We start from the raw sequence: 41,232 nt of genomic DNA on the forward strand, positions 1-41,232 counted from the left end.
GTTGCGAAACATGGCGTATCGGTAGTTTATCGTAGCCGCCACAGCGGGTTTCAGGAGCGGCAACAATGGTTGGCGTTGCAAAAGCATTTGCCGGGCTTACGTTTTGTAGAATCCGACACGCAAACCTTGTTCAACTTGAAGGACCTGCCTTTTACCCAATTGCCGCACTCCTTCACGCCATTCAAGGACTACATCGAGCAGTTGCCGGTCGATCATCCCTTACCGCCGCCCGATGCTCTACCCCCCAGCCCCGAGCCCAAATCGGACTGGCTATTAAATTTTCCGGTGTACTTGCCGGCCAGTTCCGCCCTCGATCCGGATATGGCCTTTCATGGCGGCGAGACAGCCGGCAAGAAACAGCTTAAAGACTATTTCCGCAGCAGTTACCCCAGCCGTTACAAAGACCTGCGCAACGAACTGGACGGTTGGGAAAATTCCAGTAAGTTTTCGCCCTGGCTGGCCCACGGCAATCTGTCGGTACGAAAGGTCTATTCCAGTTTACGCCGCTATGAACAGGAGAATGGCGCCAATGAATCGACCTACTGGCTGTATTTTGAACTACTCTGGCGCGAGTATTTTCAATGGTACGCCCACCAGTACGGCAAGCGGCTGTTTGCGTTTCGCGGCATCAAACAGCGCCGGCCATTGACTTGTTTTTATCCCGAACGCTTTCAAAAATGGTGTAACGGCTACACGCCCTATCCACTGGTAAACGCCTGCATGAAACAACTCAACGCCACCGGCTATATGTCCAATCGCGGCCGGCAAATCGTCGCCAGTTGCCTGGTCAATGAATTGGCCGTGGATTGGCGCTTCGGCGCGGCCTATTTCGAACAACACTTGCTGGATTACGACGTAGCCAGTAACTGGGGGAATTGGCAATATCTGGCCGGAGTGGGCGCCGACCCGCGCGGTCAGCGGCATTTTGATCTGGAAAAACAAACCCGGCTTTACGATCCGGACGGGAAGTTTGTTCACAAGTGGCAGGCTGAAATCCGTAATTTGCCCTTGGATTCGGTCGATGCCGCCGATTGGCCGGTGGACCCGGAGACCGCTAAATTGGCTTCGGAATTACCGGCTTGATTCTTAACTTATGAGAGTCGCTTCTTAGCGTTGATGCAACAAACGAAACAGCCAAAACCCGGCAAACATCGCCGTAACGAACGCATAATTACCCAACACGCCAGCACTTAATCCCAGCAAGGCCGGCCCCGGACAAAAACCTGACAAGCCCCAACCAACACCGAATATCGCCGCACCGGTAATCAGTTTGCCATCCACACCGGCCGGCACGCGTGCGGAAGGCTCTTGCTCGCTATCAGCGGCATCGTTATTGCGGTGCATGAAATAGCGCGCCAGCCCCAGCGTCAACAAGGCACTAGCCATCACCAAGGCCAGACTGGGATCCCACGCCCCCGCCACATCCAGAAACGCCAAGACTTTGGCCGGATTGCTCATGCCGGCGACAATCAAACCCAACCCAAACAGCAGGCCGTAAGCGAATAAATATACTGTATTTTTCATCCCGAACTTCCGGCTTAGAGCAAATGACGAACAATAAAAACCGTAATGCCGGCAGTCAACATGAAGGTCAGCGTCGCCACGATGGATCGCACCGACAGGCGGGCGATCCCGCAAACCCCATGTCCGCTGGTACAGCCGCCGCCGAGCCGGGTACCGTAACCGACCAGTAAACCGGCAATTGCCAGCAAACCGGGCGAGGCATCCAGATCCAGCGCAATGTTTGCGCCGCTCAAACGATACAGGGGCGCGCTGGCCAGCAGGCCGGCCAGGAACCAGCCGCGCCAGACACTGCCCTCGCTCCATGGCGGTAACATGCCTGCCGCAATGCCTGAGATACCGGCGGTATGTTTATGGGTAAACAACAGTAAGGCGGCGGCTAGCCCGATCATTGCCCCCCCGGCCAGCGCGGATAAAATCGTCAAATAATTCATGCGTATGTGTTGCCAAAAACCGGGTATTGAATCAGAAACCGCAACACCAAACCAGATTTACCCGCTTTAACACCTATTTATTGACCCGGCCTCGTCAGTTTCAGAGAAATGCTTGTTCACATTAACCGCGCGCGCTCCTTACTCTCCAAACAGTGACGAGCTTAAATAGCGTTCGCCGGAATCAGGTAGCACCGCGACGATGACTTTGCCGGCATGTTCAGGACGCTTAGCCAGACGTACCGCAACGGCAAGCGCCGCGCCGCTGGAAATTCCGGCCATAATGCCCTCTTCCTTAGCGAGGCGTCGCGTATAAGCTATAGCCTCATCGTCTTCTACCGGCTCGATCAGGTCAATCAACGACAAATCCAAATTCTGCGGCACAAAGCCGGCGCCTATGCCTTGGATGCCGTGTACCCCAGCTTGCAAGGACAGACCGGCGCGAGTTTGGCTCAATACCGGACTGCCGGCCGGCTCGACCGCGACGCTAAGCACCGGCTTGCCGCAACTGTGTTTCAGATAGCGCGACACACCGGTAATTGTGCCGCCGGTGCCGACGCCGGCTACAAAAATATCGACCTGGCCGCCGCTGTCCCGCCAGATTTCCGGGCCGGTGGTTTGTTCGTGTATGACCGGATTGGCCGGATTTTTAAACTGCTCCAACAATAGATAATGCTCGGGATCCGCTCCAGCGATCTCTTCAGCTTTTTCGACCGCGGTACGCATACCCAGTGCGCCATCGGTAAGCACCAGCTTGGCGCCATAAGCCAACAATAGTGTGCGGCGCTCCTCGCTCATGTTATCCGGCATCGTCAACGTGATGGGTATGCCGCGCGCGGCAGCGACCGCAGCCAAGGCAATTCCGGAATTGCCGCTGGTCGCTTCCAGTAAAGTCTTGCCTGCCGCTAATAAGCCCTGACGCTCGGCGGCCCAGAGCATAGATGCACCAACCCTGCATTTCACCGAATAGGATGGATTGCGTCCTTCAATTTTCACCAGCAGCGTCGCGTTTAAACCCTGACTGATGTGATTGATACGCACCAAAGGCGTTCGGCCTATCGACTGGGAATTATCTGAGTACCAAGTGGGCATGTCGGGTTTCCTGTGGAATAGGGGGTTTACTCTGCGTAAGAAAAATGACCTGGCCTATTCTGACGGATTCTAAAATGATCAGCTGGCGTTCTTTTAAATGAAAAGGCTATTGTTGCGTTAGCGTTTATTAAGCCCACCCTTAAATTCCCCGGATTCGTCATTCCCGCGAAGATTGGAGCCGTAAGATCCCGCAGCGAATCCAGCTAGCCGGTTGGCTCCCACCTGCTCGGGAGCGACCATATTTAAGAGCTAATTTATAGCAAGGCAAACAACCGTCACGACCTGCTTATCGCCACCAGCGACTAGGAAAACCGTTAAGTACTTCAGTGCGCTCGGTCTAAAGATTCAGTGCACCGTCGGTCATTTGCTTTTTACAACAACCGGCTTTTTCTAAGAGAATTCGGCTATTAATCTCCCAACGAATTTTAGCGTGCATTTCCCAGAAAATGCTGGCTAAGCAGGACGCCATTTTTGATGACCATTGCACTCAAGCATGGCTAATAATCCCGGTTTGAACGGTTTGAACGTTCTATTACGGCTAGACTAAAGATCTGTTTCTTGAGTAATCTAACTGTAATTTGTGTTGGATCACAAAATCAGCTATAACCATACCCGAGGGGGGAATACAATCAAATTTTTATGAGGTACAGCAATGAGCGGTAAAACTTTAATGAAACATCTCAAACGAAACGTAATGCTAACGGCGGGACTGGTTATTGCCTCCCCTGCTACGATGGCTAGCACACAATGGGTTGGTACTGCCGATTATAAGTTAGCGCCAGGCGCTGCCGGCGATGAAGGGCCGGCAATTGGGCCGTTTGACAGCTATGATTTTGCCCCTGGCGCCGCCATGATAATATTTACGCCTGATAGCGCTACCACAGGAACAGTCGAAGGTTGGTATCAATCTTATGTCAGGTCGCATGACCTGGGTTTCCTTGGAGTCTCAAACGGTAGCCTTGGCTCAACGTATGAGTTGACTGCGGTCGCCCATTTTTTTGGTAGCTATTCCAATAGCCTCGACGGCAATACTCAGTCGGTGGATAACATGACCGGCGACGTAGCATTATATTTTGACACGACTCCAGATCACAGCTTCGTCAGCGACACCGGCTTTTCTGACGTTGACACGCAACGAATTCTTTGGGGGAATATAAACTCCGGCAATGGTAGTTTGTTCAAAGGTACCGGAGGTCAAGAATTAACCCTGAATTTTGTAGGTGCAGCATCTGGTTCCGACCCAGCTGTCTACAGCCCAAATACAATAGGCGGTGCAGACGCATTTTTTTCAATTACCACCAAGGGATTGCAAAGTGTTAACTTTACCAGCGTTCAGGGGCATTCTGACGGACAAAAATTTGTTTCCGACGGTTACATGCAACTGACAGCTGTACCCGTCCCAGCGGCCGTATGGCTATTTGGTACCGGCTTGCTTGGTTTAATCAGTGCAGGCCAACGCAAAAAAGTCATTGGTTAACACATTCAATCTAGTCTGAAAGCTGCCGCTCAAATTTATTTTTGGGCGGCGGACTCAATAAGCTGCTAGGTGACTAATCGAACCTTTCGAAAACAACAAACAAATCCTAAACAAACCCTCCCATTCGTCGCCGGCAATCTGGCCTTTGATCTGGCAATCCACATTCGCGCTGGCTTGCAAAATACCTTGCAGATCCTTGCTCTTCAACCTCTGCAAGGCCTCATGCACCAACTGCTTGCGCTTATCCCATATCTGATATTTTTTGTAGAGTACTTCTGGGTTGCCACCGCGTTTCAATTCGGTCTTGATATTCACCAGTGTTCGCGCTTCGCGACTGATAGCCCATAAGACTACCGGCGCCGCGACGCTCTCCGCCTTAAGTCCGGCAAGAATTTTAACGGCTCGATTCACCTTTCCGGCCAACAAAGCATCCATCAACTTAAACACGTCGAAGCGGGCGCTGTCAGCGACATCATCTTCAACCATGACCTTACTGATTCGATTCGAGCCGTGCAAGATGTAGAGCTTTTCGATTTCCTGGGCCGCGGCGAGCAAATTGCCCTCGACTCGCACCGCCAGACTTTTTAGCGCATCCGCTTCCAAATGCATGCCCCTCCGCTCCGCCCGGCGCTGCAACCAGTGTAATAACTCCGGTCCTTGTAACGGCCAGACCTGCACGACGGCTGCCACTTTATCCAAGGCCTGAAACCATTGCGACTTCTGAGCCGCACTATCCAGCTTCCCGGCCGTTATCAGCAATACGGTATCTTCGGGCGGATGCTGACAATATGAACTGAGCGCTTTACTGCCTTCCAAACCCGGCTTGCCGGAGGGCAAGCGCAAATCGATGAGTTTTTTGTCGGAAAAGATAGAAAGTGATTCGGCTTCCAGGGTCAATTGCGGCCACTCGTTGCCGGTATCGATAGCAATCACTTCGCGCGTGGCATAACCTGCCGCGCGCGCGGCTCGGCGAATGTCATCCGCCGCTTCGCCAAGCTGCAAAGGCTCGTCACCGCTCACCAGATAAACCGGTGCCAGCTCTTTGTATAAGGCTGCGGTTAACTGGTCAAGCTTAAGACGCATACTTATTTTTTCTGCGTGTCGACGGCTATCCTGGCCCTGGCCAATATCATCCGCGCCACTTGCTTATAGATTTCGTTACGAATCAATTGTTCTTCGTTGCCTTTCGCCAGCACCGCGGTTTGGTCGTTGAAAAACTCCCTGGATATTTCTATAACCTGCTCGTCCATCAGCGCATTTTCCTTGCTGTCGAAAAACTGAAAGCGCAGATAATATTCCAGTTCGGATTCGCTGGATTTACCGGTTGAACCGATGGTCAGCACCCGGTTACGCATGTCTTCCCTTAACACCTTGACCACCACGCCGGCATCGTTGGGAGAACCCACAATTTTGCCTTTTGAGGCTTTCATGATCGATTGCAATTCGCCCTGTAGCGGCGTGGAAGCACCAAACACATACATGTTTTTCAGCACTTCCGGCATCTCTATCGAGCCGCGCAGATGGTATCCGCAGCCAACCAGCAGCGCCAATGTCCCGACCAAAACCATTCGGTTCAAGTGATTCATCATCTGTTTCTCGAAAATCCAGCGTTTAAACAACGATATTCACCAGTTTTTGCGGCACAACAATCAGCTTTTTCACCGGCTTACCTTCGAGAAAGCGCTGCACATTCTCGTCAGCCAAAGCCAACGCTTCGACTTGCTCTTTGGAAGCAGTCGCCGCGACCGATAATTTCCCGCGCAACTTGCCATTGACCTGCACCACCATCTCGATGGCATCCTGTTGTAAAGCCGATTCATCAACAGCCGGCCAAGCCGCGACCACGATGTCATCGTTGTGTCCCAACTCGTTCCACAACTCTTGCGACGCATGCGGAATAATCGGCGCCAGCATCAAGACGATGGCTTCCAACACTTCCTGACGCACGGCCCTTCCATTGTTGCTGTCGTCTTCGAATTTGTTCAACGCGTTGACCAACTCCATGTTGGCGGCAATCGCAGTGTTAAAGGTGTGGCGACGCGCCATATCATCAGTGACTTTTTGCAAAGCCTGATGCAACTGGCGACGCAATACTTTCTGATCGTCGCTTAATGCAGCCTTGTCCAGAGCTTGCGTCGGCAAACCGGCTTCAACATGTAAATAGACTTGCCGCCACAAACGCTTAAGAAAGCGGAACGCGCCTTCCACACCAGCGTCGTTCCATTCCAGCGACTGGTCGGGCGGCGAAGTAAACATGGTGTACAAGCGCACCGTGTCGGCACCGTATTTGTCGATTAACACCTGCGGATCAACGCCGTTGTTTTTCGATTTCGACATTTTTTCCACCGCGCCGACGGTGACCGGTGAACCATCTTCCAGTAACTTGGCGCCAATGATCTTGCCCTTCGCGTCGCGCTCAACATCGATTTGGGTCAGATTGAAATAGCGCTTGTGGCCGTGATCGTCGGTTTGATAGAAGGTTTCGGCGATCACCATACCCTGCGTCAGCAAGTTCTTGAACGGCTCGTCGCAAACCACCAGACCTTCGTCGCGCAACAACTTGGTGAAAAAACGCGCATACAGCAAATGCAAAATCGCATGCTCTATGCCGCCGATATAATGATCAACCGGCAGCCAATAATTGGCACGCTGATCCAGCATAGCCGTGTCGCAATCTTGGCTGGCGTAACGGGCGAAATACCAGGATGATTCCATAAAGGTATCAAAGGTATCGGTCTCGCGCCGGGCCGGTTTGCCGCATTTCGGGCAAGTGGTATGCGGGAAAGTCGGATGCGCAGCCAGCGGCGATTGCGAGCCGTCCAGCACCACATCACGCGGCAAGGTCACCGGCAATTGATCATCCGGTACCGGCACGGTACCGCAATCGTCACAATAGATCACCGGAATCGGCGCGCCCCAGTAACGTTGCCGAGAAACACCCCAATCCCGCAATCTGAAATTGGTTTTACGCTCGCCTTTGCCGAGACCGGCCAGTTTGGCGGCGATGGCGTCGAAGGCTTGTTTGAAAGTCAAACCGTCAAATTCACCGGAATTTTTAAGCACGCCTTTATCGGTAAAGGCCTTTTCCGCAACGCTATCGTCGGCGCCATCGGCCGAAGCAATCACTTCCTTGATGGCAATCCCATATCTCTTTGCAAACTCGTAATCGCGCTGGTCGTGTGCAGGCACCGACATCACCGCGCCGGTGCCGTAGCTCATCAACACAAAATTAGCGATCCATACCGGCACGGATTCGCCGGTCAGAGGATGAATAGCGTTGTACCCGGATGCGATACCTCGTTTTTCCATGGTTTCCATCGCCGCTTCGGAAGTTTCCATGAGCTTGCAGGATTCGATGAAGGCCGCGATGTCGGCATTGGCTTCGGCGGCTTTTAACGCCAACGGGTGTTCGGCGGCGACGGCGACGTAAGTCACGCCCATCACCGTATCGGGACGGGTGGTATAGATGCGGATCGGCGCGTCGAAATTTTCGACCGCAAAATCCATCTCGACGCCTTCGGAACGACCGATCCAGTTGGCTTGCATGGTACGCACCTGCTCGGGCCAGCCGGGCAATTTATCCAGCGAGGTCAGCAGCTCGTCTGCGTATGCAGTGATTTTTAAAAACCACTGCGAGATTTCCTTTTTCTCGACCTGAGTATCGCAGCGCCAGCAACAGCCGTCGATCACCTGTTCGTTGGCCAATACGGTTTGGTCGTGCGGACACCAGTTGACCGGTGCGGTCTTTTTATAAACCAGGCCTTTTTCCAGCAACCGGATGAAAAACCATTGCTCCCAACGATAATAGCTCGGATCGCAGGTCGCCAATTCGCGGCTCCAGTCGTAACCAAAGCCCAGCCGTTTCAGCTGGTCGCGCATGTAATCGATATTCGAATAGGTCCAGTCGGCCGGATGCACCTTGTTTTGCATCGCCGCGTTTTCCGCGGGCAAACCGAAGGCATCCCAACCCATCGGTTGCAGCACGTGTTTGCCCTGCATTCTTTGGAAGCGGCTGATCACGTCGCCTATTGTATAGTTGCGGACGTGGCCCATGTGCAGCTTGCCGCTGGGATACGGAAACATCGACAGACAATAGTATTTTTCCTTGCCGGTAGCTTCAGAGGCAGTAAACACCCCGGATTTTTCCCAGTCGGCTTGTACTTTTTGCTCTATTTCCGACGGCTTGTAATGCTCTTCCATCCTATTCGTCTTTTGCTGTAAAAAGGCGCTAGAATACCTTAGAGACGCTTAAAGCTAAAGCGTGAAAATTAAAACAAAAAACAACACAAGGAGTAGCCATGGGCGAAAACAAACTGATCAAAGCATACGACGATCTGATGGGCCATCTTTACGAGGCCTTGGACGATACGCTGCACACCGTCGCCGACGCCTTGGAAATAGCCAAGGAAAAAACCAGCGCGCTGGGCGGTCATACGCAAGAAGAAATCAATAAAATCGCCGACTACGTGATGCGCGACGTCGAGCATGTCGCCACCGCGCCGTCGCAACAGGAAGACAACAATTCGCTGTCGGAATGGTTGAAGTTTGACATCAATTTGATCGAAAACTTTGCCCTAGACGCTTTCATGGACATTGCCGACAAAACCAAGGTCAAACTGGCCGCGCTCGAGATGGAAGCCAAGCTCTATCATCCGTATAAAAGCGGCGAAGTAGCCGGCCCCGGCACTTTCGTGTGCGATGCCTGCGGCAAACAAATCGCCTTCAAATCCACCAGTATTATGCCGGCCTGCCCCGAGTGCAAAGGCGACAGCTTCTCACGCGTTTGATATTGCAGGCTTTAACCTTATAATGCGGGCTTTTATCTTCTAGCAATCGAGGGCGATTATGCGCAGGGTGATTTTCAATCAGAAAGGCGGCGTGGGTAAATCTACCATTACCTGCAATCTAGCAGCCATCAGCGCCGTAGAGGGTAAAAAAACCCTGGTGATCGATCTCGACGTGCAAGGCAACTCCACCCAGTATCTGCTGGGCAATAAGGTCGCCGATTCCGACAAGACCATCGCCCACTTTTTTAAGGACAGTCTAGGCCTCGGTCTGTTCGGCGGCGGAAAGGAAGGCTTGGACGGCTTGATTCATGAAACCCCCTTCCCCAACCTTTACGTGCTGCCTTCCCATTCCGATTTGGAAGGTTTACAAAGCCGATTGGAATCGCGGCATAAAATCTACAAATTAAAAGAAGCGCTGGAAAAACTGGAAGGCTTCGATCAAATCTATATCGACACCCCGCCCATCCTGAATTTTTACAGCTTGTCGGCGCTGATCGCGGCCGAAAAATGCCTGATTCCTTTCGACTGCGACACCTTCGCCCGCGAAGCGCTATACACGCTGATGCGCGCCATCGCCGAAGTCAAAGCCGATCACAACGACAGACTGGAAGTAGAAGGCGTGATCGTCAACCAATATCAAAAACAAGCCAATCTGCCCAGACAACTGGTCGATGAGTTGATAGCGGAAGGCTTGCCGGTACTTGAAACCAAAATCTCCACCTCGGTGAAAGTGCGTGAATCGCATAGCGATGCCCAGCCTTTGATTCACTACGCACCTACCCACAAGTTGACCGAAGAATACCGGGCCTTGCATTTGGAAATTCACAAATAACGCTTTGTAAGCACCATCAATAAAAAAGCCGGCAATGCCGGCTTTTTGTTTTTTAAGACGCTGCAAATCGGTGCCTGAACGTCACGTTTACCCGATTAATTCCATCATCGATTTTTCAACCCTCAGGTTCAATCGACTAAAGCCCTTGTGCAGCACCTCCCAGCCTTCGAAAGAAACGATCACCCAATTCTCGGTGCTGCGATCCCATTCCGTATCTAATAACACACCCAGCCGCACCAGCCGTTTAAAGGTGTCGTCGGAAGGTGCATCAATATGAGCCAAGGCGGCCTCAAGTTGATTTGGCGGTATCAAACGGGCTGCCGGTTGATCATTACTCGCATGCCGGTTTGCATACATCAGATACCCCGGATTAAGCTGCAATTTATGCAAATCTTGACAGTAAGCATCAAAATTTTGCAGCGGGAACTGCAACATCTGGCTCATTTCCATACTCCCTAGCAGCGCTAAATAATTATTTCGGTCAAGCTACACTCGTTGATAGACTCTTGGTGGGGCTTCAAAGTATGCGCCAGCCGCAGTTCGCGGAGCATGGCACGCTTCTTGGCTTGATGCTGCTGCATACGCCTGAGAATATCGTCCAAGACGCGCACGGCGCTTAGGACATGCGGCCCCTTGTTGATCATCACACATTCCGCCCTATCACCCATCGCGGCATCGGTAATTTCCGCCCGTGACGGCATCCCTTCCTTGGCGAGAGTTTCCAGAACCTGCGTCGCCCAGATCACCGGCACGTGGGCCGCTTCGCAGATCCATAATATTTCTTCCTGCACTTCGGCGAGACGCTCAAATCCACACTCCACAGCCAAATCGCCGCGGGCAATCATCACCCCGCAACAAGGCGCTCGCATAGCTGCCAACAACATCGCCGGCAAGTTTTCGAACGCCCGTCTGGTTTCAATTTTTAGCACAATAGCCGGCCGTCTATCGCCCAGACGCGCCATATGTTCATGCAGCAGTTCGACATCGTGAGCGCTATTGGCGAAAGACAATTCTACGACGTCAGCGTTTTCGACCACAAAAGCCAAATCCTCGATATCCTTGGGCGTCAACGCACCTATCCGAAGCCTACTCTCGGGCAGATTGATCCCCTTATCGCCTCTTAGTTTTTCACCGCGCGGACGCACATGAGTGATTCTGACCAGCACTTGGGCAAACTCTATTCTATCGATTACACCGCCGATCTTGCCGTCGTCGAACCAAATCGGTTCTCCCGCTCGAACATCGTCAAAAATCTCCGGAATGGAGCAACCAATCATGGCCGGCGTCAACACTTCGCCACTACTGTCGTAAGTTGCCGGTCGACCGGGTGCCAGATCACGCGTCAAGATCAATAAGTCGTCCTGCTTCAGTAAGATGGCATTTTCAGCTTGCGGCAACAGATTGATAGTCACTTGCCGATCATCGGTATGAGCCACCTTACGCTCGTGATTCAGCACCGTGCCAGGTACGATATAAGCGCTTTGCGTCGCCTCCGCCCAATAACCCTGCTCGGTCACATCCACCACGGTCAGATTTCGTTTCGCGCCGCGGGCATCGGTGAATTTCAGTTGTTCGCCCAAAAACAAACGATGCAGCCATTCGGCTGGCAATAGCAGGGAGGCGTTAGCTGATGAAGGCGGAGAAGTCGGCTGGGAAACTTCTGTTAACCAGACGCGCGCCGGCGCGATGAGTCTGCCGTGGTCGTCGTGCGTCGGACGAATTCGCAGCACTGCCAATCGCGGATCGAGCGGGCCGGTACGCAACTTGGGACCGGCCAAATCCATCACGACACGGCAAGTTTTGCCCAGCGCACGCTCGGCTTGCCGCAGATGAGCTATCATTTGCATCCATGCCACCGTGTCATCATGGGCGCAATTAATCCGCATACAATCCATGCCTTGCTCAAGCAGATTATGAATTAGCGAATAGTCTTCCGCCGCCTCGCTGGGCATCGTCACCATGATCCGCACACCACGGCCATTTGCGGCCTCCCCCAACAAGCAAAGAGTATGGTCGACCAGCAATCGCTCACCAGCAGCAAAATCCACCACTACCGACTCTTGGGTAGGCGGCGTCCACTCCCGTCCGGTTAATCGATGTAAAACCTCCAAAACCGCATCGATGGTTGCCAGCACATGCGACTCTGCCCGCCCCAGCGACGACAATCCCAACGCAGCCAGTTTTAATTGCAAGGGCCTTAGGTCCCGACGACGCAACGCGAGATAATGCAGCATATTGCGGGCGCTATCCCGGTTATTGCCCGCCACTTGATCGATGCGCGTTTGACACCCTGCGGTTTCGGCAATCATTTCCGCACGAATGTCCACCAACTCTCGCAGGACGTCGTCGACAACGGCGTCTTGTAAATACGTGTTTTTGGTGACGGGATTCGTGGTCAAAGATCGCCTCAAAAGCCAAGCGCTTCGCTTGTCCGGTTAATTAGCTGGGATTGTTAATGCAACTTGCCTTAATCGCCAGACCGCCATGCCGCACATCGATACCGTCCAACATAAAAATCGCGTGCTCGGCGATGTTCCGGCAATGCTCGCCGCAACGTTCCATGGCTTTCATCATTTGCATTACGTCCAGCGCTCTACGGATCATCCGGGCGTCGTGCAATACCAAGGTCAATTGATGCTTAATACCTTCCTGCAATTCCGACTCGCAATCCCTGTCGCACTGCAACAAAGCGTATGCCTGCTTGGAATCCCGGCTTTCGAAAACCACCATCAGTTTGTCCAAAATCAGCTTGATTAAGCCGCCGATTTTAACGATGTCCGTCAGCAGCTTTTGATTAGGGTCGCTGGTGTTCGGATCGAACAACACCGTAATCAGCTTAGCGAACTCGACAATCTCGACACCGATTTTCTCGAGCTCAACCGCGATTTTCGACGTCGATAGCACATAGCGCAGATCATTTGCCACCGGACAATGCCGGGCAATGATGTTCAATACCTCGCCGTCAATCTTGCCTTCGAAGTGCTTGACCTTTTTATGCCGCGAAACGACTTTTTGCGCCAGTTCGGCATCGCCGTAGTCCAGCGCCTGCATCGCCTGTTCCAACTGGTAAACCAAAAGGTCCGTCATATCCAGCATCAAACTGTGCATATGCCCCAAATCGGTGTCATACGCATGCAAGGTATGCACATTATTTGGCGTGTCTGTTTGCTTCGTCATCGGCAGTTCTCTTGCTTGTTTAGCCAGGGTTTCGGTAATAAACAAACCTTAGAGCAAGTAGATTACAGGAATGTGACATGCTCGCGCAGACACGCAAAACTTGGCTCGTTAGCCATTGTTTTTAAAAAACATATTTCTGATAGCCACAGTCTACAACCTATAAAAAACTCCCAAAAAACTCCGTCGCCCACATTCACCGGCAAAAAAGCGACAAGCCGACTCTGTCATGCTGCTGTCATAAACACAGACAAGAATAGCCTACGTCCGATACCAATATTTGGCGTTTGCTTATGAATACCTCTTTCTATCGCACCATCTGGATCTCCGACCTGCACATTGGCTCCACCCAATGTCAGGCCGATGCCCTGCTGGATTTTTTAAAACATAACGACAGCGAAAAACTGTACCTGGTCGGCGACATCATCGACTTTTGGGCCTTGTCCAAAAAAATGTACTGGCCGCGCGATCACAACACCATCATTCAAAAAATCCTGCGTAAAGCCAGACACGGCACGCAAATTATCTACGTACCCGGCAACCACGATGAAAACGTCCGCGATTACGACGATTACGTGTTCGGCGACATCGTCGTAAAAAATTCGGATATTCACACCACGGCAAAGGGCAAACGCTTCCTGATAGTGCATGGCGACGAATACGACACCATCGCCAAGCATCACCAATGGCTGGCAAAGATAGGCAGTTTGGGTTACGACTGGCTGATCGAAATCAATCGCTTCCTGCGGCTGTTTAGACGCCTGTTCGGCAGACAATCACACTTCTCATTGGCGGCATTCGTCAAATTCAAAGTAAAGAATGTGGTGCAATTTATTTCCGATTACGAAGAAAGCATTGTCCGCACCCTGAAAAACGAAGGCCTGGACGGCGTGATTTGCGGGCATATTCATCATGCCGAAATCAAGGAAATCGAAGGCTTTTTGTACGTCAATACCGGCGATTTTGTGGAAAGCTGCACGGCAATTGTCGAGCATCAAGACGGCAGCCTGGAGTTGATCCGCTGGCTGGCCCAGGAAACGCCGCAATTAACGCAACAGCATGACGGACAATTGCCGCACCTTGGCTAAACCGTGATCCAACCAATTGCTAAACCCTTGGCACGACTGGCCCAATTGGCAGTTGTATTACATGTCACAAAAACTTCGCTAAACCGTCACGGTATCTTAACCCTCCTGCAAGCGTAATCCCGGAAAATGTGACCGGGCTTGCAGAATTTTGGGAAGTTACCCAATGACGCGCTCGTCGCCTTCCCCCTTAGGTCGATGAGTGCGTTTCTCTGCAAGTCAGCTCAGGCTCAAGGCCTGTTTACTGATTTTTAAGCACAGAGACCATCCGACCATGATCGCAAAGCATATCCGCAGCTATCCGCTGCTGGCGGCATTGAGTGCCCTCAGCTTCTTCGGCAACGCCCAGGCTGCCACGCCGGTATTTATCAACGAGATCCACTATGACAACGCCGGCACAGATAGCGGCGAAACAATCGAAATCTCCGGTCCGGCAGGCACCAATCTGAGTGGCTGGTCCATAGTCTTGTATAACGGCAACGGTGGCGCCAGTTACAACACGAAAGCGTTGAGCGGTGTGATTACCGATCAATCCGGCACTGGTTTCGGCACACTAAGCTTTAGTTATCCGACCGACGGTATCCAGAACGGCGCGCCGGACGGTATTGCGCTGGTCAACGGCAGCACGGTTGTGCAATTTTTAACTTATGAAGGCAGCTTTAGCGCAGTTGGCGGCCCTGCCGCCGGCAAAGTTGGCGTAGACATTGGCGTAAGCGAATCCAGCGTCCCAGTAGGCCAATCTCTGCAGCTGAAAGGCAGCGGCAGCAGCTATGAAGATTTCACCTGGACCGCCGCTTCGACTAATTCATTCGGCGCCGTTAACAACGGCCAAAACTTCGGCGGCGTCACCCCTCCACCACCCGTCTCCCAATGCGGCCAAGCCGCAACGCTAATCAGCGCGATCCAAGGCAGCAGTGGCGTCAGCCCCCTGAGCGGCAGCGTGCAACATGTGGAAGCCATTGTTAGCGCCGATTTCCAAGGCAGCAGCAACTTGAATGGCTTTTTCGTGCAACAAGTCAGCGGTGCAGATGCGAATCCTGCCACCTCGGAAGGCTTGTTCGTGTCATCCAGCGTACCGGTTAATCTCGGCGACAAAGTACACATCGTCGGCACCGTTACCGAAACATTCTCTATGACCCGCCTGGAAACCGTCAGCTCGGTCGATGTCTGTTCTTCCGGGAATGCATTGCCCGCCGCCGTCGAAGTGAACCTGCCTTTCGATAGCGCCGGCAACGATCCCGAGCGCTGGGAAGGCATGCTGATTCAGCTCCCGCAAACTTTGACGGTCACCGAAAACTTCAACTTGGGCCGTTTCGGCGAATTCTTGCTGTCATCCGGCGGCCGCTTGTTGACGCCCACGCAAGTTGCCACACCCGGCCAGGCCGCTATTAATGTTACCGCGCAAAACTTAGCCAACCAATTATTGGTTGATGACGGCATCAACGTGCAAAATCCGGATCCTGTGATTTACCCGCAACCGACCGGTTTGAGCGCGGCCAACTCATTGCGCAGCGGCGACTCGGTCGTTGGCGCTACCGGCGTATTGGCTTACGACTTTGGCGTGTATCGTCTGCAACCGACTCAGCCGCTGACTTTTGTTGCCGATAACGCTCGCGGTGAGGCTCCTACACTATCAACCCTGGGCTCATTGAAAATCGCCAGCTTCAACGTTTTGAATTATTTCAACGGCAACGGTTTGGGCGGCGGCTTTCCAACCGCGCGTGGCGCCAATACCCTCACGGAATTTAACCGGCAGCGCGCCAAAATCATTCCGGCTATTCATGCCTTGAACGCTGACGTCATCGGCCTGATGGAAATCGAAAACGACGGCTACGGCAGCACCAGCGCCATTGCCGACCTGGTGAACGGTTTGAATCAACTGGCCGGCGCCGGCACTTACGCCTTCATCAACCCGGGCCTGAGCAAAATTGGCACTGACGAAATCGCGGTCGGCATCATTTATAAGCCGGCGAAAGTGTCAACAACCGGCTCGGTGGCGATTTTGGATTCTTCGGTCAATCCGTTGTTTATAGACACCAAAAACCGTCCTGCCATTGCGCAAACCTTTTTGGATAAAGCCTCTAACAAACTGCTGACCATCGCGGTTAACCATCTTAAATCCAAAGGTTCTGCGTGCGACGACGTTAACGACCCGGATACCGGCGACGGCCAAGGCAATTGCAACCAAACTCGGACCGATGCCGCGCAAGCCTTAGCGAGCTGGTTGGCTAGCGATCCTACCCAGAGCGGTGTCAGCAATGCCTTGATCATCGGCGACCTGAACAGCTATGCGCAGGAAGACCCGATCAGCGCCTTGAAAAATGCCGGCTATCAAAACCTGCTGGAAACTTTCGTTGGCAATCAGGCCGCTTATAGTTACGTGTTTAGTGGTGCTGCCGGTTATCTCGATCACGCCCTGGCAAACGCCACGCTAGCATCGCAAGTCAAAAGCGCCGCTGAATGGCATATCAATGCCGACGAACCAAGGTCCCTGGATTACAACACCGAGTTCAAATCGGCAAACCAAGTAAGCAGTTTCTACGCGGCCGATGCCTATCGTTCCTCCGATCACGATCCGCTGTTGATCAAACTATTCGTGCCCGGCGACCTGGATAACGACGGCGATGTGGATGGCAGCGACGCCAATTTGGTCAAGGCTCAAGTCGGTAAATGCAGCGGCAAGGCGGGCTTTAACCGCGAAGCGGATTATGACAAAATCGGTTGCGTCAGCATGGCCGACTACCGGATTTGGTACGGTTATTTCAATAGCTATGCAGCAATCAGCAAGCCATAAACGCCGCAAACATTGCCGATTAATTTTTATTTGTTAAAGAAGGTTTTATGAAAAATATGACATGGCGTTACGGCCTATTACTGATTGGTCTGATCTGGTCAGGCGCGAATCAGGCTAGTGGTATTCGGATACCGGAAAATCAGGATTTAATAGGTGGGACTGTGTCTATAAGCAGACCCCCGCTGGAAATAACTGAGCGGCCATCCTTGAAAGGAGGTGACATAGTTATTTTGTCGGGTGGCAATATTCAACTTGAAGCAACTACTCCATCCATCACAAATACAGGATCTCTTCCATCACCAATCTCGCTGAGCGAGCCCACATTTTTGGCATTAAATCAAACCTCAGGCCTTACCCACATTGGGGACTATTTTGACATTGCATTAATGGCATTCGTGCCTTTAGCTAACGCCAGCCCGGATGAACTGGTGTTGGGCTTTGGTGTTAATACCCAACTCGGCGGCGCGGGTGCCGCGCAGTTTTTGGGAAGCACCATCAACTCATTATTCACCGATATTTCAACGCAAGAAGGCGTGAACTTGGCTGCTGCTGGTTTGGCGTTTCCTGGTTTGGGTTTAAATGACGTTGGCTCGTTAATCTCCTTAGCGGTTTTGCATTTTCAGGCGGTTACAGCGGGAACTTTGAATATCGCGATTACCAGTGATTTGAATGATCTCAATCAAGGATTGATCTTTTTGAATCAAAGTCCGTTGGCGATTAATACCAGCATTGGCGTCGACATCACTGCGGTGCCGTTACAGCCGTCTTTATTGATGTTTGTTAGTGGGGTGATGGTGAGTTTGGGTGGGTTTCGGCGGAAGCGAGGCTAAAACTGTTCACACCCTGTCGAGGACTAATTTCTTAGGAGAATAATCGGAGTCGCTAACGCGACGGTTATTCTAATGTCGGTTCGCGGACCGACGACCGCGATACTTTCTTTTGCTTGGCCAAAAGAAAGTATCCAAAGAAAAGGCCACCCGACATTCCGCCATAATCCTGCGCTTCTCGCTTTTGCCGAAGGTTTTCGGAAGGGCCATCCTTGGCCCTCCGAAAACGCGCGGCATCCCTGCCGCGCCCCTGCGGGCTATTCTCGCCAAAAACTGCGATGCTCGGGGCGGAATAACGGGAAAAAACCACTCCCGAAATTTAGTAAAGAATCAAAATGCGTAGGGTGGGCAACGCTTTTCTGCCCACCGTTAGCGGTATATATTTAATGCCGCGTGGGCACAAAAGCCGTAGCCACCGGGTTTATTCTGCTCGGGTTACCGAATTTTACAAGCTCCTCATTAATTTGGATTTAAGAACGTTTTATTTTTATCGCAAATCTCCCAGTTGACAGAGCACTGAGCGCATATCACTTTGTTTCGCCCGGTTTTTTTTGCCTCATAAAGAGCCTCATCCGCTGTCTGCAACAGCGTATCCACGTTTGATGGCGCACCAGACCATTGACTTATGCCAATCGAGACTGTGACATTTATCGTCTCCTGCTTGTCCGACAAAACTGGCGTAGCGGCGACGGCTTTACAAATTCGGTTAGCGATAAGTTCGGCTTGATTGGCCGTTGTGTCAGGCAGCAGCGCAACAAATTCCTCGCCTCCCAGCCTGGCAAATACGTCGATTTCTCTCAACACGGCGGCGCATGTGCCGGAAAATGCTTTAAGCACTTCGTCGCCTGTTGCATGACCATACATGTCGTTAATGCGCTTGAAATGATCTATGTCAAGCATCAGTAATGACAAGGGCGCGGGTTTTCTGAGCGTGCGGCTAATTTCCTGCTTTGCAAGTTCGAGGAAACGCCGTCTGTTCACTAAACCCGTCAGCACATCAGTATGGGCTTGACGTTCCATGTCCAAAATATGCTCTGCTTGCAACTGCCGTCGTAATCTTCTTTGCATTATTAGATACGCCAAAGCTGTGGTAGCCAGCGCTATCAGCACATAAAACACAATCACAACAGGCCAGGTGAAATCCTGTGATGCCAAAGACGTTTTCGAGAGCGACCTCGGCGGCAACCACAACACAAGCTTCCAGCGATAAGCCTGAGCGTTGATTGTCGAAATAGCGTCCTCTGCTAATTGCGCCGAAAATGCGTCATTGGAAAGTGATGCGTTTTGCCATGGGCGAAGTGTTTTGAACAGAAACATACCCTCATCGCTTAAAATACTGCCATGCTCTTCGCTATTGACATGATGCCAAATAGTGGGAAATTGATATGCAAAAACGTCGGATGATTTTTCGTGGGCAAAGCCCCATTCTTTCTCGGGCGCATGACTATTGGTAAGCCAATAGCCTTCCTCGTTAATTAGCATTACCTCATGTAAGGCATCGTTGGCATTGCTGCTATTGGCATCTTTCAATGCATCGAGCATTTCTTGAGCGTTATAGTTAAAAATGATAACGCCCTTGCCATTGCCAAGATCGTCAAACACATGTTTCGCAAAACGCACCATCGGCCTGTAAGGCGTTTCGAGTTTGCCTTGTTCCATGTTCAGATCGAACGGGGAGATGTAAAGCTCTTTTTCATCGAGCGCCATAGCCGCTTTAAAAAAGTAACGATCCGCTTTGTTTTGCAGCTCTTTGTCCGGCGTGACATAAGACTGGTTCAGCTGACGTGACACCCTGACAACTTCCTTCCCGTCATTCGCGATAAAACGAATTTTATAGTAGCGCCCGTAAGCCCTAGATATCGCCAAAAAGGTACGGGTCATGGCCGCCAAATTTTCCGGGTTTGGGTTGTTCAAGTAACTTCTAACGACCGGTAACTGCGTAGCGACGTTTAAATCAGCAATAGGCTCAAACATTGCTCGTTGAATTAGTTGTTCGGATAAAGCCAGGTATCCGCTTTCCCGGGTCCGAATAACTTCGAGCCGACGTTCTTCCGAGAATCGGTAAGCGCTATATGCAAATACCGTCAAAAGCGAGGCCACAACAAAAAATAGGAACATAGCCAGCAACAAAAATTTGCCGAGAGGAATGCGCATACAAATTCTTCCAGTGCGGGTGATCGAAAAAAGAATGGCAAACTGCGTAGCGGAAATTATAAGACTGAAAGGCGCAATTCGTAGGGCGTTCAAAAGAAGTAGCCATATTGCGCCGCATGTTGGCCTTAAAGCATTCGGCGCATTGCGCTATCGCTATTGCTTCCTACAAAACTGTACGAATATTAGCTGGATTTCAAATTTCGCGGCGAGGTTTTCTCCCGAATGCCGCGCCGAGCACCGGAGGGTTTGAACGGATTCGCCCGTCAGGGGCGCCGCAGGGATGCGGCGCGTTGCATGCAGGGGCTGGGAAGCCCCTTCAGGCAACCCCGTTCAAATCCGAGGAGCGCAGGGAACAAGCGGCATCCGGGCCGCCTTTTCTTTGGATACTTTCTTTTGGCGGAACAAAAGAAAGTATCTCGGCTGTCGGGCCGAGACCCGACTTCAAAACACCCGTCGCGATAGCGACACCAAATGAGCTCTGAACCCTAACATTGAAGTTATTTTGTCCAATGCCCGAGCTCCGAGCTCGACCAACCGAGAAAATTTCTCCATCACTCGAGATCAAAACTCCATCATCCGAGCTATTTTCTCGATCATTCGAGCTCTGACCCTCGCCATTGGAGTTATTTTGTCCAACCCCCAAGCTCCGAGCTAAAACGATCGAGAAAATTTCTGCATCGTTCGAGCTCCGAACTCCATCGCCCAAGCTTTTTTCTCAATCATTCAAGCTCGGAACCTAATCATTGAAGTAATTTTGTCCAATGCCCAAGCTCCAAGCTCGAACGTTGCAGAAAATTACGCCAGCTTCCAAGTAATTTTCTCGGTCATACCGGTGCAAAACCCAAATCGCCGAGCTCCGAACCCGACCATCGGCGATATGTTGTCCCACACTCCCACAAAGCCGGGCCCCGGATACTCTCCCGTGTATTACGTTTCACGAAATCTTCATCCAACAATCACAAGTTCATCACAAAATTTCCTTAGGCTGTACTTGCTTTACCCATAGCGATGGAAATTTCTCAACCCAATATGAACGAGCAGCCGGTGACTTATAACAAAAACCCGCGCGCTGTCTTTATCGGAGCACTCTAAATGATCAAAAAATCTGTTCTTGCCGTGGCCTTGCTGTCGGCAATCTGCACGCAAGCCGAGGCGATTACCATTAGCGCCGATGGTGCCTGGCATGCGTTTGATGTAGATAATTCAGTGTCTAATTCCGGCGGTCTGGAATGGATAGACCTGGATAACAATTCGTTGAGCTTTGATTTTACATTGACCGGCTCGGCGATTTTGCGCGTAGTCGACGCCGGCTTCGCTGGCGATAGATTCAAGATTTTTAACACGGCCAGCGTACTCGGCGAAACCTCGGCCGCCGTTAACAATTATCCAACGTCTGTTTACAGCGATTTTGACTTGGCTTACGCCAGCTCAGACTACAGCCGCGGCGAATTTCTGTTGGGTGCCGGCAGTTATCAAATCAGCGGCCTGCTGATCCAATCCGCTCTGGACGATACCTCGGCAGAGATTAACGCCACCATCGGCGCGGTCAGCCTGACCGCCGTGCCTCTGCCTGCCGCTGCCGGCTTATATGCAGCCGGCGCCGGCCTGATGGGCTTGGTATCTCGTCGCCGCAAATCTACTAAATAAGGGATAAACCGATGAAATTAAACAAACTAGCTATAGGCATCGCACTGGGCTTGGGCACACTGGGCGCTGCAAACGCGGTAACCACCATCCCCACCACCACGATCAAAATCGTCGCCTTCAACGATTTTCACGGCCAATTGGAATCGCCGGGCACTTTCCGGCAAACGCCCACCAGCGCGGCATCCACCAATATTCCGGTCGGCGGCGTCGATTGGATGGCGGGTTATATTAACGATCTGAAAAACCAAAATCCCAGCACCGTAGTGGTCTCGGCCGGCGACATTATCGGCGCGACGCCGCTGGTTTCCGCGCTGTTTCACGACGAACCGACTATCGAAACTATGAACCGCCTGGGTCTGGAATTTAATGCAGTCGGCAATCACGAATTCGACGAAGGCAAAACCGAGCTGAAACGCATGCAAAACGGCGGTTGCCATCCAACCGATCCCAACTCCTGCCAAGGCGCTTCAGTCGGCACACCGGTGCCGTTCGAAGGCGCGGATTTCAAATTTCTGGCTGCCAACGTGGTCGAAACTGCCTCCGGCAAAACCCTGTTTCCGCAATACGCGATCAAAGTAGTCGGCGGCGTGCGGGTCGGCTTTATCGGCATGACTTTGAAGGAAACCCCCACCATCGTCACCCCCACCGGCGTGGCCGGCCTGGAGTTCAAGGATGAAGCGGCGACTGTCAATGCCTTGATTCCCAAATTGCGGGCGCGCGGCGTCGAAGCGGTGGTGGTGTTGATTCACCAAGGCGGCACGATACCGGTGACGCAAAGTGCATCTACCATCAACAACTGCGATGGCGGTTTAAACGGTTCGCCGATCAAATCCATCGTCAATCAATTGGACGACGAAGTGGATTTGGTGATCTCCGGCCACACTCACCAAGCCTATAACTGCCAAATCGCCAACAAAGCCGGCCGCTTGATTTCGGTAACCAGCGCCAATTCGCAAGGCCGGGTATTGACCGACATCGACGTGGCTATCAGCACCGTGAACGGCGAAGTCAGTAGCGTCAGCGCCGAAAACATCGTCGTTGATCGCAGCAACACCGCCATCACACCGAATGCGGCGATTAAAACCATCGTCGACAATTACAAAGCCCTGTCCACCCCTATCGCTAACCGGGTGATCGGCAGCATCAGTGCGGCGATTACTAGAACCGCTACCAGTGCCGGCGAGTCCGCCTTGGGCGATGTGATTGCCGATGCGCAATTGTTGGCTACCCAAAATGTCGGCTTTGGCGAAGCAGTGGTGTCATTCATGAACCCCGGCGGCATCCGCGCCGATTTGACCTTTCCATCCAGCACTGCTAACGAAGGCGACGGCAAGGTCACTTACGCGGAAGCCTTTACCGTACAACCCTTCGGCAACACCTTGGTGACACTGACCTTGACCGGCGCGCAAATCCACACCTTGCTGGAACAACAATTCACCGGTTGCACCGTGGGCTATCCAGCCGGTGCGCCAGTGGCTGGCCAGGCGTCCAATCGCATCATGCAAGTGTCGAATGGCTTTAGTTACGAATGGCGGGAAAAAGGCACGGCTTGCGATAACGTCGATCCAGCCAGTATCACAATCAACGGTGTCGTGGTCGACCCAGCCGCCAGCTATCGGGTCACGGTAAATAACTTCATGGCGGACGGTGGCGATCAATATTATGTTTTGACGCAAGGCACCAACCGCCTGGGCGGCGCGCTGGATCTGGATGCGCTGGAAAACTACTTTACCGTTAACGGTACGGTAGCCCCCGGCCTGCGAAATCGGATTTTGCAGGCTCCAGCGCCGGCACTGTAAGTTTTATAGATTAGTTGTAAGCTCTGTAGTAGTACTCGGGCCCGCTGGTACGCGATACAGCGGGCTTTTTTTTTGCCTGAATAACGATGTTTCAGCGGCCACTGCCATACTGGCTAAAGCCAGAATCGAAACTTCTCAGCGAACGCCTTACGGCACCTGGGCTCCCGCCTACGCGGGAGAGACGATTTTTAAGGGCCGGAGTAATAACGAAAAGCCTTTCGGGGGTTAATGATGATGCTCATGCCCCATCTGCGCTTGCACTTTAATCACGAACGGATCGGACTCCTTGTCGCCCAGATCGGCAAAATCGATTACGTCGTAACCGTTGACTGGCGTCGGTTGCCAGGGCGCGGCTTTCAGCGGATAAGCGTTTAGCAATTCGGTACGCTCGGAAAACTCGCCATGTTCACGTTCAATCAATGCAGGTAAGGCCAGATCCAACCTCATCACCACATGCCATTCGGTGTCGGCGACTTTGCCTTGATATTCGCGGGTCGGGATGCCATCGGTCCATTCGACTTCTTCGGCAGTCAGTTTGTCCAGCAGCTGACTATCCAGCAACAGCGCCAATTTTTGCCAGGACGGCGTGATGTCCAGCATCCGTAAATCGCCGGCTTGAAACTCGATTGCCCGCTGGTCTTGGTGATAAAGCTTACGGTGAATCAGCTCCTGGCCGTCGCGTTGCCACAGTTCCCCCAAGCCCAGTTGTGGCCTTTCTATCGTAATCTGCTGGCTATCGCGCCAGAAGCGCCAGCTGACCTGTGCGGGCAGTGCCTGGTGCTCGTCGTGTTCGTGCTCTTCGCCGGTGCGGGTGGTGACAAACTCGGCGGCTACCGCCGGCAAGTTTGCCGCAGATAGATCGATAACCTGAGTGTTGGCGGCGTGTTTGGCCGGCACATGGCTGCAAGCCGCCAAAACGATCAATAAGCCCAAAGCAAACAGTTTGCTTAAAAATTTGAAAATAGTGTTGAACATGGATCCTGCACTTTAGCGGTATTCAAAAAAAATCAGGGACGGCTAGCGTCCCTGATTCGGCTTTGGGAAAAGTCCCTGACTATTTGCGCATGCCTAGCGCATCAGCCATCACATGATAAATCACGTTTTGTTCCAGCGTACCGCGTACCAGATAAGCGCCAGGGCCATCCGCATAGATAGCCACGTCTTCGCCGGCGTGGGTTTCCGCGCTCATCGGTACTGTAGCTTCCTGCATGTAGTTCGGATTGCTGGTATCAACCGCTGTCAAATCAGGACGCAATTTGCTCCCTGCATAAGCGGCGGCCACGGTGCCTTCGTTGGCTGGATTGAATTCCTTGCGTTGCAAGCCGCCGGTCCAGCCCGGACCGTTAGCATACGACAAGGTGGTGTAAGGCAAACCCAAAGAATCCTTCAGCGTAACGCCGTCAACCGCGGTTTGGCCCAGGATAGGATTGCCGCGCGACGGATAACCGGCGATGGTGAACACATGGCTATGATCAGCAGTAACCAGGATCAAGGTGTCTTCGTCACGAGTCAGTTGTTTGGCTTTTTTTACCGCATCCGATAGCGCCACAGTATCGGTCAGGGCCCGGTAAGCGTTACCTGCGTGGTGAGCATGGTCGATACGGCCGGCTTCCACCATTAGATAATAACCTTTGCGGTTTTTTTCCAGAATTTTGATGGCTTTTTCGGTCATCTCGGTCAAGGACGGTTCGCCGGCGGCGTCTTGCGCACGGTCGGCTTCATAGCGCATGTGCGAACGTTCGAACAAACCCAACAAATGATCGGTAGATGCTGGGTTTACCGCGTCGAACTGCGCTTTGTTCCAGACGTAGTCGGAATTATTGTATTGCGACGTCCATTCCAAGGTCAGATCGCGGCCATCGGCACGGCGACCTTTTTGGGTGGGGTACTCGGGGTCGGCAACAGTATTGGGCATGAAGTAGCTACGACCGCCGCCCAAAGCCACTTCCAATCCATCGCCGTAAGGAAACTCCAGCAACTGGCGGGCGATGTCCTTAACTGTGGCGCCAGCCGGCAGATTGCTGTCGGCTTCCCAGTCGCGGTTGGATATATGTGCGTAGTTTACCGCTGGCGTGGCGTGGGTAAAACGGGCGGTTGTGACTACGCCGGTGGACATACCTCGTTCTTCGGCACGTTCCAGGATGGTTTTCACGCTTTTCGCCGCAGTGACTTCCGCGCTAGGTTCGGTACGGTTGATGCTTTGATCGACGGAAATAGCACCGTCGTTGGTTTTGATACCGGCCACCATCGCGGTAGCGGTAGGCGCGGAATCCGAGGTTTGCTGATTAGCGCTGGCCGTCACCGAAAACGCCAGGTTATTAAATTTTTCAAAGCCCAAACGGTTGAACTCGCCGTCGCGTCCGGCCATTTGGCCTTCCAAAATCCGTGCAGCGGTGACGGTGGAAACGCCCATGCCGTCGCCTACAAACAAGATGACGTTTTTGGCTTTGCGCAGTTGTGCTACGTCTCGTTTGTTAACCAATACCGCAGCTTCGCCGGCTTTGAACCATTCGAGGCCTGATGTCGGTACTTGGCTGGTTTGGGCGGGTTTGTGATGATCGCGGTCGGCATGGTCATGGGCTACTGCGGCTACCGATAAGGTAAAACCGAAGGCACCAACAGCGACCGCCGCCAGTTTTTGTGGATGTGTTTTTTTCATGTGTTGCTCCGAGAGCGGTTTACGGAGCCGCAACATTAGCGCTTGAATATGACAAGCACGTTACCGGCAAAGCGAGAGTTCACGCCGCAAAAATGCGAAAAGCCAGGTTAGCCGAAATCTCGATGCTAACCTGGCTTAAGAGGGTGTTTAGTCTTTGCGACCGCGTTTCATGCCTATCAAGCCCAGCAACGCGGAACCAAACAACCAAACCGCACCCGGTACCGGCACGGCAGATACTTTATACAGCGAAGTGGTTTCGCTAACTTCGTTAGCAACCGCCAGATAACTGCCCTGGGCGTTGCTGAAGAAGCTCAGACCTTCCGGACCGACGTCGCCGCCGGTGAACAACATATCCAAAAACGCCGGGCTATTCAGGTCGGTCAAATCCCACACCATGATCGCGTTGGAGCGCTCCAAACCCAGAAACAACAAGTCGCGGCCGTCAACTTTACCAACTACCGCGCTTTCCGGCTCCGGACCTTTGTTATCGCTGCGGCCATCGTCCCACAAGGCCTCGTAGGCAGCATTGCCGGGATTTGCGGCGATCAATGATTTTATGGTTTGCTCTAACTTATCGCCGGAGTCGAACACCATGGTGCCGTTGGCATCCAGAATCGAGAAAGAGCGAGCGCCGAATACTTGCAGTTGATCCAAGTCGCCGTCATTGTCAAGATCGCCGCTTTTTGAAACGGTCAAACGATTCAATTTATCGTTGTTGGTTTGCCAATCCGCGCCATGCGCAGCTGCCATAGCGGTAGCCAATACTGGGTCGATAGTAGCTGCGCCCACCCGCACCTCTTCCGAACCACCCGGCCAATCTTCGCGTGAATCGCCTTCGTTGGCGGTCACATAATACTGATTGCCGTCTTTGCTAAAACTGGCGATGCCATCGGGCATATACATACCCATCACGTTCCAGTTCTGGATATTGCCTTTTAAAGCCGCAGTGCCGGCACCGTCTCTATCCGAGACATCCAGACCATTACCGGCCAGACTGTGATCCTTCAACCCCAGCGCCTTAATGTCAGTCACGGTCGCGCTGGCGATATCGATGACGGCGACGGAATTGGCCTCTTGCAGCGTGGCAAAGGCTTTGGTGCCGTCTTGGCTGACCGCAATATATTCCGGTTCCAAATCTTGGGCGACGCTGGCGTTCGGGCCGGTCAGACGCACGCCGTTGGCTTTCAAAGCCGCCGCCGCGCCGTTGTAAGCAGAAAATCCGGCAGTTTGAACCGCAAAGGTATTGGTGTTGATAATACTGACCGAGCCTTCCGGATCGCCGCTAGGCCCCACCAAATAGCTGCTGGGTTCGCCTTCGTTAGCCACCAGCAAGCGGCTGCCATCGGGCGTATAAGTCACTGCGTCGGGATTGGCGCCCACTGTCACACTTTGTTGCAGGGTGTAGTCAGCCGCATTGTAGAAACGCACTAAACCCGCATCGGTTTTAGTCGGCGCGGTTAAGGCAATGGCGGCTTGGCCGTTTTTCACTGCCACACTATTAATCCCGCCGAGCGCACTGGTGGAGATGCTTTGCAGCAAATTGCCATTCATGTCCAGTACGTCGATACCGCCTTGGCCGATATTGGCCTGATTGGCATCGGTTCCGGCTACCCACAAGCGGTTATTGACCGCATCGTAGGAGACGATTTCCGAACCCATGGCACTGGAACCGTTCGCTGCTGAGTGATTAAAAGTCCATTGATGCGACCATTGAAAATCCGCGGCCGCACTGGCATTAGTAGAGGCCAGCACCGCAGCGACGCCGGCGGCAATTAAAGTCTGTTTCATAAAAAATGCTCCTGAGACACTATTTGTTTGGTATTTGATGTAAGGATTTGTGAGCTGCATCGCACCGACATCGTCGGAACGGTAGTCTTGCGAATGGTAAATAGCCTTTGTGACAGTAGCGTTACGCCACAACCGAACGGCAAAGAGCAAAAAAATTGACTCGATTCCATATTTCAATTATTGTTGAAATATGGAAAATAAAACTGCTGTGATCGCCCTGGCCGCACTGGCCCAAGAGTCCCGTTTGGCTATTTACCGCGCCTTGGTGCAGGCTGGCCCGACAGGATTGGCTGCCGGAAAAATCAGTGAAGTCACCGGCATTGCGCCGTCTTCCCTGTCGTTTCATTTGAAGGAATTGTCTTACGCCAACCTGGTGAGCTCGCGCAACGAAAGCCGCTTCGTGATTTACACCGCTAACTTTTCGGCGATGAACGATCTGTTGGCGTTCCTGACCGAGAACTGTTGCAACGGCAACGCCTGCTTGTCGCTTGCGGCCTGTTCCGGCAATAACGATTCTTTACCCTCAACCCCGACCGACAATCCATCATGAACGTATTATTTTTGTGTACCGGCAACTCCTGCCGCTCCGTACTTGGCGAGGCCACTTTCAATCACTTGGCGCCGGCCGGCTGGCATGGCCTGAGCGCCGGCAGCAAACCGACCGGCAAGATTCACCCTCGCTCGCTGGCCTTGCTGGCGAGAGAAGGCATTTCTACCGAGGGCTATTTCAGCAAGTCCTGGAACGACCTGCCGGTGACACCAGACATCGTTTTGAGTGTGTGCGGCAATGCCGCCAACGAAACCTGTCCGGCCTATCTCGGCCCGGTAATGCGCAGCCATTGGGGCGTCGAAGATCCCGCGCATGTCGAGGGTACCGACGAAGAAATCGACGCGGCCTTCATGGTCGCTTACCGCATTCTGCGCCATCGCATCGAACAGTTTTTTGCCTTGCCGCTGGACCAATTAACGAACGATCCGGAGCGCCTGAAAGCCGAATTGGATCGCATCGGCACTTTGTTGCCTCAGTAGTTAAGGAGTTTCCTTATGACCAGTATCCATGTATTTGACCCAGCGCTGTGTTGCAGTACCGGCGTTTGCGGTGTGGAAGTCGATCAACAGTTGGTCGGCTTTGCCGCCGATGTTGATTGGGCCAAACAGAACGGCGCCAATATTGAGCGCTTTAATCTGGCGCAAACCCCCTTGGCGTTTGCCGAAAACCCGGCGGTAAAAGCCTTTCTGGAACGCTCCGGAGCCGAGGCATTGCCCTTGATCTTGGTCGATGGCGAAGTCGCCCTAGCCGGTCGCTATCCCAATCGAACCGAGTTGGCACGTTGGGCAGCAATTAGCGTAACGGAAGAGCAGGCTCCGTCGGGCTGTTGCAGCGGCAGCAGCTGTTGTTAGCGTCTGCTATTAGTGCCGTGAACAGCGATTGCAAATTTCTCGAACAAGCGCCGCGCTTTCTATTTTTTACCGGTAAAGGCGGCGTCGGCAAAACGTCCATCGCTTGCGCGTCAGCGATGCAATTGGCGGATGCCGGCAGACAGGTGTTGTTGGTGAGTACCGATCCGGCATCGAACGTCGGCCAGGTATTTGGCATCGCTATCGGCAATCAGATCACTGCCATTCCGGCCGTACCCTGCCTGGCGGCCTTGGAAATCGATCCGCAAGCGGCGGCGCAAGCCTATAGAGACCGCATCGTCGGCCCGGTGCGCGGCGTGTTACCGGACAGCATCGTCAAAGGCATAGAAGAACAATTGTCCGGGGCCTGTACCACGGAAATCGCCGCGTTCGACGAATTCACCGCACTATTAACCGACTCGGAATTGACCGCCGGTTACGATCACATCGTATTCGATACCGCGCCGACCGGCCACACTATCCGTCTGCTGCAACTGCCCGGCGCCTGGAGCGGCTTTCTGGAACAAGGCAAAGGCGACGCCTCTTGCCTAGGCCCCTTGGCCGGTTTGGAAAAACAGCGCAGCCAATATAAAGCCGCCGTCGCAGCATTAGCCAATCCGCAGCGCAGTCGGTTGATCCTGGTCGCCCGCGCCCAACAATCGACCTTGCGCGAAGTGGCACGTACCCACGAAGAATTAAACGCCATCGGCTTATCGCAACAGTTTTTGGCAATCAATGGCATCTTGCCGGAGAGCGCAACCGCACAAGACCCGCTGGCCATCGCCATCTACCAGCGTGAGCAACGTGCTTTAGCCGACATGCCGGCAGGGTTAAAAAACTTACCAATGGACCGCATTGAACTAAAGCCCTTCAATCTGGTTGGGCTGACGGCGTTGAGGCAATTGCTAGGCACAGCCGCGCCGCTGGCGATGCCTGACAATGAACTTATGCCGGCCATACCCGTGCCAAATCTATCAACGTTGGTGGACGAGATTGCCGCCGACGGCCATGGACTGGTGATGCTGATGGGCAAAGGCGGCGTCGGCAAAACCACGCTGGCCGCCGCGTTCGCGGTCGAACTGGCGCGACGCGGTTTGCCGGCGCATCTCACCACCTCCGATCCTGCCGCCAATTTAACCGACACACTGAACGGCGCTTTGCCGGATCTGACGGTCAGCAAAATCGATCCGCATGCGGAAACCGAACGCTATCGCGAACATGTGCTGGCAACAAAAGGCGCCAAACTGGACGAGGCAGGCCGGGCTTTGCTGGAAGAAGACTTGCGCTCGCCTTGCACCGAAGAAATTGCGGTGTTCCAAGCCTTTTCCCGCATTATCCGCGAAGCCGGCAAGAAATTTGTAGTGATGGACACCGCGCCGACCGGCCACACCTTACTGTTATTGGACGCGACCGGCGCTTACCATCGTGAAGTGTCTCGGCAAATGGGCGATGCCAAACAGCATTTCACCACGCCGATGATGCAATTGCAGGACCCGCGCCAAACCAAAGTGCTGATCGTTACCTTAGCGGAAACCACGCCGGTGCTGGAAGCGGTCCATCTGCAAGACGATTTACGCCGGGCCGGCATCGAGCCCTGGGCCTGGGTGATTAATAACAGCGTGGCCGCAAGCACCGTGCATTCCCCGCTGTTACGGCAACGTGCCGCCAATGAATTGCCGGAAATCGGCGCAGTAGCCAGTCGATATGCCCAGCGTTACGCGCTCGTGCCGTTGTTACGGGAAGAACCGACCGGCGTGGAACGCTTGCTGGCATTAGCCGGCGGTCATAACTAAGCAACACTAGCAAATCTCCAAGCTCATTCACCCTTTGTCTCGGAGCAAACCCGATGAAACGCCTGCATATCCATCTCGCCGTCGATGATCTGGCGAAAAATATCGACTTTTATAGCGCACTGTTTCAATGCGAACCAACCGTGCACGAAGCCGATTATGTTAAGTGGTTACTGGACGATCCGCGCGTCAATTTCGCGATTTCCAATCGCGGTCGCCAACCGGGTCTGGATCATTTGGGGATACAAGTGGAGTCGGGTGAGGAATTGGAAGCAGTCGAGCAAAATCTGGCCGCTGCCGAATTGCCGGTTGCAGAGCAAAAACAAGCCAACTGCTGCTATGCCCAGTCCGACAAATACTGGACCGTCGATCCGCAAGGCATCGCCTGGGAGGCCTTTCATTCCTTGCAGACCATTCCCTTATTTGGAGACGATCAAGTCCTGCAACTCGAACCCTCTAGCAGTTGCTGCAAACCGCCGGCAGCCGATAGAGCCGAGTAGCCAAACCATTGCCCTCATATCTTTGGAGATTTAAATGAACACCCCGCATTGCCCCAATGCCCGCTTGTCATTTCTCGACCGTTTTCTGACCCTATGGATTTTTATCGCCATGGCGCTTGGGGTTGGCATAGGTTTTCTGTTTCCGACGGAAGTAAGCAATTTCAACGCAGCAGTTTCGGTCGGCACCACCAATATCCCGATTGCCATCGGCTTGATCGTGATGATGTATCCGCCGCTGGCCAAAGTCCGTTATGAAGAACTAGGCGACGTATTTCGCAACTGGCGTATATTGGCCGTGTCCTTGCTGCAAAACTGGCTGCTCGGCCCGGTATTAATGTTCGCGCTAGCCATCGTGTTTCTGCGCGATTATCCCGACTACATGGTCGGCCTGATCTTGATAGGCCTGGCGCGTTGCATCGCCATGGTCATCGTCTGGAACGAGCTGGCTAACGGCGACAACGAGTATGCGGCGGGTTTGGTGGCATTTAACAGCGTGTTTCAGGTCTTGTTTTATAGCGTTTACGCCTGGCTGTTCATTACCGTGTTACCACCCTGGTTTGGCATGCAAGGCAGCTTAGTCGAAATCACTATCGGTGAAATCGCCAAGAGCGTATTCATTTATCTGGGCATTCCGTTTCTAGCCGGTTTCAGCACGCGTTTTCTGTTGGTCAAGGCCAAGGGCAAAGATTGGTATCACCAAACTTTCGTGCCGAAGATCAGCCCGCTAACCTTGATTGCTTTGCTGTTTACCATCGTGGTGATGTTCTCGCTGAAGGGCGATTTGATCGTACAATTGCCGTTGGACGTAGTGCGGATTGCGATACCGCTGCTAATTTACTTTGTGGTGATGTTTTTGCTGAGCTTTTTGATGGGCAGAGCCATCGGCGCCGGCTACGGTAAAACCACCACGCTGGCATTTACCGCGGCCAGCAATAATTTCGAATTGGCTATTGCGGTGGCGGTGGCGGTGTTTGGCATTAATAGCGGCGCGGCATTTGCAGCAGTGATAGGGCCATTAATCGAAGTACCGGTGATGATCGCTTTGGTCAACGTAGCCTTCTATTTTCGCAAGCACGGACTGATTCAAAATTGACATTCGTTTACCCAACGATTCGTTTACCCAACCTTAAGCTTACAAAGGAACACTCTCATGGCTGCCGATAAATCAAAAGTCGATAGAAAGAAAATTGCGGTGGAAGAACCGACTTACGACCAACTGAAAAACTTTTCTCGCTTTAACGGCTTAAAAACTCGGACGGTGGTGGCATCTATGGTAGATATAATGCTGCAAGACGAGGTTTTGAGCCGTCGCGTCGTCGAGCAGTGCCTTGCTGCCGACGCAGAGGAAGCCAATTAGCGCGCGCCAGACCTTGGTCGCCGGCAATTTCAAGCCTTGTTGATTGAAATCAAAGCTATCAACATAAGCACGCGCAATAATTCAACCCGGCATGTTCAATCGCGCATGCCAACGCCATTTTTTAGACTCATCAGCGATTAAGTCAGGTGATGACGATGGACAATGACATTTTAATCGATCAAGCCCGGCAGCTTTATGCCGCATTACATGCGAGACAGATCAGGCTGTTTGCTGCCAACCCTACTGCACTGGATCGCCTGGAGCGTTTGGTCTTCGGTGCTTATGGCCGTTATCAGCGCCGCTTAAACCGCTGCGCGCTTTGTTACCAAACCCGCAAGCATGACTGCGTCCGGGAGCCCGGTAAAAAGCGTATTCCGTGCCAACGCCGCAACCCCTTCGTCCCGATAGCCACGTTTTGATCGGCAATATTTTGCTGTCCACGCCCGGCTAATTTGTTTAGTATTGCGCCATGGATGACGGCGAATTTGCACATCTTCCGCAGCGAGAACGATAGACACCGCGCGGCTGGATTATGTGCATTGGCGCATAGAGAGACAAGGCAGGCACTTTCGCTAGGCAAGCGGAATGTAACGGCTTCCACAACTAATCTTGTGGCTCCGCTCTTCCAGGTAGACTGCCAGTGAACGATTTGAAAAATCTAGCGCCAAATTATGAATGGTGTATGGGGTGGCTCATGATTTTTCAATTGCAATGGGACACGACGATTCAACAAAACTGCCCAGTAACTCGAAGATGAATACTTTTATTGAGTCCGTACTGGTACAGGCGGACTATAAACCGGAAAGGCTCTTGCAGATGCTAAGAGCCGTGCAGGCTCAGTACCTGCATATTCCCCAGATGGCTATCGAACAATTGGCCGCAGCCCTGCATATCCCCCGCACCCAGATTATTGCCGTTGCGGAATTCTACAGTTTCTTGCATCTGACGCCGCAAGGCCGTTACGACATTCATATCAGCGATTCGATTACCGATAGAATGCTGGGCAAGGAAAAATTGCTGAATTACCTGGCGGAAAAGCTGAAGGTCAAAGTCGGCCAGGTTCGTGCCGATGGCTTGGTCAGTCTGAATAACACCTCCTGCACCGGCATGTGCGACCAAGGCCCGGCCGGTTTGGTTAATGGCTATGCGTTGACGCGTCTGGATCATTCCAGAATCGATGTGATTGTCCAGTTGATCGAGCAGCAAGCGCCTTTGAGCGATTGGCCGGCAGAGTTCTTCGCGGTTGACGAGCCAATCCGCAAACCCGGCCTGCTGCTGAACCAGCCGTTCAATAGCGGCGCGGCACTGGCAGCCACTTTTGCGCGAGGCCTTGCGGAAACCTTGGCGGAAGTAGACAGCTCCAACCTGCGCGGCCGTGGCGGCGCCGGCTTTAAAACGGCTCTGAAATGGCGAACCTGTTCCGTCCAAGCCGCTACCCCGCACTATGTCATCTGCAACGCCGACGAGGGCGAACCCGGTACTTTCAAGGACCGGATGCTGCTCGATCTTTACGCGGACCAAATCTTCGAAGGCATGACCTTATGCGCGGCCATTATCGGCTCGGACCAGGGTTTACTGTATCTACGCGCCGAGTATTTATTCCTCTACGAGCAATTGCAGCGCGTGTTACAGCGGCGCCGCGAAAGCGGTTTGCTCGGGCGCAATATCCTTGGCCGGGACGGCTTTGATTTTGACATCGAAATCCGCATGGGTGCCGGCGCTTACATCTGCGGCGAGGCCTCCGCGCAAATCGAATCGTTGGAAGGCAAGCCCGGCATTCCCCGGGTTAAACCGCCCAACTCGGTGATCTGCGGCTATCAACGCAAGCCCACCGTGGTCGATAACGTCGAGACTTTTTTTGCTGCGACCCACATCGCTATTCAAGGCGGGCAATGGTTTGCAGAGGTCGGCACCCCGCAATCGACCGGCAGCAAACTGCTCAGTATCAGTGGCGACTGCGCACGTCCCGGCATTTACGAATACCCGTTCGGCACTCCGATCGAGGATATTTTGCGGGACTGCGGTGCGGACGATGTGATGGGTGTGCAAGTGGGCGGACCGTCCGGCACCTTTATTTCCAGCCGGGAACTGCAACGCCGGATAGCCTTCGAAGACCTGTCCACCGCCGGCTCGTTTATCGTGTTCAACAGTAGCAGGAATATTTTCGACATCGTCCAAAACTTTACTGATTTCTTCGCCCACGAAAGCTGCGGCTTTTGCACGCCGTGCCGGGTCGGCACCACGCTATTGAAAAACCAGCTACAGAAAATTGTCGAAGGCAACGGTGCTGCGGTAGATTTGGAAGAGCTCAGCGAGTTATGCCTGATCGTCAAAAACAACAGCCATTGTGGTTTGGGCGATTCCGCCGCCAATCCGATTTTAAGCACCTTAGCCAGCCACCCCGAGTTGTATCTGAATCAATTAAAACAAAGTAGTTTTACGCCGGGCTTTGATTTGGACGCCACCCTGGCCGTGGCGCGACGCATGGCGCAGCGCGACGACGACGCGGCGCATTTATCGCAAGTGGAGAACTGACATGAGCGGCACCCTTTGCATCGACGGCATCGCCGTGCCGTTCAGCGACGGCCAAACCATTATCGAGGCGGCGCGCACTGCCGGCGTGTACATTCCCTATCTGTGCCACCGGCCGGGCTATGCCCCTTACGGCAGCTGCAAATTGTGTACGGTCAAAGTCAATGGTCGAACCAATACCGCCTGCACGCTGCCGGCGGCCGACGGCCAGACCGTAATCAGCAACAGCCCTGACCTGCAACACGACCGCCAACGCATCACCCAGATGCTGTTCGTGGAAGGCAACCATTTCTGTCCGTCCTGCGAAAAATCCGGTAATTGCCAGTTACAGGCCGTGGCCTACCACCAGAACATGCTGGATAACCACTACCCGCATTTTTATGCCCAGCGGGAACTGGATGCCTCACACCCGGATATATTAATCGACCACGACCGCTGCATTTTTTGCAACCTGTGCGTACGCGCCAGTAAGGAAAAAGACGGTAAAGAGGTATTCGGCATCGCCGGGCGTGGCATTCACAAACGGCTGATCGTCAACTCTCCAACCGGTAAGTTGAAAGACAGCGATATTAGCGTCGATGACGAGGCTGCTCATGTCTGTCCAACCGGTGCGATTCTGGTGAAACGCAGTGCATACCTCGCACCAATTGGCGAACGCATTTACGACCACCATCCCATCAGCGAAGTGGCCTGCGAAAGGGCGGTTCTGGAAGCCGGCGCGGCAACAGGCTACCCAAGCTGCGATCAGACCAAGCTACCGCAGAATGGCGGACCTGATTCCCACTACGCGGCAACCATGCCGCCTGCTCCGGATATCAAACATGGCCGCTAAGATTAAAATCGCCACCACCTCGCTGGCCGGCTGCTTCGGTTGCCATATGTCGTTTCTGGATATTGACGAGCGCTTGTTGAAATTGGCGGACATCGTCGAATTCGACCGCTCGCCGCTGACCGACATCGAACACTGCGGACCCTGCGACATAGGCCTGATCGAAGGCGGCGTGTGCAATTCCGAAAACGTGCATGTGCTGCGCGAATTTCGCAGTCACTGCAAAATCCTGGTGGCGGTCGGTGCCTGCGCGATCAACGGCGGCCTGCCGGCGCTGCGTAACTTTTTTAAGTTGGAAGATTGCCTGCTGGAAGCCTATCAAGACGGCATCGGCGTGGACAATCCGCAGATACCCAACGATCCGGAATTGCCTTTATTGCTGGACAAGGTGCGTCCGGTCCACGAAATTGTGAAGATCGATTACTTTATGCCCGGCTGTCCGCCGTCCGCCGATGTGTTCTGGACCTACCTCAACGCATTGATCGAAGGCCGCGATCCAAATTTACCTTATGAATTAGTCCATTACGACTAATAGGGAACCGCTGTGTACGAACATCTTGAAACCGCCGATCCGGCTTTAGTCGAGAGCGGCAAGCTAAAACGGGTCGCAGTCGACCCGGTCTCCCGCGTCGAAGGCCACGGTAAAGTCACGCTGCTGTTAGATGAAAACAATAAAGTCCAGCAAGCCCGCCTGCACATCGTCGAATTTCGCGGCTTCGAAAAGTTTATTCAGGGCCGCCCTTACTGGGAACTGCCGGTGATGGTGCAACGCTTGTGCGGCATCTGTCCCGTCAGCCACCATCTGGCCGCCGCCAAGGCCATCGACCAGTTGGTCGGCGTCGATCCGGTTAACTTGCCGCCGGCAGCGGATAAATTGCGTCGCTTGCTGCATTTCGGTCAGGTTTTGCAATCGCATGCTTTGCATTTCTTCCACCTGTCTAGTCCGGATTTGCTGTTCGGTTTTGAAAGCGAGATCGGCAAGCGCAGCATTGTGGCGGTGCTGACTGACTATCCGGATATTGGCTTGCAAGGCGTGAAACTGCGCAAATACGGCCAGGAAGTGATCCGCATGGTGTCGGGCAAGCGTATTCACGGCACCGGTGCAATCCCCGGCGGCATGAACAAAGCCTTGACCAAAGCAGAGTGCGATTATTTAAAACAAGACATTGCGCAGATCGTGATCTGGGCGGAAGCCGCTTTGCAACTGGTCACAAAAGTCCACACCTCCAACCTGCCTTATTACGACGACTTCGCCACCATCCGCAGCAAATATCTAAGCTTGACCAAGCCTAACGGCGCGCTGGAGCTTTATCACGGTGGGATTCGGGTGAAGGGCGAGCAAGGCGAAACCCTGGTCGACCATTACGATTATTGCACTTACCCTGAGCTGATCCGCGAGGAGGTCCGTTCCTGGACCTATATGAAATTCCCCTACCTGACTTCGCTGGGCAAAACCGACGGCTGGTACCGAGTCGGGCCGTTGGCGCGGATCAACAACTGCGATTTCATCGACACGCCGCTGGCAGAAAGCGCCCGTGTGGAATTCAAACGACATAGCGGCGAAGCCATGGTGCATAGTACCCTGGCTTTCCATTGGACCCGCATGATCGAATTGTTGCATTGCGCGGAAAGCATCCAAGCCTTGCTCGACGATCCCGACTTGCTAAGTAACGATCTGGTCGCCAAAGGCGAAAAGCGCCACGAAGGCATCGGTGTGATCGAAGCCCCGCGCGGCACGCTGTTTCATCATTATCAAATCGACGAAAACGACATTGTCACCAAAGCCAATCTGATTGTCTCCACTACCAGCAACAACACGGCGATGAACGAATCGGTACGCCAGGTGGCAGCGGAATATCTGTCGGGCCGAGAATTATCCGAACCGTTGCTGAATAACCTGGAAGTAGCGATCCGCGCCTACGACCCTTGCCTATCTTGCGCCACACACGCAGTCGGCAAAATGCCGTTGCAGTTGGAATTGATCGATGCCGAAGGTAAGCTGGTGGATACACTAATTCGGCATAGCAGCGGCGAATTTATTCACAGCAGCGCATGACCAAACCCATCCTGGTGTTCGGTTACGGCAACCCTAGCCGTGGCGACGACGCCGTTGGTCCATTGGTATTGGACCATCTTGCCGAACAACTCGACCTGACCCGTATCGAATTGCTCAGCGACTTTCAATTGCAAATCGAACACGCGTTGGATTTGCAAGGTCGCGAATTGGTAGTGTTTGTCGATGCGTCGGTCAACTGCCCTGAAAGCTTTGCCTTTACCCGATTAATTCCCTTACAAGACCACAGCTACAGCAGCCATGCGCTGAGCCCTGCGGCGTTGCTGTCGGTTTATCAATCCGTCAGCAAACAGGTAGTCCCGCCCTGCTTTTTATTAAGCATCCAAGCCGAAGCCTTTGAACTGGGCACTGGTTTGAGCGAACGTTGCAGGGCCAATTTTCAACACGCTTGCCACTTCCTGGAAAAGCTGCTGGCGCAGCCGCTATCAACCATCGTCAAGAGTCAATCTGAAAGCTGAATCGACTGCGCTTTGGAGACAAGCGCCAGCCGAGCGCCCCATTAAAGTGCGGACAGAACCTGCGCACAACCTTATGCTGTTATACAATAATTAATAAAACTGTCACAAATAAGGAAACACCATGTTCTCTCTACAAACCATCTTTGGCAAAGGCGATAAATTTTATGGCTTGCTTGAAGCCAGTGCGGAATCGGCACACGCCTCAGCCAAGGCCTTGATAGAGCTGCTCAGCACGCCCACAACCCAACAATCACTGGAAAAATTTAAACAGGCGCGACGCCGGGAAAAGAATTTATTCGGGCAAATCAGCGAAGAATTAGTCAATACCTTTGTTACCGTGCTGGACCGCGAGGATATCGAAGCGCTGAACGGCGCGCTGTATAAGATTCCCAAAGTCGTGGAAAAATTTGCGGAACGCTACAGCTTAGCCTTGGGCCGCATCGGCGATGTAGACTTCATCAGCCGCGCGCAGATGCTGGAACAAGCCTGCGAGGTTTTGGAGCAAATGGTGGGACAGCTGCGCAAAGGCATGGATTTGGATGAAGTCAAACGCCTAAACGATCAACTGCAAACCATTGAAGCGGAAGCCGACGACCAAATACTTGAACTATATCGCGACGTCTATACCAACGAAACCGATCCGATCCGCTATCTGGTCAAAACCAATTTGTTTGAAATCCTCGAAAAAGCCATCGATCGCTGCCGCGATGCCGGCAATGTGGTTTATCACATCGTCTTAAAAAACTCATAGAAGGACTGTCATGCTGACATTGCTTTTGCTGGTCATTCTGGCGGCACTGATATTCGAGTTCGTCAACGGTTTTCATGACACCGCCAACTCTATCGCCACGGTGGTTGCCACCAAAGTACTAACCCCTACCCAGGCGGTCATCCTGGCTGCTGTAACTAATCTGGTCGGCGCATTGTCCGGCACCGCCGTGGCCAAAACCATTTCGTCCGGACTGGTCGATACCGGCATGGTCACAATCACCTCAGAAGTACTGATCTGCGCGCTGACCGGAGCGATTATCTGGAACCTGATTACCTGGGCCTTGGGCCTGCCCTCGTCTTCCAGCCACGCCTTGATTGGCGGCTTATGCGGCGCGGCTCTGGCGGCGGGACACAATAATCCGGATGTGTTGATATGGTCGAAAACCGCATTAGTGTGGACTGAAAACAAAGGACTGCTCTGGAAAGTGGTGATTCCGATGATCAGCTCCCCGATAGCCGGTTTTACCTTGGGCATTTTGATCATGGGTTTGTTGATGGCGATCATCAGCGGCATGAATGCCGCCGGCGGCCTGTTGGGGCAAATTTCGCGGCCGAAATGGATCAATGCCTTGTTCGGAAAAGCGCAATTGTTGTCGGCCGGCTATATGGGATTTGCGCACGGCAGCAATGATGCGCAAAAAACCATGGGCATCATCGCACTGGCCATATTTACGGCAAACAACGCCGGCACGCTGGATCAATTGCCGGGTTGGGCGGAATTCCTGCGTCCGGACGGCGGCGAAAAAGACATAGACACCTGGATCGTGTTCAGTTGTGCGTTGATCATGGCACTCGGCACCTCGGTGGGCGGCTGGCGAATTATCAAGACTCTTGGACACAAAATGGTCAAACTGCACCCGATAAACGGCTTCGCGGCAGAAACCAGCTCCGCAACCATCCTGTTGGCTGCCGCGCATTTTGGCATGCCGGTTTCCACCACACATAGTATTTCCACCGCGATCATGGGCGTAGGTTTTGCCAAAAACCCTCACACCCTGAAACTTTCCGTGATCGAGCGGATTGTTTGGGCATGGGTTTTAACCATCCCCGCCGCCGGGGGTATTGCCTGGGGAATGGTGAGCTTATTGCCACTGTTGCAGAATTAAGCCTGGACTCAAATCGCTGATTTGAATGACAGTCATGGAATTTAGGGTCGGGTTAATAATTGACTACGCGAATTCCCAGGGTAGCCTATTTGATAAGGGAGACTAATGCTGTAAAAACCATATCCTTGTAGCACAGCCCCAAAAATTACTGGTCGCCCCCATTGAAGTATTCATACTTTTCCTAAATTTAGAGGTGACTGAAATGATGAGAGAAATACTGGAAATCGTGATGTTGTTGGGCTTGATGGGGGGCCTGTTTTTCGTGAAACATGAGTTCGAGAAAGACAGGCGGGAAAGACTGAGCGACGGCAAACCGGAACCCAGAGAATGAGACAATTTAGGCTCTAGTT

General features: G+C 53.0%; 38 protein-coding genes. 25 read left to right on the plus strand and 13 right to left on the minus strand.

Annotation, left to right across the window (positions count from 1 at the left end):
- On the plus strand, window positions 1-1,083 hold a 1,083-nt coding region (locus NP589_RS14330), incomplete at its 5' end, for a DASH family cryptochrome (protein ID WP_256607597.1).
- A 24-nt stretch (window positions 1,084-1,107) separates the two neighbouring features.
- Here the strand turns inward: NP589_RS14330 and NP589_RS14335 are convergent.
- The 3 genes from NP589_RS14335 to cysK form a co-directional block, all read right to left on the minus strand.
- Entirely contained in the window at window positions 1,108-1,524 is a 417-nt protein-coding gene (locus tag NP589_RS14335) for a DUF6691 family protein (RefSeq protein WP_256607598.1), read from the minus strand.
- Between the two features lie 14 nt (window positions 1,525-1,538).
- Entirely contained in the window at window positions 1,539-1,955 is a 417-nt protein-coding gene (locus tag NP589_RS14340; RefSeq protein ID WP_256607599.1) for a YeeE/YedE family protein, read from the minus strand.
- Window positions 1,956-2,093: 138 nt separating this feature from the next.
- Entirely contained in the window at window positions 2,094-3,044 is a 951-nt protein-coding gene (gene cysK, locus NP589_RS14345) for a cysteine synthase A (RefSeq protein WP_256607600.1), read from the minus strand.
- A 652-nt stretch (window positions 3,045-3,696) separates the two neighbouring features.
- On the opposite strand from cysK, the gene pepA reads away from it, so the two are divergent.
- Complete coding sequence (gene pepA / locus NP589_RS14350) at window positions 3,697-4,521, plus strand: flocculation-associated PEP-CTERM protein PepA (RefSeq protein WP_256607601.1); 825 nt, start codon at window positions 3,697-3,699, stop codon at window positions 4,519-4,521.
- A gap of 54 nt (window positions 4,522-4,575) precedes the next feature.
- On the opposite strand, the gene holA is transcribed toward pepA, so the two are convergent.
- Genes holA through leuS form a run of 3 tightly spaced genes read right to left on the minus strand, consistent with a single transcriptional unit; the run spans window position 4,576 to window position 8,721 of the window.
- The gene (gene holA, locus NP589_RS14355; RefSeq protein ID WP_256607602.1) at window positions 4,576-5,604 is read right to left on the minus strand and encodes a DNA polymerase III subunit delta; all 1,029 of its coding nucleotides are present in this window, start codon (window positions 5,602-5,604) and stop codon (window positions 4,576-4,578) included.
- Between the two features lie 2 nt (window positions 5,605-5,606).
- The gene (locus tag NP589_RS14360; protein WP_256607603.1) at window positions 5,607-6,107 is read right to left on the minus strand and encodes an LPS-assembly lipoprotein LptE; all 501 of its coding nucleotides are present in this window, start codon (window positions 6,105-6,107) and stop codon (window positions 5,607-5,609) included.
- A gap of 25 nt (window positions 6,108-6,132) precedes the next feature.
- Window positions 6,133-8,721, minus strand: coding sequence for a leucine--tRNA ligase (gene leuS, locus NP589_RS14365; protein WP_256607604.1), 2,589 nt, complete (start codon window positions 8,719-8,721; stop codon window positions 6,133-6,135).
- 98 nt (window positions 8,722-8,819) lie between these two features.
- Between leuS and NP589_RS14370 the strand changes: the two genes are divergently transcribed.
- Together NP589_RS14370 and NP589_RS14375 are read left to right on the plus strand one after the other, a co-directional pair.
- On the plus strand, window positions 8,820-9,308 hold the full coding sequence (locus NP589_RS14370; RefSeq protein WP_256607605.1) for a zinc ribbon-containing protein: 489 nt from the start codon (window positions 8,820-8,822) through the stop codon (window positions 9,306-9,308).
- Window positions 9,309-9,366: 58 nt separating this feature from the next.
- A complete protein-coding gene (locus NP589_RS14375; protein ID WP_020482674.1) occupies window positions 9,367-10,140 on the plus strand; it encodes a ParA family protein in 774 nt (257 codons plus the stop codon).
- Window positions 10,141-10,227: 87 nt separating this feature from the next.
- Here the strand turns inward: NP589_RS14375 and NP589_RS14380 are convergent, their stop codons facing one another.
- The 3 genes from NP589_RS14380 to phoU are packed head-to-tail and all read right to left on the minus strand — an operon-like array spanning window position 10,228 to window position 13,317.
- Window positions 10,228-10,584 (minus strand): hypothetical protein, encoded by a 357-nt coding sequence (locus NP589_RS14380; protein ID WP_256607606.1) that lies wholly within the window; start codon window positions 10,582-10,584, stop codon window positions 10,228-10,230.
- A 20-nt stretch (window positions 10,585-10,604) separates the two neighbouring features.
- Window positions 10,605-12,539 (minus strand): pyruvate kinase, encoded by a 1,935-nt coding sequence (locus NP589_RS14385; protein WP_256607607.1) that lies wholly within the window; start codon window positions 12,537-12,539, stop codon window positions 10,605-10,607.
- Window positions 12,540-12,579: 40 nt separating this feature from the next.
- The gene (phoU, locus tag NP589_RS14390) at window positions 12,580-13,317 is read right to left on the minus strand and encodes a phosphate signaling complex protein PhoU (RefSeq protein WP_256607608.1); all 738 of its coding nucleotides are present in this window, start codon (window positions 13,315-13,317) and stop codon (window positions 12,580-12,582) included.
- 290 nt (window positions 13,318-13,607) lie between these two features.
- Between phoU and NP589_RS14395 the strand changes: the two genes are divergently transcribed.
- The 3 genes from NP589_RS14395 to NP589_RS14405 all read left to right on the plus strand — a co-directional run bounded on the left by NP589_RS14395 (window position 13,608) and on the right by NP589_RS14405 (window position 18,023).
- Entirely contained in the window at window positions 13,608-14,402 is a 795-nt protein-coding gene (locus tag NP589_RS14395) for a UDP-2,3-diacylglucosamine diphosphatase (protein WP_064036422.1), read from the plus strand.
- A 271-nt stretch (window positions 14,403-14,673) separates the two neighbouring features.
- Entirely contained in the window at window positions 14,674-17,193 is a 2,520-nt protein-coding gene (locus NP589_RS14400; protein ID WP_256607609.1) for an ExeM/NucH family extracellular endonuclease, read from the plus strand.
- A 47-nt stretch (window positions 17,194-17,240) separates the two neighbouring features.
- Complete coding sequence (locus NP589_RS14405) at window positions 17,241-18,023, plus strand: hypothetical protein (RefSeq protein WP_256607610.1); 783 nt, start codon at window positions 17,241-17,243, stop codon at window positions 18,021-18,023.
- A gap of 456 nt (window positions 18,024-18,479) precedes the next feature.
- Here NP589_RS14405 and NP589_RS14410 read toward each other — a convergent pair whose 3' ends face one another.
- Window positions 18,480-20,174 (minus strand): sensor domain-containing diguanylate cyclase, encoded by a 1,695-nt coding sequence (locus NP589_RS14410; protein ID WP_256607611.1) that lies wholly within the window; start codon window positions 20,172-20,174, stop codon window positions 18,480-18,482.
- A gap of 1,092 nt (window positions 20,175-21,266) precedes the next feature.
- Between NP589_RS14410 and NP589_RS14415 the strand changes: the two genes are divergently transcribed.
- Window positions 21,267-21,821, plus strand: a complete 555-nt coding sequence (locus tag NP589_RS14415) for a hypothetical protein (protein WP_256607612.1) — start codon at window positions 21,267-21,269, stop codon at window positions 21,819-21,821.
- A gap of 11 nt (window positions 21,822-21,832) precedes the next feature.
- Entirely contained in the window at window positions 21,833-23,620 is a 1,788-nt protein-coding gene (locus NP589_RS14420) for a bifunctional metallophosphatase/5'-nucleotidase (RefSeq protein WP_256607613.1), read from the plus strand.
- 225 nt (window positions 23,621-23,845) lie between these two features.
- Here the strand turns inward: NP589_RS14420 and NP589_RS14425 are convergent, their stop codons facing one another.
- The 3 genes from NP589_RS14425 to NP589_RS14435 form a co-directional block, all read right to left on the minus strand.
- Window positions 23,846-24,595 (minus strand): hypothetical protein, encoded by a 750-nt coding sequence (locus NP589_RS14425; protein ID WP_256607614.1) that lies wholly within the window; start codon window positions 24,593-24,595, stop codon window positions 23,846-23,848.
- A gap of 79 nt (window positions 24,596-24,674) precedes the next feature.
- Complete coding sequence (locus NP589_RS14430; RefSeq protein ID WP_256607615.1) at window positions 24,675-26,279, minus strand: alkaline phosphatase; 1,605 nt, start codon at window positions 26,277-26,279, stop codon at window positions 24,675-24,677.
- A gap of 147 nt (window positions 26,280-26,426) precedes the next feature.
- The gene (locus NP589_RS14435) at window positions 26,427-28,067 is read right to left on the minus strand and encodes a choice-of-anchor I family protein (RefSeq protein WP_256607616.1); all 1,641 of its coding nucleotides are present in this window, start codon (window positions 28,065-28,067) and stop codon (window positions 26,427-26,429) included.
- A 190-nt stretch (window positions 28,068-28,257) separates the two neighbouring features.
- Here NP589_RS14435 and NP589_RS14440 point away from each other — a divergent pair, with 190 nt between their 5' ends.
- The 16 genes from NP589_RS14440 (at window position 28,258) to NP589_RS14515 (ending at window position 41,213) form a co-directional block, all read left to right on the plus strand.
- A complete protein-coding gene (locus NP589_RS14440; RefSeq protein WP_256607617.1) occupies window positions 28,258-28,617 on the plus strand; it encodes an ArsR/SmtB family transcription factor in 360 nt (119 codons plus the stop codon).
- Window positions 28,614-29,096 (plus strand): arsenate reductase ArsC, encoded by a 483-nt coding sequence (locus NP589_RS14445; RefSeq protein WP_256607618.1) that lies wholly within the window; start codon window positions 28,614-28,616, stop codon window positions 29,094-29,096. Before NP589_RS14440 ends, NP589_RS14445 begins: the two co-directional genes overlap by 4 nt.
- A gap of 15 nt (window positions 29,097-29,111) precedes the next feature.
- Window positions 29,112-29,468: an arsenite efflux transporter metallochaperone ArsD gene (gene arsD / locus NP589_RS14450; protein ID WP_256607619.1), complete on the plus strand. Its 357-nt coding sequence runs from the start codon at window positions 29,112-29,114 to the stop codon at window positions 29,466-29,468.
- Window positions 29,469-29,485: 17 nt separating this feature from the next.
- Window positions 29,486-31,258, plus strand: a complete 1,773-nt coding sequence (gene arsA, locus NP589_RS14455; RefSeq protein WP_256607620.1) for an arsenical pump-driving ATPase — start codon at window positions 29,486-29,488, stop codon at window positions 31,256-31,258.
- 53 nt (window positions 31,259-31,311) lie between these two features.
- On the plus strand, window positions 31,312-31,755 hold the full coding sequence (locus NP589_RS14460; protein ID WP_256607621.1) for an ArsI/CadI family heavy metal resistance metalloenzyme: 444 nt from the start codon (window positions 31,312-31,314) through the stop codon (window positions 31,753-31,755).
- A 34-nt stretch (window positions 31,756-31,789) separates the two neighbouring features.
- Window positions 31,790-32,848, plus strand: a complete 1,059-nt coding sequence (gene arsB / locus NP589_RS14465; RefSeq protein ID WP_256607622.1) for an ACR3 family arsenite efflux transporter — start codon at window positions 31,790-31,792, stop codon at window positions 32,846-32,848.
- Window positions 32,849-32,905: 57 nt separating this feature from the next.
- The gene (locus NP589_RS14470; RefSeq protein WP_256607623.1) at window positions 32,906-33,112 is read left to right on the plus strand and encodes a hypothetical protein; all 207 of its coding nucleotides are present in this window, start codon (window positions 32,906-32,908) and stop codon (window positions 33,110-33,112) included.
- Window positions 33,113-33,267: 155 nt separating this feature from the next.
- A complete protein-coding gene (locus tag NP589_RS14475; RefSeq protein WP_256607624.1) occupies window positions 33,268-33,531 on the plus strand; it encodes a hypothetical protein in 264 nt (87 codons plus the stop codon).
- A gap of 334 nt (window positions 33,532-33,865) precedes the next feature.
- Complete coding sequence (locus tag NP589_RS14480) at window positions 33,866-35,647, plus strand: NAD(P)H-dependent oxidoreductase subunit E (RefSeq protein WP_256607625.1); 1,782 nt, start codon at window positions 33,866-33,868, stop codon at window positions 35,645-35,647.
- 1 nt (window position 35,648) lies between these two features.
- Window positions 35,649-36,476: a 2Fe-2S iron-sulfur cluster-binding protein gene (locus NP589_RS14485; RefSeq protein ID WP_256607626.1), complete on the plus strand. Its 828-nt coding sequence runs from the start codon at window positions 35,649-35,651 to the stop codon at window positions 36,474-36,476.
- Window positions 36,466-37,005: an NADH-quinone oxidoreductase subunit B family protein gene (locus tag NP589_RS14490; protein ID WP_256607627.1), complete on the plus strand. Its 540-nt coding sequence runs from the start codon at window positions 36,466-36,468 to the stop codon at window positions 37,003-37,005. The genes NP589_RS14485 and NP589_RS14490 overlap by 11 nt, the downstream gene beginning before the upstream one ends.
- A gap of 12 nt (window positions 37,006-37,017) precedes the next feature.
- Entirely contained in the window at window positions 37,018-38,529 is a 1,512-nt protein-coding gene (locus NP589_RS14495; RefSeq protein WP_256607628.1) for a Ni/Fe hydrogenase subunit alpha, read from the plus strand.
- The gene (locus tag NP589_RS14500) at window positions 38,526-39,005 is read left to right on the plus strand and encodes a hydrogenase maturation protease (RefSeq protein WP_256607629.1); all 480 of its coding nucleotides are present in this window, start codon (window positions 38,526-38,528) and stop codon (window positions 39,003-39,005) included. The genes NP589_RS14495 and NP589_RS14500 overlap by 4 nt, the downstream gene beginning before the upstream one ends.
- Window positions 39,006-39,126: 121 nt before the next feature.
- Window positions 39,127-39,756: a DUF47 domain-containing protein gene (locus NP589_RS14505; protein WP_256607630.1), complete on the plus strand. Its 630-nt coding sequence runs from the start codon at window positions 39,127-39,129 to the stop codon at window positions 39,754-39,756.
- 10 nt (window positions 39,757-39,766) lie between these two features.
- Window positions 39,767-40,882, plus strand: a complete 1,116-nt coding sequence (locus NP589_RS14510; RefSeq protein ID WP_256607631.1) for an inorganic phosphate transporter — start codon at window positions 39,767-39,769, stop codon at window positions 40,880-40,882.
- Between the two features lie 202 nt (window positions 40,883-41,084).
- Window positions 41,085-41,213: a hypothetical protein gene (locus NP589_RS14515; protein WP_256607632.1), complete on the plus strand. Its 129-nt coding sequence runs from the start codon at window positions 41,085-41,087 to the stop codon at window positions 41,211-41,213.
- The last annotated feature ends 19 nt before the right edge of the window (window positions 41,214-41,232 follow it).

Source organism: Methylomonas rosea, assembly GCF_024505055.1.
GTDB lineage: Bacteria > Pseudomonadota > Gammaproteobacteria > Methylococcales > Methylomonadaceae > Methylomonas > Methylomonas rosea.

Excerpts from the sequence above, each read along its gene's own strand:
- NP589_RS14505 (WP_256607630.1), top strand. The coding sequence starts at position 39,127 with ATGTTCTCTCTACAAACCATCTTTGGCAAAGGCGATAAATTTTATGGC.
- NP589_RS14425 (WP_256607614.1), bottom strand. The coding sequence starts at position 24,595 with ATGTTCAACACTATTTTCAAATTTTTAAGCAAACTGTTTGCTTTGGGC.
- NP589_RS14475 (WP_256607624.1), top strand. The coding sequence starts at position 33,268 with ATGGACAATGACATTTTAATCGATCAAGCCCGGCAGCTTTATGCCGCA.
- NP589_RS14395 (WP_064036422.1), top strand. The coding sequence starts at position 13,608 with ATGAATACCTCTTTCTATCGCACCATCTGGATCTCCGACCTGCACATT.
- arsD (WP_256607619.1), top strand. The coding sequence starts at position 29,112 with ATGACCAGTATCCATGTATTTGACCCAGCGCTGTGTTGCAGTACCGGC.
- phoU (WP_256607608.1), bottom strand. The coding sequence starts at position 13,317 with ATGACGAAGCAAACAGACACGCCAAATAATGTGCATACCTTGCATGCG.
- NP589_RS14400 (WP_256607609.1), top strand. The coding sequence starts at position 14,674 with ATGATCGCAAAGCATATCCGCAGCTATCCGCTGCTGGCGGCATTGAGT.
- NP589_RS14430 (WP_256607615.1), bottom strand. The coding sequence starts at position 26,279 with ATGAAAAAAACACATCCACAAAAACTGGCGGCGGTCGCTGTTGGTGCC.
- NP589_RS14405 (WP_256607610.1), top strand. The coding sequence starts at position 17,241 with ATGAAAAATATGACATGGCGTTACGGCCTATTACTGATTGGTCTGATC.
- NP589_RS14435 (WP_256607616.1), bottom strand. The coding sequence starts at position 28,067 with ATGAAACAGACTTTAATTGCCGCCGGCGTCGCTGCGGTGCTGGCCTCT.
- NP589_RS14480 (WP_256607625.1), top strand. The coding sequence starts at position 33,866 with ATGAATACTTTTATTGAGTCCGTACTGGTACAGGCGGACTATAAACCG.
- NP589_RS14360 (WP_256607603.1), bottom strand. The coding sequence starts at position 6,107 with ATGAATCACTTGAACCGAATGGTTTTGGTCGGGACATTGGCGCTGCTG.
- NP589_RS14460 (WP_256607621.1), top strand. The coding sequence starts at position 31,312 with ATGAAACGCCTGCATATCCATCTCGCCGTCGATGATCTGGCGAAAAAT.
- NP589_RS14410 (WP_256607611.1), bottom strand. The coding sequence starts at position 20,174 with ATGCGCATTCCTCTCGGCAAATTTTTGTTGCTGGCTATGTTCCTATTT.
- NP589_RS14420 (WP_256607613.1), top strand. The coding sequence starts at position 21,833 with ATGAAATTAAACAAACTAGCTATAGGCATCGCACTGGGCTTGGGCACA.
- NP589_RS14370 (WP_256607605.1), top strand. The coding sequence starts at position 8,820 with ATGGGCGAAAACAAACTGATCAAAGCATACGACGATCTGATGGGCCAT.
- NP589_RS14415 (WP_256607612.1), top strand. The coding sequence starts at position 21,267 with ATGATCAAAAAATCTGTTCTTGCCGTGGCCTTGCTGTCGGCAATCTGC.
- NP589_RS14490 (WP_256607627.1), top strand. The coding sequence starts at position 36,466 with ATGGCCGCTAAGATTAAAATCGCCACCACCTCGCTGGCCGGCTGCTTC.
- cysK (WP_256607600.1), bottom strand. The coding sequence starts at position 3,044 with ATGCCCACTTGGTACTCAGATAATTCCCAGTCGATAGGCCGAACGCCT.
- NP589_RS14470 (WP_256607623.1), top strand. The coding sequence starts at position 32,906 with ATGGCTGCCGATAAATCAAAAGTCGATAGAAAGAAAATTGCGGTGGAA.
- NP589_RS14445 (WP_256607618.1), top strand. The coding sequence starts at position 28,614 with ATGAACGTATTATTTTTGTGTACCGGCAACTCCTGCCGCTCCGTACTT.
- NP589_RS14515 (WP_256607632.1), top strand. The coding sequence starts at position 41,085 with ATGATGAGAGAAATACTGGAAATCGTGATGTTGTTGGGCTTGATGGGG.
- leuS (WP_256607604.1), bottom strand. The coding sequence starts at position 8,721 with ATGGAAGAGCATTACAAGCCGTCGGAAATAGAGCAAAAAGTACAAGCC.
- NP589_RS14335 (WP_256607598.1), bottom strand. The coding sequence starts at position 1,524 with ATGAAAAATACAGTATATTTATTCGCTTACGGCCTGCTGTTTGGGTTG.
- NP589_RS14375 (WP_020482674.1), top strand. The coding sequence starts at position 9,367 with ATGCGCAGGGTGATTTTCAATCAGAAAGGCGGCGTGGGTAAATCTACC.
- NP589_RS14500 (WP_256607629.1), top strand. The coding sequence starts at position 38,526 with ATGACCAAACCCATCCTGGTGTTCGGTTACGGCAACCCTAGCCGTGGC.
- pepA (WP_256607601.1), top strand. The coding sequence starts at position 3,697 with ATGAGCGGTAAAACTTTAATGAAACATCTCAAACGAAACGTAATGCTA.
- arsB (WP_256607622.1), top strand. The coding sequence starts at position 31,790 with ATGAACACCCCGCATTGCCCCAATGCCCGCTTGTCATTTCTCGACCGT.
- NP589_RS14485 (WP_256607626.1), top strand. The coding sequence starts at position 35,649 with ATGAGCGGCACCCTTTGCATCGACGGCATCGCCGTGCCGTTCAGCGAC.
- holA (WP_256607602.1), bottom strand. The coding sequence starts at position 5,604 with ATGCGTCTTAAGCTTGACCAGTTAACCGCAGCCTTATACAAAGAGCTG.
- NP589_RS14440 (WP_256607617.1), top strand. The coding sequence starts at position 28,258 with ATGGAAAATAAAACTGCTGTGATCGCCCTGGCCGCACTGGCCCAAGAG.
- NP589_RS14510 (WP_256607631.1), top strand. The coding sequence starts at position 39,767 with ATGCTGACATTGCTTTTGCTGGTCATTCTGGCGGCACTGATATTCGAG.
- NP589_RS14340 (WP_256607599.1), bottom strand. The coding sequence starts at position 1,955 with ATGAATTATTTGACGATTTTATCCGCGCTGGCCGGGGGGGCAATGATC.
- NP589_RS14380 (WP_256607606.1), bottom strand. The coding sequence starts at position 10,584 with ATGAGCCAGATGTTGCAGTTCCCGCTGCAAAATTTTGATGCTTACTGT.